Raw genomic sequence first — 56786 nt, forward strand, 5'->3', positions numbered from 1 at the left:
AACTCAGCAGTGAAACGATGCATCGCCGATGGTAGTGTGGGGTTTCCCCATGTGAGAGTAGGTCATCGTCAAGATTAAATTCCGAAACCCCAATTGCGAAAGCAGTTGGGGTTTTGTTTTGCCCGCAAAAAAGTCCGTTCCGGACGAGCACAAATTTGCACAGTTATTTTCGACTCAGGACACTAGAATAGGTCCAACTTTTTCGGAGTCAGTGCCTTTATGCCAGATCCGGTTGACGCCCCCGGGCTGTCAGAATTACCGCTGGACGACTTGGTGGCGTGCCATGAGTGCGACTTGCTGATGCGCAAGCCCAAGCTCGCCCATGGCGAGAAAGCCCTGTGTCCACGCTGCGGTTACGAACTCTATGCCCATCGGCACAATGTTGTGCAACGTAGTCTCGCCTTGGTCATCTCCGCGCTGTTGTTGTACATCCCGGCGAACTTTTTACCCATCATGCAGCTCAATCTACTCGGGCAGTCGTCGCAAGATACTGTCTGGAGTGGCGTTGTCGGCCTGTTCGATACCGGAATGCAAGGCGTCTCAGTGATTGTGTTCCTGTGCAGCATGGGGATCCCGTTGCTCAAACTGCTTTGCCAACTGGCTGTGCTGCTGAGCATTCGTTTTGATATCGGCCGTAGTTACGGTTTGTTGCTCTATCGGATTTATCACCATCTACGCGATTGGGGGATGCTCGAGGTCTACCTCATGGGTGTGCTGGTGGCGATCGTCAAACTGGCAGATATGGCAGCAATCACCGTCGGTCTCGGCCTGGCATGCTTTATTAGTTTGTTGTTGGTCCAGGTCTGGCTGGAGGTCGTGATGTCGCCCCATCAGATCTGGCAGGCTTTATCAGGAGAGGATGCCCATGCGGGCGATTGATGCAGGCATTCTGATTTGCGCTGAATGCCATGAATTGAACAAGCAGGAAGCTGACACCGACGAGCAGGTCTGCACCCGCTGCGGTGCGCTGGTTCACGCCCGCCGCCCCAACAGCCTCGTTCGTACCTGGGCATTGCTGATCACGGCGGCGATTCTCTACATTCCGGCCAACGTACTGCCGATCATGACGGTCAGTTCCCTCGGTCAGGGCGATCCCAGCACCATCATGTCCGGTGTGATCCAACTGGTTCAACACGGCATGCTTCCCATCGCTGCCGTGGTTTTTATCGCCAGTATCGTGGTGCCCACGTTCAAATTAGTGGGCATCGCCTTGCTGCTGTTTTCGGTGCAGCGCCACCAGCCGCTTTCGGCTCGTCAACGGATCTGGATGTACCGCTTTATCGAGTTCATCGGTCGCTGGTCAATGCTCGATATCTTTGTGATTGCCATCCTGGTGGCGGTCGTGAATTTTGGACGGCTTGCCAGTGTCGAAGCCAATTTTGGCGCCATCGCTTTCGCCAGTGTGGTGATTCTGACGATGCTTGCCGCAGTAACTTTCGATCCCCGACTGATTTGGGATAACACGGAGTCGGACGACGACCATGACTGATTTGCCCACAGCGAAAACCCGACCGGCCTCGAACTGGTCAGCCATTTGGGTGTTGCCCCTGATCGCCCTGATCATCGGCGGCTGGCTCGGCTGGCGTGCCTACAACGAGACCGGCATCGAGATTCAGGTACGTTTTGAAAGCGGTGAAGGCATTCAGGCCAACAAGACCGAAGTGGTCTACAAAGGCATGTCGGTCGGCAAGGTGAAAACCCTCACGCTCGATGATGAAGGCGCCTCCAAAGGGGTGATCGCCACCGTTGAAATGAACAAGGACGTGGAGCAATACCTTCGGACCAGCACACGCTTCTGGCTCGTTAAACCGAGCGTGACCCTGGCGGGTATCACGGGCCTGGAAACCCTGGTCTCCGGTAACTACGTCGCGATCAGTCCTGGGGAAGGCGAGCCCACACGCAGGTTCAAGGCCCTGGCTGAAGAACCGCCGCTGTCGGATGCCCAGCCCGGGTTGCACCTGACCATCAAGGCTGACCGCCTCGGTTCGCTGAACCGTGGCAGCCCGGTGTTCTACAAGCAGATCAAAGTAGGACAGATCAAAAGTTACTTGCTGTCCGAAGACCAAAGCACAGTTGAGCTCAAAGTGTTCATCGAGCCCACTTACGCCAAGCTCGTACGCAAACACACACGTTTCTGGAATGCCAGCGGCATCAGCATCGACGCCAACCTGTCCGGTGTGAAAGTGCGCAGTGAGTCCCTGGCCAGCATCGTCGCCGGCGGTATCGCGTTTGCCACGCCGGAAAACCGCAGGGACAGCCCGCCCACCGATCCGAGCCTGCCGTTCCGTCTCTATGAAGACTTCGATGCGGCGGCGGCCGGTATACGGGTCAAGGTCAAGCTAAGCGATTTCGAAGGCCTGCAGGCCGGTCGTACACCGGTAATGTACAAAGGCATTCAGGTCGGCAATCTGAAAGCGTTGAAGATCGATCCCGATCTGTCCGCTGCTACCGCTGAACTGACCCTTGATCCTCTGGCCGAAGATTACCTGGTAGAAGGCACTCAATTCTGGGTGGTCAAACCGTCGATCTCCCTGGCCGGTATCACCGGGCTTGAAGCGCTGGTCAAAGGTAACTACATCGCCGTGCGTCCTGGCGATAAAGGCGCAGCACCACAACGTGAGTTCGTGGCACGGGCCAAGGCGCCGCCGCTGGATTTGCGTTCGCCGGGCCTGCACCTGGTGTTGTTCACCGAAAATCTAGGTTCGCTGGAAGTCGGCAGTCCGATTCTCTACAAGCAGGTCAAGGTCGGTTCGGTACAGAGCTATCAGTTCTCGCGCACCAAAAAACAATTGGTGATTGGCGTACACATCGAGAAGGAATACGAAGGGCTGGTTAACGCCTCGACTCGCTTCTGGAATGCCAGTGGCATTACGCTCACGGGTGGATTGACTGGCGGAATCCAGGTCAAAAGTGAATCGTTGCAAAGCCTGATGGCCGGCGGTATCGCCTTCGAAACCCCGCTGGCCAAAGCCCCGCTGCAAAAGAAAATCCCGCGTTTCCGTTTGTTCGCCAGCCATGACGAAGCCAACCAGAAAGGCGCCGTGATCACGATCAAGGTCGATCGCGCCGATGGCTTGCGCAGCGGCACTCCGGTTAGATTCAAAGGCCTGGATGTTGGCAAGATTGAAGACGTCGACCTCACGGATGACCTGCAATCAGTGATGCTCACCGCGCGGATCACCGAAGTGCCGGAGCGTATCGCTCGGGCCGGCAGTCAGTTCTGGGTGGTCAAGCCCGAGCTGGGTCTGCTCAAAACGTCGAACCTGGAAACCCTGGTGACCGGCCAATATATCGAAGTGCAGCCGGCCGCGAAAAACCTCGGGCCACAGAGTAACTTCGTAGCGCTGGCCAATCCTCCGGAAACCGCCAAACAGGAAGCCGGGTTAAGTCTGGTTCTCAGCGCCGCTCGCCGCGGTTCGTTGAAAACCGGCGTGCCAGTGACGTATCGCGAAGTCACCGTGGGCAAGGTGACAGGGTATGAACTGGGCCAGACGGCTGACCGTGTGTTGATACATATCCTGATCGAGCCGAAGTACGCGCCGTTGGTGCGCAGCGGCACGCGATTCTGGAACACCAGCGGTTTCGGTTTCGATTACGGTTTGTTCAAAGGCGCGACGGTTCGTACCGAATCGCTGGAGACGCTGATTCAGGGCGGCATCGCGTTCGCCACGCCGGATGGGGATCGCATGGGTAACCCGGCGCGACCGGAGCAGACGTTCCCGCTATTCGACAAGTTTGAAGATGAATGGCTGACCTGGGCGCCGAAGATATCGCTCGGTAAATAATCTGTTGTCGCCTGTGAGGACGCCTTCGCGGGCAAGTCGGATCGCCGCCCGCTCGCTCCTACAGATCAGCACCGAACCTGTAGGAGCGAGGCTTGCCCGCGAAGAGGTCCGGATAGCCAACACATAACCACCAGACAAAAAAAGGCCGCGATTGGATCGCGGCCTTTTTATTGCTTCGGATTTAACTCAGATCAGACCGCATCCAGCTCCGGTTCATCCGCTTCAACATTAACCACAGCCTTTACCTCATCGTGACGACGGATGTACTTCCAGTCCGCCTCATCGATGTAGATCCCGTTCGGCCCGCTACCCCCTTCCAGGTCAATCGCCACACTGGCGCAGACCTGCGGCTTCACACTCGCCAGAATCGGCACGAAGCCCAGTTGCAAGCTGGTTTCCAGCAACGCGGCCTGGTTTTTCTCGTCGATGTCCGCCGCCTCGTCGAGGTAGTACGGCAGGCGCACGCGACCGGCTTGGTCGCGGTCCATCAAGTGCAGCAACAAGTACATGTTGGTCAGCGCCTTGATGGTCATCGTCGTGCCGTTGGACGCGGCGCCGTCGATGTCGGTGTGGATCACCGGCTGACCGTTGACCTTGGTGATCTCGAACGCCAGTTCGAACAAGTCCTTGAGGCCAAGCTGGTTGTGATTCGCCGCTACCAGGCGCGCCAGGTATTCCTTGGCTTCTTCGTTCTTGTTGTCCTGATCGGCGCTTTGGCTCAGGTCGAACACGGAGAGGGTTTCGCCTTCTTCGTACTGACCGGCGCTGTGGATGATCTGGTCGATGTGCTTGAGCGCTTCCTTGTTCGGCGCAAGCACGATGCGGAAGCTCTGCAGGTTGGAGACCTGACGCTTGTTGATCTCGCGGTTGAACAGCGCCAGTTGATGCTCAAGGCTGTCGTAGTCGCTGCGGATGTTACGCAGGGTCCGGGCGATGTCGGTAACCGCGGCGCGGCGTGCCTTGCCGAGGGTCAGTGCTTCGTCGGTGCGGTGCGCATACGCGTTGATCAGCAGTTGCAGGCGACGCTCCATATCGTCTTCGCTGTCGAACTTGGCCACGCCCTTGAGGCGCACCTGAGCGTACAACGCGTCGATCTGGCCATCGCTGCGCAGCAAGCCCTGCCAGCTGTCCTGATAGTCGTTGAGCAGCGGCAACAGGTTGTCCATGGAATCGTCGATCGGGTCCATGAACGGCGTGCCGAACGGCAGGTCTGCCGGCAACAACTGACGGCGGCGCAGGGCGTCGTCGAGGGTGCGTTGCTTGGCTTCCATGTCGCCGATCTGCCGGCCGACCAGTTGCAGCTTGGCCGACAGTTGCTGGACACGTTCGGTGAAGGCGTCGCTGGAGCGCTTCAGTTCTTCCTGCGCCGCTTCCATCTGCGCCAGTTGCTCAAGCTTGTCGTCTTCCTCGGCGCTCAGGGTTTGCGCGCGACGGAAATCTTCCAGGGCTTTCTGCGCGTCCAGCACTTGCTGGTACAGCGCTTCGGTCTGGGTCTTGCTCGCTGCGCGGTCGGCGACCACGGCAGCCTGGGTTTTCAGTTGCTTGAGTTCTTTTTCCAGGCGGTCTTTCTGATCGCGCAACGCGGCGCGGTCCGCCAGGGCTTGCAGCGCTGGAGGCTCAATGTGCGAGATATCGATGGACAGACCCGGTACTTCGAAGCGCTCGCCTTTGAAGCCGTCGAGGATCAGCTCCATGGATTTGACCCACTGACCGTCCTCGTCCAGCGTGATGCCATGCTCGCCCAACGGCAGGCTGAACAGCGCGCTGTTGAACAGGCGCATCAGACGCTCGACATCCTGTTGTGAAAACTCTTCACGCAGGCGGGCGTAGCTGTTGTTGTCGGCGTGATCGAGTTGCTGTTTCACCGACTTCAGGCGTTTTTCCAGATCGCGCAGACGCTCTTCCAGGTCTTCGGCAGAGAACTGCCGCGACTGCGCCAGCGCACCGGCCAGTTCATCGTGCGCGTCCTTGGCCGCGAGCAATTGCTGCTCCAGGACTTTGACGTCAGTCACCAACGCGAAGCGATGCTTGAGCACCGACAACTCGCCGAGCCAGCGCTGGATACCGGTGATTTCCCGCTCCAGACGCATCAGCTCCTGCGTGCCGCCACGCTGATCGTTTTGCAGCGCGTCCTGTTCGTTGCGGTAGTGCTCGGCCTGAATCGTCAGCTCTTCCTTGCGCGCACTGGCGTAGTCCGACCAGGTGCCGAGCAACGAATCGAGCAGCGGCGAGATCCGGTGCAGCTTGCCGCGCAGAATATTGCGCTGAGCAACGCCTGCGGCCAGCGCTTCAACCAGCGGACCCGCGGTGACCAGCGAGTTGTAGTCCTGCTCCATGCGTCGTACATCGCGGAAGGCTTCTTCGCACGCAGCGATGTAATCGACGCTACCGGAACGCAGGCTGTGTTCGAAAGCATCGAGGAACAATTGCTTGAGCTTGGCCGCGGTGATTTCGCGCATGTGCAACAGGTTGATGAACAGCGCGCGGAAGGTCTTCAGGCTCTGTTCACTGGTGGAGCGCAGCGGAATCAGGGTCAGGTCCAGCGGAATCGAGGTGTGGCCGCCGACCAGCAAACGACGCAGTTCATCAGGCTTGAGTTCGTAGGCTTTCAGGCCTTCGCGCTCAAGGTTGGTGAACAGTTCTTTCTGACGCAGGCAGGTGTCGTTTTTCTGGTAGTGGGCCAGGTCGAGTTTGCCGGCGTAGGCAAAGAACTGGTGACCGAAACCACCGCCCGGGCCGCGACCGACCACGCCGATCACGTGCGGACCGTGGGGCAGCGAGACTTCCACCAGGATGTAACTGGTGTCCGAAGCGAAGTAGAAACGCCGGGATTGTTCCAGGCTGTACTTGCCGAAACTCATGTCCGACATGCGCGCCAGAATCGGGAACTGCAACGCGTTGATCGAGGCGGATTTACCGAGGTTGTTCGCGCCGTAGACCGACAACGGTTCTTCCAGCGGAAACAGGCCGAGGCTGTAACCGGCGGTGTTCAAAAGGGCAAAGCGGCGAATGCCGTAGCGTTCCTTGCTCATGCGTCGGTCTCCTGTTCTTCGGCAATGGCGCGGGCCAGGGCGTCTTCTTCGCTTTCTTCAGCGAAGTCACTGAGGTCCAGTGGATCATCGGTTTGCAGCAGTTTTTCGTCGCTGTCGTCGTCGATCAGTACCGGAACCGGCAGCGGCAGCACGCTGTGCAGGCTGGCAGCCAGGTCGCGGTCCTGCTGAACCGACAGGCACACATCGAGGAAACGGTGCATCGGCGGCAGGAAGCGGTAGACGCCGTTTTCTTCGCCGGCGAAACCGAGCTGCGTCATGCGGCGCATGATTTTTTCTTCGAGTTCTTCGACGGTCTGCACTTCGGCCTGGATGAACAGGTCGCGGTATTTTTCCAGCAACGACGGCAATTCATCGCGACCGAGGCTGCCACCGTCGAGCACGGCAATCGGGTCACGGCCCTGATCGGCCAGATGCTCGACGAGGATAAAGGTGAACAGCGCCAGACGCTGCGCGGTCTTGTTCACCGCCGCAGCGGCGAGGTCCGGCACAAAGTAGTAGAAACCGCGGGTGTCGCAGACCAGTTCAAAACCCAGTGCCTTGAACAGCGTGCGGTACTGGTCCTGGAAGTTCGACAGTTGCGCGTACAGCTCCGGATCGCGGCGGCTGACGTGGTAGCCCTTGAACAGCTCGCGAAAGATCGGCGCCAGCTGGGACAGTTCGGATAGATCAAGATGCATGTGGAGTGCTCGCAGAATTCTCGATGGCATCTGGGCCGGCCGAGAGCAGGGCGAAGGAGCGCAGGCTGACCTGGTGCTCGTGAGTGTGGTAATCGCGGCGTTCAAGACGCTCGCGTTTGAAGCGTTTTTCCCGCGACAGGCGCGAGAACCAGTACAGCAATTCGTCGGTGGCGCCGTTCGGTTCCTGTTCCAGCAGCCAGGTCATCAGGTCTGGCATCGGCAGCGCGTCTTCGCAGCGTTCAAGCATTTCGCGAACGGTACGTGGTGCGCGTGGCGCTTCGCCTTTCTGGGTCTTGTGGGCCTTGGGGAAACGCGCCGGTTTCGGCTCGAAACGGGCCAGCGCGTAGACGTAGGCTTCGACCTGACTGGCGCTGCCGAGGAAGGTGCTTTGCGGCCGGGTGAACATCGGCATCGCCGCTTGTGGCACCGCATCGATGCCTTTGCGACGGATGGCCGACAAGGCCAGCGCTGCGCCACGGGTCACGGCGTTGTGCCGACGGGCTTCTTCACGCAGCGGCAGCAGCAGTTCGCGAGCATGACGCAGCGTCAATTGAGCGCTGGTCTGCATTTCAAGGATGCGCGCGTGGGTGCGCAGCAGCATGTCGTCGTCGACCAGATGGCCGAGGCGTTGCTGCTCGGTGAGCATCTTCAACAGGACATTTTCGACCTTGCGCACGCCTTGTTCGAAGGCGCCGTCGGCGTTCACCAACTGAATCATCGGCTCGACGTATTCGTCCCAGGTCGCCAGTACTTCGGCGTAACGCTGACGCAGCGGAATCTGCCGGTCGCTGGTCTTGGCGCGTTCGGCGACGGCCACCAGGGCCTGTTCGTCGTTGGCGAGCTTCTTCAGTACATCGCGCACACGCATGTCGAGCAGGCGCAATTGGCGCGCCAGGTCGTGGCCGTCGCGGATGTCGAAGGCGTCCTGAATGTAACCGGCCAGGCGTTCGAGGTGGCGCAAATAGGCTTCGATTTCCAGGCACAGGCCCAGACGGTGCTCACGACGCAGGTAAGCGAGGAAGTCGTGGATCTGCGCGTTGAGCTCGAAACGGTTCGGGCTTTTCGCCACGGGAACCAGAATGTCGAGGCGGATCCACACGTCCAACAGGCTGGTGATGTCCTGCGGCGTACTGTCGAGTTGCTGGGCGGCCAGTTGCGTGCGCAGTTCGTTGAGGCTCAGTGTGCCTTGGTCGAAGTGCTCGCACAGTGGCTCCAGAAGTGCCCAGTGTTCAGCGAGGGCGCGCAAGACGCGCTTGGGTTCGATCATCGGAATGGCCGGCTGGTTGGCGATTAAAAGCCGCGATTGTACTGCATCGGGACCGATGCGATTCACTCTCGGGACGGGCTGTAGCTGTTTCTAAGGGAAAGAGTATCGATCAAGCGCGGGCGATCTTGAGCGAAGGGCGGTAGAATCAGCGCACTTTAGTTATCCACAAGTGGCCGACCTTTGCTAATCGAGTCCCGTCGCCGCGCTTATTTGACCGCCATGCAGGTGGTCAACTGGCTGCCGCGTACCGAATTGCCCTTTGCCGCGCCTTCGCGGCCCGAGCTGCTGGAAATGCCGGAGCCGTTGGTCGTCGCCCCGGTGGCGCCGGCGCCAGTGGCCGATGCACCTGCGGAACCCGTGGTGAAACCGGCCGAACGGGTAAAAATCGAGGTGCCGCGGCCATCGTTGGCCAGCACGCGCACCAACGCCAAGGTCGAAGAAGAGGAGGCACCGGTCGCGGTCAAGGCGCCGGTCGTGCCTCCGCCGCGTTTCGCCCTGCAATTGCTGCGCGCCGGTCGTTGCCTGCTGTTGGTGGAGTTACCCACAGGCGAAACCTTCCAGACCCGTGATCCCGCGTATCTGCTGCTCAAGGACATGTTGCGCGCCGCCGGTCTGCCGGACAGCCCGCAAATTGTCGGCGAACCGGTGCGCTGGCCATTGTTGGTTCGCGGCACCATGGATCAAGGCCCGGAAGCGGCTCGTGACTTCGTACAAGGTTTTCTCTCGGCCCGGCTGGAAGACGCACCGTGCGTCTGCGTGTGGCTGATCGGCCTGCCGGCGGTGCGTTTTGCCGGCGAGGCCAACGCCGAATCCTTCAATCGTGAACTTCAGGTCGAAGGCCTGGGCGCGGTCTGGGCCCTGCCGGGTCTGGAATTATTAATGGAAGAGCCACAGCGTAAGGCTGATGTCTGGCAAGCCATGCGTCGGCTGATGGCGCGCTGGAAAGAATCGAATGAGTGACGCTGTATCGTTTCGCCCGATGACCGAGGCGGACCTGGACGCTGTCCTGAAAATTGAATTCGCGGCGTACAGCCATCCCTGGACCCGCGGGATTTTTCTCGATGGGCTGGGCAAGTACCAGATCTGGCTGATGTTCGAAGGTTCGCAGCAGGTCGGACACGGCGTGGTGCAGATCATTCTGGATGAAGCACACCTGCTGAACATCACCGTCAAACCGGAAAATCAGGGCCGTGGCCTGGGTTTGACGCTGCTGGAGCACCTGATGTCGATTGCCTACAAGGCTGAGGCGCGGGAATGTTTTCTGGAAGTGCGCGACAGCAATCGCTCGGCGTTCCGGTTGTATGAGCGGTACGGGTTCAACGAGATTGGTCGGCGTCGGGATTATTATCCGGCGGTGGGTGGGCGCGAAGATGCCGTGGTCATGGCCTGCACTTTGGTTGACTGAGCCTTAAAAGCTTCGCGGGCAAGTCGGATCGCCGCCCGCTCGCTCCTACAGGGAATTGCATTGCAAACGTAGGAGCGAGCGGGCGGCGATCCGACTTGCCCGCGAAGGCGTCCCCATTGACACCCACGATCACCGATTCCCATCCAGCGGATCCAGTCGCGCCAGTTCCTCTTCATCCAGCCCATTACCCCCGCCGATGTCATCTTCATCGACGATGCTCAAATCCCAATCGGCCCGGCGATCTTCACCCGCCTCATGCGCATCCCGCGCACCGTCTTCACGGATCAACGTTTCCGGGCTCATGTCATCATCGGTGGATTCATGATCAGCGGTCGAGGCGCCGGTCATGCCGGCTTCACGCACTCGCGCGCGCGGTATCAGTCGCTCGCGTTCCGTTTGCGTCAGTTCGTCGCCGATTTTCGCGCTGGGTTCTTCCTCCTCGAAATCCAGCTCATGCAGCGAACCCATGCGGTCTTCGTTGTCGTCGATGGACTCGGGTTGCGCCGCATCGTACGGACGTCGTGAATCATTCATGGTAATTCCTCATACTGTGAGCGTTACTACGGTAGACCCACTGGGCGGCCCGGAATTCCGCCGGCAGGGAACACCGGTAATATGCCTCATCGGCAATCTGCATCTTGCGCGTGACCCCGACGGACGGTTGTCTGTCAAAGCAGCGCATCATTCTCGAGGCTTCATTGCATGAACGACTTACAAGATCTGATTGATAACAACGAGCGCTGGGCTGACGCGATCACCAAAGAAGATCCTGATTTCTTCGCCAAACTGGCGCGTCAGCAAACGCCGGAATTCCTCTGGATCGGCTGCTCCGACGCCCGCGTACCGGCGAACGAGATTGTCGGCATGCTGCCCGGTGACCTGTTCGTCCACCGCAACGTGGCCAACGTGGTGCTGCACACTGACCTCAACTGCCTGTCGGTGATTCAGTACGCGGTGGACGTGCTCAAGGTCAAACACATCCTCGTTACCGGCCACTATGGCTGCGGCGGCGTGCGTGCTTCGATGCAGGACCGCCAGTTCGGCTTGATCGATGGCTGGCTGCGGTCGATTCGTGACCTTTACTACGAAAAGCGCGAAGAACTCTCCAAACTGCCAACCGAAGAAGAGCGGGTCGACCGCCTCTGCGAGCTCAACGTGATCCAGCAAGTGGCCAACGTCGGGCATACCAGCATTGTGCAAAACGCCTGGCACCGCGGGCAGAAACTGTCGATTCACGGCTGCATCTATGGCATCAAGGACGGTCGGTGGAAGAGCCTGAATGCCACTATCAGTGGTTTCGAGCAGTTGCCGCCGCAGTACCGCCTGCGTCCATTCGAGCCGCTGTAAAAGCCCCCGGCGTCATCGGCGCCAATTCTGGAAGAACAACTGGCCATCGGCATTCGGCGATTCGTCGTAGCCGGTGATCCAGCCACGGCAGCAAGGACAACCACAGCGGCAGGCAAACTGCCGCTGCAGCCTGTCTTCCGTCGTGGCGAAATCCATCGTCAGCCGATCCCCTTTTTTGATGTCTTTGAGTGCCCATAACCACAGCTCACTCATGTCAGGATAGACCTTGGGATCGCAGGAGTGTCTGAGCAGGCCCAGAAAGCGCGGGTCATAGACATGAATGCCCGGTGCCATTTGCCGAGTGTGTCGGCAGCGATAAGGCAGCAAATGCCCGGAAATTCGGCAGATTCGGCTGAGCCGCGGGAATTCGCGCAAAGCGGCGACAGCGATCGGCGCTCCCTGAATATTGTTGATGATTTGAAAGTCTTCCGTGGTAGGGAATCCAAGCCGAGGAGGCAATTCCATAAACGGATAGATGCCATTGAATGGCTGTGAGGTGATTCCTTGCTCAGAATGGGGTTTCATCGCAATCCTTGTCGGCGGGGCGCTGCGACCTCCGTCAGCTGACATCCTGTCAGCCCTGCAGCACATGGGGTACGCCTCAAGACTCTCGCAAAAAAAACCACCGGTCTACTGTCATAACTGCCAGAGGAAAAGCGCGCGTTCCCGCGTCAGCCAAGGCTTACGCAGGAGCGCCGTTCAGTTTTTTAGAGATGCGCAGCAGGCACTGCGGTCGCAGGCGTGGGGACCTTGAGCTGTTTGAGTTGAGCCTTGATTGGCGTCGTCGCGCATTTGGCCGTGGCTTGCCCAGGCGTCAGGTTGCGGATCGAGGTGTAGAACAGTTCGCAGGTTTTAACTGCCTGGGCCACTTGCCAGGTCTGGGTGCAACTTCTCAGTTCAATGTCTGGATTGCTGTCGAGGTCGCGGCCCATGGCGGCCTGCCAGCATGCGGCACTCAAGTCCTGGCCCATGACTTTCAGGCCCGCTGCGTCGGCCTGGGCCTGGGCATCTTTACCGGTGTAGCTTTCCGGGTCGGCGGCGTACCAGATGTAGCTCGGGTGGTTGGAACCCAGCACCGGCACTTTCACCCCGTCCTTCGGACTGATGGTTGCCAGGCCCAGCACGTTTACGGTCGGCCCGTATTGCTGCTTGATCCAGTTACGCACCGGCGCACCGAACGCGACCATCGGCAACGTGGCACCGCTGGCGTTCTGGCTGACTTCCTTGACCATGGTGGTCTGGTAGTCCTTGAAGTAGTCGTAGACGCCTTCCAGATCCTTGCCTGCGTTGGAGGGCGCGGCGATCGGCGCGATGTCGATGATGGTCTGGAAAGCCGGCGTCTGTTCGGCAGGGATGCCGTTGATCGTCAGCAGCGTGGCCCAACGATCGGTGGTCTTGGACTCCAGATAGTCCTGGGCCTGAGTCAGCGAGTAATCCGGCGGGAAGTGCAGCAACTCGACACTTCTGCGGTTCTCCAGGGCCATGCCCAGCGGCAGGAACAAGTACCAGCTGTAAGCCCACTTGCCGTCGGCATTCAGCTTGCTGGCGCCGGTATAAGCCAGATCGCCGGCATCGAGCAGCGCTGCCAACGGCTTTTCATAGCCCTTGGGCACACCGGTGATTGCGGCATAGAGCTGATTGTTATCGGTTTTGACCTGCACCTTCGCATCGCTGTAACCATCGCGCTGCACGCTTTGCGTCAGGTAATGCTCGACGGTTTGCTCCAGCGTCCAGTTGCGAAAGCAGATCACGTTGCAATTGTTGGGGTAAGCGAACAGCCGGGTGACGCGCTCGGTGCTGCCCAGTTTCAGATCGGCATCCGCCTGGGCGGCGGTGCTCAGGGTCAGGGCGGCAAGGGTGAGTGCTGCGAGTTTGAACATGCTCAGATCCTTTTCAGCGTGTGGGCCCTCGAGAACGGGCGAAGACATACTGAAACAGAAGAGGCCGAACGAGAAGTAGGGGCCGATAGAAATATCGGCCCCTTTTTGCATTACGGCATCACCGGCGCCGTATACGTCAGCGTCGTCCCCAATGCCCACAGCAGAAACAGCACCAGCGGCGTATGCACCAGCAGTTGCACGAACGAGAAGCCAATCAAGTCCCGCGCCTTCAAACCCAGCACGCCCAGCAGCGGCAGCATGTAGAACGGGTTGATCAGGTTCGGCAGGGCTTCGGCGGCGTTGTAGATCTGCACGGCCCAGCCCAGGTGGTAGTTCAGGTCGGTGGCCACTTGCATCACGTACGGCGCTTCGATGATCCACTTGCCGCCGCCCGACGGGATAAAGAAGCCGAGGATCGCCGAGTACACGCCCATCAGCAGCGCATAGGTGTCGTGGGACGCGATTTGTACGAAAAAGGTCGAGATGTGGTGCGCAAGAGTCTGCGCGTCAGTGCCTTTGACCGTGGTCATCAGCGCGGCGATCGAGCCGTACAACGGGAACTGGATCAGCACGCCGGTGGTGGTCGGCACCGCGCGGGACACCGCATCGAGGAAACTGCGCGGACGCCAGTGCAACAAGGCTCCGAGCATGATGAACAGGAAGTTGTAGGTGTTCAGCCCGGAAATCGCACTGATCGCCGGTTTGGTCGAGAACTCGTGGAACAGCCACCCGGCCGCCAGCAGCACCAGCAGAATCGTCAGCAGCGGGCTGTGTTCCAGCCACTCGCCGGGGCGAGTGCGCGGTTGCAGCGGTGGCAGGTTGAAGCTCGGGTCGATGCCGCAGGCTTTGGCATCGCGGGCCGAGTTCGGGCCCGGGGCGGTGGCGTAGGCAATGATCAGCGAGATCACGATCAGCGCCAGCAACATGACGCCGGACTGCCAGAGAAAGATGGTTTGCGTGAACGGTATCACCCCGGTGATCGACAGAATCGATGGCGGCAAACTGGCCGGGTTGGCCTGCAACTGCGCGGCGGACGACGAGAGGCCCAGGGCCCACACCGCGCCAAGGCCCAGGTAGGCGGCAGCACCGGCGGCGCGATAATCCATTTTCAGGTCGACGCGGCGGGCTAGGGCGCGCACCAACAAGCCGCCGAACACCAGCGACAAGCCCCAGTTCAGCAGCGACGCGACCATGGAAATCAGCGCCACCCACGCCACGGCGGAGCGGCCGTTCTTGGGGATGCGCGCCAGACGGTCGATCAGCTTGACGGCGGGCGGCGAGCTGGCGACTACATAACCACCGATTACCACGAACGCCATCTGCATGGTGAACGGGATCAGGCTCCAGAACCCGTCACCGAAGGCCATCGCGGCATCGGTGGGTTTGGCGCCCATGAACAGAGTGGCCACGGCGACGATAATCACCGCCAGCGCAGCAAACACCCAGGAATCAGGAAACCAGCGTTCGGCAAAACTTGAACAGCGCAGGGCAAAGCGGGCGGAGCGGGTATCTTCGATATCAGCGGCCACGGGAGTACCTCGAATTTTTATGATTGTTGTGGTCTTCAGGGCCGTAGAGGCCTAACGCCGTTTTTATTGTAGGAGCGAGCCTGCTCGCGATAGTCGTAAACGATGACGCGTGTTTACTGATTAAACGCGGCGTTCTCGAGTCCATCGCGAGCAGGCTCGTTCCTACAGTTTTTGATCGGCACTGGCTACAACGCCCGTCTGGACAGGCGTCAACAGTAAATCAATCGGTCACGATTTGTGACGAAGTTTCACCCATACGGGACTATGGTCTAACGGGTTGTCCGCTGGCGCGTTTGCGTAGACCATGGGCGCCTTGGTTTTTTGCCCATGCCAGAGTTCTTTTGATGACTGCCCTTAACGATTCGCGCCCGGCACCGTTCAGCCGCTCGGACTACAAGACCCTTGGCCTTGCGGCCCTCGGCGGCGCGCTGGAAATCTACGATTTCATCATTTTCGTGTTTTTCGCCCTGACCCTCAGTCAGCTGTTCTTCCCGCCGGAAATGCCCGAATGGCTGCGCCTTCTGCAAAGTTTCGGGATTTTTGTCACCGGTTACCTGGCGCGGCCGTTGGGCGGGATTCTGATGGCGCATTTCGCCGACCGGCTGGGGCGCAAGAAAGTCTTCAGCCTGAGCATTCTGATGATGGCGCTGCCGTGCCTGCTGATCGGCATCATGCCGACCTACGCCCAGATCGGTTATTTCGCACCCTTGCTGCTGTTGGTCCTGCGGGTACTGCAAGGCGCGGCGGTGGGCGGGGAAGTGCCAAGCGCCTGGGTGTTCGTCGCCGAGCACGCGCCGGCCGGGCATCGCGGTTATGCACTGGGTTTCCTTCAAGCCGGGCTGACCTTTGGCTACTTGATCGGCGCGCTGACAGCGACCTTTCTGGCGCAGGCGTTCACCCCGGCGGAGATCCTCGATTTCGCATGGCGTTACCCGTTCCTGCTGGGCGGCGTATTTGGCGTGATAGGCGTCTGGCTGCGCCGCTGGCTCAATGAAACTCCGGTGTTCATGGCGATGCAGGCGAAGCGTGATGCCGCCGTCGAACTGCCACTGCGCACGGTCCTGCGTGAGCATCGCCTGGCCATTTTGCCGGCGATGATCCTCACCTGCGTGCTGACTTCAGCCGTGGTGGTGTTTGTGGTCATCACCCCGACCATGATGCAGAAAACCTTCGGCATGACCGCCAGCCACACCTTTGGCCTGAGCGCATTGGGCATCGTGTTCCTGAACATCGGCTGCGTGCTCGCCGGTTTGCTCGTCGACCGTATCGGCGCCTGGCGCACCGTGATGCTGTACAGCCTGCTGCTGCCGCTGGGCATCGGCGTGCTTTATACCTGCCTGATCATCGGCGGCAACTGGATCGGTCTGGCGTATGCGATTGCCGGCCTGAGTTGTGGCGTGGTCGGCGCGGTGCCGTCGGTGATGGTCAGCCTGTTCCCGGCGCGGATTCGCGTCTCGGGGATTTCCTTCACGTACAACATTGCCTACGCCGCGTGGGCGAGTATCACGCCGCTGTTGCTGATTGGTCTGATGCCATGGAGCCCTTGGATCTGCGTGATTTTCTGCGCGGTGATGGGCGCAGTGGGCGTGAGCAGCGCGCTGTATTTCGGCGCGCGTACGCCGAACACAGGCACTTGCCCGGCGGCTGGCGCCATCTAATTGAAGGTGGCGCTGCGTCCATGACAACTATTTTTGTAGGACAACCCTGAAACACTCTTCAGAAAACATCCCCAAGGCCGATGGCTAGGCTGCATGCCGCTTTCTATCTCTGTCCATCGGTGCTTTCCCATGTTCAACAAACGCTTGAAGCAAGAGTTGTCGGCTCTTCGCGAAGAACTCTCCAGCCTTCAGCAAGTGAAGGAAAGTCTGGAAAGCGAGATGCTGGTCCTGACGCTGGATCCCGACGGGCGGATTCAATCGGTCAATCAGAATTTTCTCAGCGAGATGCTCTACAAGAGCCACGACCTGATCGATCGTCCTATCGAAGACATCGTTCCGGTTCACGTGAAGTCCGACGAATTCCATCACCGCTTCAAGGCTGCGCTGACCCGAGGCGAGCACTTTGCCGGTGCGGTGCGCTTGTTGCGTGGCGATGGCCAAGAGGCCTGGTTGCGTTCGATTGTGCAGCCGGTGCGCTCCGCGGACGGGCGGATCAAGCATTTCTCGATTTACTCCAGTGACCTGACCCGCACGATCGAGGCATCCCGTGAACACGAGAACCTGATCGGCGCGCTGGTGCGCTCGACGGCGGTGATCGAGTTCGACCTCGCTGGCAACGTGCTGACAGCCAATGACCGCTTCCTCAACGGTATGGGTTACAGCCTGGCGCAGATAAAGGGCAAACATCACCGTACCTTCTGTGATGCGCAGGAGTACAACAGCACCGAATATCAGGACTTCTGGCGTCGCCTGAATTCCGGCGAGTTCGTCGCCGGCCGCTTCAAGCGCATCGACAGCCACGGGCGTACGGTCTGGCTGGAGGCGTCCTACAACCCGGTGGTCGACGCCAATAACAAACTCTACAAAGTGGTGAAGTTCGCCACGGTGATTACCGATCAGGTCAATCAGGAGCAGGCCGTCGCTGAAGCGGCGAACATTGCCTACGGCACCTCGCAGCAAACCGATCAAAGCGCCCAGCGCGGCACGGCCGTAGTGACGCAAGCGGTGAACGTGATGCGCGACCTGGCCAAGCACATGCAAACGGCCGGCGAGGGCATCGAGGCCTTGAACGAGCAGTCGCTGGTGATCGGCACCATCGTCAAAACCATCAGCGGCATCGCCGAACAGACCAACCTGCTGGCACTTAACGCGGCGATCGAAGCCGCCCGTGCCGGTGAGCAGGGTCGTGGTTTTGCCGTGGTTGCGGACGAGGTCCGGCAATTGGCTTCGCGCACCAGTCAGGCCACCGATGAAATTGTCCTGGTGGTGCGTCAGAACCAGGACATGGCGCGTAACGCGGTGTCGTTGATGACTGATGGCAAAACTCAGGCGGAGCAGGGGCTGGCGCTGGCGGCAGAGGCGGGTACGGTGATTGTCGAGATTCAGGACGGCGCGCAGAAAGTGGTGAACGCGGTCGGGCAGTTTGCCAACCAGCTAACGACTTGATGCTGCGAACCGGGCGGATATCGCTACAATCGGCTCTTTTCCCAGGAGCAGATCCCATGAGCGCTTCCCATCGCCGTCCGGTTCCCTTGTCCAAGGCTTATCGCCTGCTCAACCACGGGCCGACCGTGCTGGTCAGCGCGGCTCATGACGGGCAGCGCAACATCATGGCGGCGGCCTGGGCCATGCCACTGGATTTCGAACCGCCGAAAATTGCCGTGGTGCTGGACAAGTCCACCTGGACCCGGCACCTGCTGGAAGCGTCGGGCACATTCGTGTTGAACGTACCCTGTGCTGCCCAGGCCGATATCGCGCAAACCGTCGGCTCGACCTCGGGCCTGGAGCTGACTCAAGGCCAGGGCCGGGACAAGTTCCAGACCTATGGCTTGCAGACCTTCAGCGGCGAGTTGATCGACGCGCCGATGCTCGAAGGTTGCGTGGCCTGGCTCGAATGCCGGTTGCTGCCGGAACCGAACAACCACCAACAATACGATCTGTTCCTGGCCGAAGTGATTGCGGCCCAGGCGGACGAGCGCGTGTTCAGCGACGGTCGCTGGCACTTCGAGGGGCACGATGCGTTGCGCACCTTGCACCACGTGGCGGGCGGGCATTTCCTGACCATCGGTGATCCGGTGGACGGCAAAGCCTTGCAGCCGTAAGACTTCAGACCCAGAGGTCATTCTCCGCCGTGCGTTCGCCACCCTTGTCGCCGGTGTTCAACACGCCCCGGGGTTCGATCAGCAGGAGTTTCACCTCTTGCTCGGCGAACGGCTTGTGCTCGACGCCCTTGGACACCACGTACATTTCGCCGGCGTTCACCAGCACGTGACCATCACGGAAATCGATGCGCAACTGGCCTTCGAGCACGATGAAGGCTTCGTCGGTATCGAGGTGGTCGTGCCAGATGAAATCCCCCAGCAGCTTCACCACCTTGAACTGATAGTCGTTCATTTCGGCAATGACGCGCGGTGTCCAGTGCGAGTCGATTCGTGAGATTTTTTCGGCGAAGTTCAGGCTTTCGTAAGCTTTCATGAAGCAGCACTCGTGGTTGATCGTAGAACCACGGTAACCAGCGCAACGGCGCGCTTCTTGTACGATTGTGCGTGGCTCAGCGCCGGTGCATTTTCATCCAGCGCGCCGGCGACAAACCGTAGGTTTTGCTGAACTGGCGGGTCATGTGGCTCTGATCGGTGAAGCCGGCGATCAGCGCGGCACTGACCAGCGACTGGCCCTGAATCAGCAGCGAACGGACCAGGTCCAGGCGACGCATGGTCAGGTATCGATAAGGGCTGGTGCCGAACAACAGGCGAAAGTCCCGTGACAGGCTCCAGCGATCCCGACCGCTGTGGTGCGCCAGTTCTTCCAGGGTCACGGTGCGATCCAGGGCGCTGTGCATGTACTCCCGCGCGCGTTCCGCTGCCACATAGTCGAAGCTTGGGCGCGTGGTGGTCACTCCGCCCACAGTGTTCAAGGCTTGCGCCAGATCGAACAGCGCGTCCTGTTCTTCCAGCGGTTCGAGCGGGCAATCGAGACTGCGCAGCAGCACTTCGGTGGCGGCGAACAGGCGTGGGTCGGTCGACAGTCCGTTCTTGATGAACGGCAGCGGTTGACCGCCGAGCATCTGCTGGATCAGCGCCGGTTCGATGTACATCATCCGGTAGTGGAACCCGCTCTCGGTCCCGGCCTCGCCATCGTGGACTTCGTCCGGGTGCAGCACCATCGTCCCGCCGGGCAGGCTGTGGCGCCAGGCGCCGCGATACTGATAACTCTGCACGCCGGCCAGGGTGTGACCGATGGCGTAGGTGTCGTGGCGGTGCAAGTCGTAGCCATGACCTGCAAAAAACGCTTCGAAACGCTGCAGGCCGGAAACGTCGGGCGCGCGGTGGAACCAGTCATTGCGAGGCGGTTGTCGAGCCATGGTGATCGTTATCTTGAGCTTGATGCAGAACACGTTAGCTCAGTGACCGGTCGTCTGTCTGCTGGCGGATAGAAGGTCTCGCGTGAGTAGAAAACCGAGTGCAAATGTTGCAATGTGTTGCGCATCCTCTGCAGCCAAGAAGGCGACCCACATTATGGAAATATCCCACCTGAGCTACGCCGCTCCGTTGTTGTCGCTGGCGCTGTTGTGGACGGTTGCGGTGGTGACGCCGGGGCCGAACTTCTTCAACATCGCGCAATTGGCTGCCAGTCAATCCAAGCGTCACGGCGTGGTGGCTGCGCTGGGCGTGGCCACCGGCACGGTGCTATGGGGGCTGGCGGGTGGGCTGGGCATCAAATCGCTGTTCAGCGCGGCGCCGACGCTTTACCTGAGCTTCAAGATTGCCGGTGGTTGTTACCTGATCTATCTCGGCTTGAAGCAGTTCAAGCGCAAACCGCCGATTACTGCGGGCGACAGCCGCTTGCTTGACGGCGCGAGGCGCACATTGTGGTCGGTGTATGGCCAGGGTTTTCTGGGCAACATGACCAACCCAAAATCCGCACTGTTCGTGGCGACGATCTTCGCGACCGCCATGCCCGCGACGGTGCCCCCGACATTGCTGGCGCTGGCCGTATTGACCATGGCGACGTTGTCGTTCAGTTGGTATTGCAGCGTGGCGCTGGTTTTCTCCAGCCGTCGGATGGCGCGGGTGTACGACCGTTCGCGCCAATGGCTGGATCGCTTTGCCGGCAGTTGCTACCTGTTGTTCGGTGCGCATCTGGTGGCCAGTCGCTGAGGAGTTCTGAATGAGCAAACTGCGGGTAGGCATTATTTTTGGCGGCCGTTCGGCGGAGCACGAAGTGTCGCTGCAATCGGCGAAAAACATCGTCGACGCGCTGGATCGTTCGCGCTTCGATCCGGTGTTGATCGGTATCGACAAACAGGGGCATTGGCACCTCAATGATCCGTCGAACTTCCTGTTGAACCAGGAAAACCCGGCGCTGATCGCCCTCAATCAATCCAACCGCGAACTCGCCGTGGTGCCGGGTAAAACCAGTCAGCAATTGGTGGAGACATCCAGCCAGGAGCTGTTGGGCCACGTTGATGTGATCTTCCCGATCGTCCACGGCACGCTGGGTGAAGACGGTTGCCTGCAAGGGTTGCTGCGCATGGCCGATCTGCCGTTTGTCGGCTCCGATGTGCTGGGCTCTGCGGTGTGCATGGACAAGGACATCAGCAAGCGCCTGCTGCGCGATGCCGGGTTGGCGGTGACACCATTTGTGACCCTGACCCGTGCAACCGCCAAGCGCACCGGGTTCGCCGAGGTCCGGGGCAAACTCGGGCTGCCGCTGTTCGTCAAACCGGCGAATCAGGGCTCTTCGGTGGGCGTGAGCAAGGTCAACGATGAAGCCGAGTACACGGCAGCGCTCGAATTGGCCTTGGATTTCGATGAGAAAGTACTGGTCGAATCTGCCGTCAGCGGTCGGGAGATCGAATGCGCGGTGCTCGGTAACGAAGATGCTATCGCCAGTGGTTGTGGCGAAATCGTCGTGCGCAGCGGGTTTTATTCCTACGACAGCAAGTACATCGACGCACAGGCCGCGCAAGTGGTGGTTCCGGCTGACATCAGCACCGAAGCCAGCGAACGCATTCGTGCCCTGGCCGTCGAGGCGTTTCAGGTGCTCGGCTGCTCCGGGCTGGCGCGGGTCGATGTATTCCTGACGGACAGCGGTGAAGTGCTGATCAACGAGATCAACTCGCTGCCCGGTTTCACCCGCATCAGCATGTACCCCAAGCTGTGGCAGGCCACGGGCATGACGTACAGCGAGCTGGTCAGTCGTCTGATCGAGCTGGCGCTGGAGAAGCACAAGGCGCGGCAGGTGTTGAAGATTTCTCGTTAGTTTGCGTGCGATTGTTCAGGCTCAGCCTCTCAAGCGACGTATTTCCCTGTAGGAGCTGGCTTGCCAGCGAAGATCGTCAACGATAACGCGTGCTATCTGAATGACCGCGTTCTCCAGACGTTTTTCGCGAGCAAGCTCGCTCCTGCAACGGATTCAGGAGCATCCGGCTTTCAGTACTGCGCAGGACTCAATCCCCCAACGCTTCCCCCTCCCGACGCGGATCCGCTCCACCCGCCAGCGAAACCTTCCCCTGCGCATCCCTGACCCGGAGAATCGCCTGCGTCCCGCTGGTCATGTCGATTTCGCTCACGTTGTGCCCCTTGTCCTTCAGCGCCTGAATCAGCCCGGCGCTGAACTGCCCGCGTTCCAGTTCGGTCGGGCCGTTGCGGCTGCCGAAGTTGGGCAGGTTGATGGCGGTTTGCGGGTCGAGATTCCAGTCGAGCAGGCCGAGGGTGGATTTGGCCACGTACTCGATGATTTGCGAGCCGCCGGGAGAGCCGATGGTGGCGAGGAATTCACCGCTCTGGCGGTCGAAGATCAGGGTCGGCGCCATGGACGAGCGCGGGCGTTTGCCGGGTTCGACGCGGTTGGCGACCTTTTGCCCGTTTTCTTCGGGGATGAACGAGAAGTCGGTCATCTGGTTGTTGAGCAGAAAGCCCTGGACCATCAGGTGTGAGCCGAACGCGGATTCGACCGTGGTGGTCATCGACACTGCACCGCCCTGGTCATCGACCGCCACCACCTGAGAGGTGGAAATGCGCAGTGGCGAGCGGTCCGGCGCGTAGGCGACCTGAATGCCCGGCGGCGTGCCGGGTTTGGCCGTGCCCATGCTGCGATCACCGATCAGGGCGGCGCGGCTGGCCAGATAGGTCGGGTCCACCAGGCCTTTGACCGGGACGGGCACGAAGTCGCTGTCGGCGACGTACTGTGCACGGTCGGCGTAGGCGAGGCGCTCGGCTTCGGAGATCAGGTGCACGGCTTCAGGGGCCGGTTCGATGCCGGCGGGTTGGGCACTTTTGACTGGCTTCAGTGGCGCCAGGGCATAACGCGGGTCGCGGGCTTCCAGCGCCTGCAATGTGCCGAGAATCTGCGCCACGGCGATTCCGCCCGACGACGGTGGCGGCATGCCGCAGACTTGCCAGCGTTTGTAATCGGTGCACAGCGGCGCGCGTTCTTTGGCGGTGTAGACGTTGAGGTCGTTCAGCGACAGCGTGCCAGGGTTGGTGTGGCCCTGAACCTTGGCGACGATTTCCTGCGCGATGGGGCCTTTGTACAGCGCATCGGGACCTTCCTTGGCGATGCGTTTGAACACGGCGGCCAGTGCCGGATTCTTCAGTGAGGTGCCAACAGCTTTCGGGCTGCCATCCGCGTTCAGGAAGTACGCCATCATGTCCGGCGAGCGTTGCATGGACGAATCCGAAGCAATCAACTGATGCAGGCGCGGCGAGATAGCGAAGCCTTGTTCCGCGAGTTTGATCGCCGGCTCGAACAGCTGTGCCCAGGGCAGGCGACCGTGTTTTTGATGGGCCAGTTCCAGCGCCCGCAACACGCCCGGCGTGCCGACCGAACGACCGCCAATCTGCGCCTGAGTGAACGGCATCGGTTTGCCATCGGCCTGCAGGAACAGCTTCTCGGTGGCGCCGGCCGGCGCGGTTTCGCGACCGTCGTACGTGCGCACGGTTTTGCCATCCCATAACACGATCAATGCGCCACCACCGATACCCGACGATTGCGGCTCGACCAGCGTCAGCACTGCTTGCATCGCAATCGCCGCATCGATCGCCGAACCGCCCTGACGCAGCATCGCCCGTCCGGCTTCGGCGGCGAGTGGGTTGGCTGCTGCTGCCATGTGTTTCGAGGCGTGGCGGGTTTGCAGGTCGGTGCGATAGCCCGAGGCGGTTTCCGGTGCGACCGGTAAGGTCGAGGAGGGCGGGGCACTGCACGCCGCGAGGATTAATGCACTGGCAATCAGCGAAAGGGCTGACAGGCGATAGCGGCTCAAATGAAGAGGTGAGAACACGCGGGGCACTCCGTCCGTGGGAAAAGTTCAGGGGACTTTATCGGCCGACAGGAAGCGACGCAAACCACAGGACGTTTTGTCCTTCATCCATTGATGGAATTTCTGTAGGGTCGAGGGCAACAGGCAGGCCAGAAAACAAACAAGAGGCAGACATGCAGACCGACTTTCCCACCCAGCCCGGCTATCGCACCCAGCGTGAACAATTTCTGGCCGCGGCGACCACGGCTGGCGCGACGCTGACTGAGTACCCGCACCCGCTCAAAGGGCCGTTCGGTGAGCCGTTGAGCACCGATGTGGCGGTGCTCGGAGATACGGGCGCCAAACGCTTGCTGATCGCGTTGAGCGGCACTCACGGGGTCGAAGGTTTCTATGGTTCGGGCTGTCAGATCAAATGGATGCAGGAATTGGGCAAGCGTTCACTGCCGGCCGATGTCGCCGTGGTGTTCGTTCATCTGATCAATCCCTGGGGCACGGCGTGGTTGCGCCGGGTCAACGAAGACAACATCGACCTGAACCGCAATCACCTGAACTTTGAACATCCTCTGCCGGATAACCGGGCCTACGCCGCGTTGCATGAAATCTATGCCTGCACTGAGTTGACAGGCCCCGAGCGTGATCGCGCCGATGCGCTGCTCAACCAGCAGATCCACGATCATGGCTGGCCGGCGGTGATGTCGATTGTCGAGGGCGGCCAGCACAGTCATCCCGATGGTCTGTTCTATGGCGGGCGGGCACCGGCCTGGTCGAACCGTACGCTGCACCAGATCCTGCAAAAGCATGTCGCCCACGCCGAGGTCGCGATGTGCTTTGACCTGCACACCGGCGCCGGGGAGTACGGCCATCCGATGTTGCTGACCATCACCGAGTCGGCTTACCCGGCGTTGCCAGAGGCGCAGGCCATTTACGGGCCATGGCTCTACACGCTACTGACCGGCGCCGATACGCTGAGCGAAACCGGCGTGGCCGCGACGGCAACCGGCTACACCTCGCAGGCGCTGATCGATGCGTTGCCACAGGTGCGACTGATGCCCTTCGTGATTGAGTGCGGGACGTATCCGGGGGCAGAGGTTCATCGTCATCTGCGCGATGATCATTGGCTGCATCTGCACGGCAATCCCGGCGATGCAGTGGGGCGCGAGATAAAACTGAATCTGCTGGAGCAGTTCTATCCTGCCGACAGCGACTGGCAGGCGATGGTCTGGTTGCGTACGTGGCAGATATGGGAGCGGGGGTTGTCGGCGCTGGCGGCGATGCGTTCCTGACAGGCGTTGTGGTCCGGCTGAGGTTTTGTGGTGCCTGTGAGGCCGCCATCGCCAGCAAGCCGGCTCCTACACGGACATGTGTCGTGCGCAAACTCTTCGGCCAACACAAAACCTGTAGGAGCTGGCTTGCCGGTGATGGCGTGCTCGCAGTCGATACAAGGCTCGAGGCCCTCATCGCCGGCAAGCCGGGCTCCTACAGGTTTTGTGTTGGCCAAAGAATCCGTGCACTTTTCTCCGGGCATAAAAAAACGGCCTACCTTTCGGTAAGCCGTTTTTAGTACTTGGTGGCTACACAGGGACTTGAACCCCGGACCCCAGCATTATGAATGCTATGCTCTAACCAACTGAGCTATGTAGCCAAGTGGCGCGCATTATTCACCGGTAATGCAGATGCGTCAAGCGTAAATCTAAAATATTTCTCTACACTTTCAACCGCTTATCCACCTGAGCCGAAAAACCGGACCGGGGGAGGGCGTCAACCGAGCTGGAATCTCCCGGTATTGGCACTCAGGGCCTTGCTGCCCTGGCTCAAGGTGTCCGCCGCCAGGTTCACCGCCCGCGCGCCTTCGAGCAAGCGGACAGCTGCCTGATCGACCTGCTGGATGTTGCCGCTGACTTCGTCGGCAGTGGTCGCTTGCTCGTCGACCGCCGTGGCAATTTGCGCCAACGTGTCGGTGACGCTCTGCACGGCACTGGCGATTTCCCCCAGTCGTTCGCCGAGGCCAGTGACTGCTTGCGCATCGGATTGCGCCTGGCCACAGGCGGCTTCCATCAGGCTCACGGCTTCGTTCACCGTGTTGCGCAGGCTGTCGACGGTGCCGGCGATCTGCGCGGTGGACGATTGGGTGCGCTGCGACAGGCTGCGCACTTCATCGGCCACCACCGCAAAGCCACGGCCCTGTTCACCGGCACGTGCGGCCTCGATAGCGGCGTTGAGCGCCAACAGGTTGGTCTGCTCGGCGACACCGCGAATGGTGTCGACCACCAACTGAATCTGCTGTCCTTGTTCGCTGACCCGTCCGAGTGCGGCCGCCGTGTCGTTCAAGCGCTGGTTGAGCTGCTGGATGCTCGCCGTTGTGCGCTGGCTGTCACGGCTGCTGTCGGCTGCGATGCGCTGGGTATGCTGAGCGCTGCCGGAGGCCTGTTCGCAACTCTGGGCAACCCCTTGGGAAGTGGCGGCCAATTGCGTTGCCGCTGCCGCGATCTGACTGATCTGCAATTGCTGCGCCTCGACCTCGCCCAAGGCACCACTGGAATGGTGATTGAGCGTGCGCACCGCGTTACTCAGCTGCAAGGTTTCGTGATCGACCCCCAACAGACTGTTGCGCAGTTGCACCACCGCGACGTTGAGCGCGGTGCTGATCGCCGCCAGTTCGTCGCGGCCTTCAACCGGCACTTGCAGGCTCAGATTGCCGTCGCGCAAAGCTTCGGCCAGCAGCGTGATGCCGCTGGCGCTGCGACGGATCGAGGCCTGCAAGCAGATGAACAGGTACAACGCGGCCAGCAGCAGGCAGCCAAAGATCACGGCCACCAGAATGAACTGGCGGATCGCCGAGCCATGGTAGTAATCCAGACGCTGATCCAGCGAAACCAACGACTGCTGGCGTAGCGAAGCGAGGTCGGTGAGCAGGCTGTCCAGGCTGCGTTCGAACTCCTCTGGTTTGAGTTTGATGCTGCCGCCAAACACGCCGTCATCGAGGACTTTCAGCTCGGCGTCGAGGTGTTTGAGGTTGTCATGGTACTGCCCGGCCCACGCCTGCAAGGCACTGGGCAGGCGCGCTTCCAGCAGGCCTGCGGTTTTGACAAGCTGCTCGCGGGCGTCGCCGATGCGGCTGCGCAGGTCGCGCAGTTGCAGGCGGCTTTGCAGGGTGAATTGCCCCGACACCACCGACGCCTGGCCGACGCTGGCCAGACGGCCGACGCGCTCGATCAGGTCCGGCGCGTGTTGCGTCGAGATCTGCGTCAGCAGGTAGGTTTCCAGCCACGGCGCGAGGGTCAGGCGATTGTCCATGGCGATCTGCTCGCGCAGGGCCTGGAGGGCACTCAAGGCGTTAGTGAAACGGTCGTAACCGTCCGGCCACCAGCCGACGCTGCTCAGGCTTTTCGAATCGAGGCCGTTGAGCGCGGTTTGCAGCGCTTGGTAGCGAGTGAGGGTTTCGCCCTCGGCGCCTTCGTTTTGCAACGCGTTGCCAAGGTCCGTGGTGGCTTGCGCGACCGCCGGCTGAACGGCATCGAACGCCGCCATCGCGGCGAGGGTGGCCGGTGTCGGTTGGCGATTGGTCTCGGTGGCACGCCAGCGCGCGGCGCGATCACGCTGGGCGGCGAGCAGGTTATCCAGCGCATCCAGCGCGAGCAGTTGCCGAACCCCGGCACGTTCGCCGGAAATCAGGTTCAGTTTGGCGCGATAGTCCTGGCCGATCATCAGCAGGCTACCCGCCAGTGGCAGGATAAACAGCAGAAACAACAACTGAAATTTACGGGCGAAGCCGAAACGCCCCAGCAACCCGATCCCCGGAGATAAAAAAGCCTGCATGCCCCATGACTCCTCTGGACACCACGCACCAATGGCGTGCGTCGAGGTCGTTGCGACCGCGACTCGTGTCCTTTTTAAAGGCCTCGAAAGTTCACCCTCGCCAGCTCTGTAGGCCGACTCTGTAGCGAAACTTCCCATTCTCGGTGCCCTTTGTAAGGGCGCCGCGTTGAAGCGGATAACAAGGCAAGATTCAGACCATGGCGTTGCGCTATTACTTGTGGAAATTAGTTCGTTAGCTGGCTAAGGGGATGGCGCTGCTGCACTGAAAAATGGCACATTGACGCACCTGCCCGTGTGCATCCATCTGTTGTACGGAAACTCCCATGGCTATCAGCAATGCCCAGACCGGCGCGACGCCGGCATCCGCGACGTCACAAAGCAGCCCTCTGGTCATGCGCATCATCGGCGCCGTGGCGCTGGCGCATTTGATCAACGACCTGATTCAGTCGGTGCTGCCGTCGATCTACCCGATGCTCAAGGCCAACTACGGCCTGACCTTCACCCAGGTCGGCCTAATTACCCTGACCTTTCAACTGACGGCCTCGCTGTTGCAACCGTGGGTCGGTTACCACACCGATCGTCATCCCAAGCCCTGGCTGCTTCCGGCCGGTACGGTGTGTACGTTGATTGGTATTTTGATGATGTCGGTGGTCGGCAGCTTTCCGATGATCCTGCTGGCGGCCGGGCTGATCGGCATTGGTTCCTCGACCTTTCACCCGGAAGCTTCCCGCGTGGCGCGACTGGCTTCGGGCGGGCGCTTCGGTCTGGCGCAATCGACGTTCCAGGTGGGCGGTAACGCGGGTTCGGCCTTTGGCCCATTGCTGGCGGCGGCGATCATCATCCCGTTCGGCCAGGGCCATGTGGCGTGGTTCGGCTTGTTCGCAGTGTTTGCGCTGTTCGTGCTCTACCGGATCAGTCGTTGGTACGCCAATCACTTGAACCTGTTCAAGCTCAAGCAAGGTCAGGCCGCCACTCATGGCTTGTCGAAGGGCAGGGTCACCAGTGCGCTGGTGGTGCTGGGGCTGCTGGTGTTCTCCAAGTATTTCTACATGGCCAGTCTGACCAGTTACTTCACCTTTTACCTGATCGAGAAATTCGACCTCTCGGTGGCCAGTTCGCAGCTGCATCTGTTCCTGTTTCTGGGGGCGGTGGCGGCGGGGACTTTCTTCGGCGGGCCGATTGGCGACAAGATCGGGCGTAAGGCGGTGATCTGGTTTTCGATCCTTGGGGTTGCGCCGTTCACCCTGATCCTGCCGCATGTTGATTTGTTCTGGACCAGCATTCTGAGCGTGGTGATTGGCTTCATCCTGGCCTCGGCATTCTCGGCCATTGTGGTTTATGCACAGGAATTGGTGCCGGGTAATGTCGGGATGATTGCCGGGGTGTTCTTCGGGCTGATGTTCGGTTTCGGCGGGATTGGCGCGGCGTTGCTGGGGCATCTGGCGGACGTGCACGGCATCGAATACGTGTACTTCCTGTGCTCGTTCCTGCCGTTGTTGGGCGTGTTGGCGATCTTCCTGCCAAGAACCAAAAAGGCCTGACCCCACACCAATCCAATGTAGGAGCCGGCTTGCTGCGGGCGGCGTTCCGACGATGAACGATCACGCGGACTGGCTGGTTAACCGCGGTGTCTGGATCGTCGGAACGCCGCCCGCAGCAAGCCGGCTCCTACAGGATTGCGGTGAACGGGATTTCAGGCACAAAAAAGCCGCGTATCAAACGCGGCTTTTTCTTGGGCGGGTGTTTTTACACGTTGAAGCGGAAGTGCATCACGTCGCCGTCTTTCACGATGTAGTCCTTGCCTTCCAGACGCCATTTACCGGCTTCTTTGGTGCCGGCTTCGCCCTTGTACTGGATGAAGTCGTCGTAGGCGATGACTTCGGCGCGGATGAAGCCTTTTTCGAAGTCGGTGTGGATCACGCCAGCGGCTTGCGGTGCGGTGGCACCAACGCGGACGGTCCAGGCGCGGACTTCTTCGACACCGGCGGTGAAGTAGGTCTGCAGGTGCAGCATTTCGTAGCCGGCGCGGATCACGCGGTTCAGGCCAGGCTCTTCGAGGCCCAGGGCTTCGAGGAACATGTCTTTCTCTTCGCCGTCATCCAGCTCGGCGATTTCCGCTTCGATCTTGTTGCACACCGGAACAACCATGGCGCCTTCTTCTTCGGCGATGGCACGGACCACGTCCAGGTGCGGGTTGTTTTCGAAACCGTCTTCAGCGACGTTAGCGATGTACATGACCGGTTTGGTGGTCAGCAGGTGGAAGCCCTTGATCACCGCTTTCTCGTCGGTGCCCATGTTCTTCATCAGGCTGCGCGCTGGCTTGCCTTCGGTGAAGTGAGCGATCAGTTGCTCCAGCAAGCCTTTCTGGACCACTGCGTCCTTGTCACCGCCCTTGGCGTTGCGCGCGACTTTCTGCAGTTGCTTCTCGCAGCTGTCGAGGTCAGCGAAGATCAGTTCCAGGTCGATGATTTCGATGTCGCGTTTCGGGTCGACGCTGTTGGAAACGTGAATCACGTTCTCGTCTTCGAAGCAGCGGACCACGTGGGCGATGGCATCGGTCTCACGGATGTTGGCGAGGAATTTGTTGCCCAGGCCTTCACCTTTCGAGGCGCCGGCAACGAGGCCCGCGATGTCGACGAATTCCATGGTGGTCGGCAGGATGCGCTTTGGTTTGACGATGGCCGCCAAGGCGTCCAGGCGCGGATCCGGCATCGGCACGATACCGCTGTTCGGCTCGATGGTGCAGAAGGGGAAGTTCTCGGCCGCGATCCCGGATTTGGTCAGGGCGTTGAACAGGGTGGACTTACCGACGTTAGGCAGGCCGACGATGCCGCAATTGAATCCCATGGTGTTTTCCCCGAGGAGTAGAGTCAGGCCTTCTGGCTGTGCAGGTTTTTCATCGCGCGGTTCCATTCTCCGGCGAGGATATCCGGCAGCACGCCGAGGGCAAAGTCGATGCTGGCATCGAGTTTTTCCTGTTCGGCGCGAGGCGCACGACCCAGGACGAAATTTGAAACCATACTGGCTACGCCCGGATGGCCAATGCCAAGCCGCAAGCGGTAGAAGGTATTCTGATTGCCCAGTTGCGCGATGATGTCGCGCAACCCGTTGTGACCGCCATGGCCGCCGCCCTGTTTGAGTTTGGCAACGCCCGGTGGCAGGTCGAGTTCGTCATGCGCCACGAGGATTTCTTCAGGCTTGATGCGGAAGAATCCGGCGAGTGCCGCCACGGCCTGGCCGCTGCGGTTCATGTACGTGGTGGGAATCAGCAGACGAACATCCTGACCCTGATGCGAATAGCGCCCGGTCAGGCCGAAATATTTGCGGTCCGCCACAAGGTTGACGCCTTGTGCGTTCGCGATGCGCTCAACAAAAAGGGCCCCTGCGTTATGCCGGGTCTGTTCGTATTCAGCGCCTGGATTTCCCAGGCCAACGATCAGTTTGATGGCAGTCACGATAGGGGCCCTTCTTTGGAGTGGTGGATAACATCGCCGCAATCCGGGTGTGCGGCGAAAGTGGACGACAAGTGCTCATTTACCATTATGTAAACTCCGCGTTCTCGCCCGCTTTCTCGCTACGTTCCAGTCCGCGATGTTACCGGGTCACTCCGGCATCACAGAGTGAATTACTCTGCAGCGCCTTCAGCAGCTTCTGGAGCAACACGTGGAGCGTGGACGTTGGCAACAGCCTTGTCATCGCCGTGTGCCAGAGCAACAAACTCAACGCCTTTAGGGGCTTTGAGGTCGGACAGGTGAATGATCGAACCGATTTCGGCGTTAGCCAGGTCGACTTCGATGAATTCAGGCAGGTCTTTTGGCAGGCAGGTCACTTCGATTTCAGCAACAACGTGCGAAATCTCGCCGCCTTTCTTCGCTGGTGCTTCTTCGTTGATGAAGTGCACTGGAACGATAGCGGTCAGCTTTTGGCCGGCAACTACGCGTACGAAGTCAGCGTGCATCACGTGGCCTTTGGCCGGGTGACGCTGCAGAGCTTTGATGATTACGTTTTGCTTGGTGCCACCAACGTTCAGCTCGATGATGTGGCTGTAAGCCGCTTCGTTTTCGAGCAGTTTGGCAACTTCTTTAGCCAGCATGCTGATGGATTCAGGGGCTTTTTCGCCACCGTAAACTACAGCTGGTACCAGGCTTGCGAGACGACGCAGGCGGCGGCTCGCACCTTTCCCCAGGTCGGAACGCACTTCAGCATTCAGAGTAAAATCGTTCATGTTGTATCTCCAAAATAACCACATTCGCCCCAGCGTTTGCGACCAGCGCTAAAGGCGATATGGGCAAAAAAGCCCCGCCCCGACAGGAATGCCGGGGCGGGGCGCTTTTCGTCAACGAGCTGTTCGAGAAGGGCAGGGCCCTTAACGGAACATCGCGCTGATCGATTCTTCATTGCTGATGCGGCGGACCGCTTCAGCAACAACCGGCGCGATATCCAGTTGACGGATACGCGAGCAGGCTTGAGCAGCAGCGGACAACGGGATGGTGTTAGTCACCACCAGTTCGTCCAGCATGGAATTTTCAATGTTTTCGATCGCCCGACCGGACAGCACAGGGTGTGTGCAGTAGGCGAAAACCTTGGCAGCGCCATGCTCTTTCAAAGCCTTTGCCGCGTGGCACAGAGTGCCGGCGGTATCGACCATGTCATCGACCAGAATACAGGTACGCCCTTCGACATCACCGATGATGTGCATCACTTCAGAGTGATTGGCTTTCTCACGGCGTTTGTCGATGATCCCGAGATCCACGCCCAGGGATTTGGCAACAGCACGTGCACGCACGACGCCGCCAATGTCCGGGGACACGATCATCAGGTTTTCGAAGCGCTGATCTTCAATGTCATCCACCAGAACGGGGGAGCCGTAGATGTTATCTACCGGAATATCGAAGAAACCCTGGATTTGGTCAGCATGCAGATCAACCGTGAGAACACGGTCGATGCCGACTACGGTAAGCATGTCAGCAACGACTTTCGCGCTGATAGCCACACGTGCGGAACGCGGACGGCGATCCTGACGGGCATAACCAAAGTAAGGAATAACAGCAGTAATACGAGTAGCCGAGGAGCGGCGGAAGGCATCAGCCATCACTACCAGTTCCATCAGGTTATCGTTGGTCGGAGCGCAAGTCGGCTGAATAATGAAGACATCTTTACCGCGGACGTTTTCATTGATCTCGGCTGTAATCTCGCCGTCGGAAAACTTACCGACAGAGATGTCACCGAGAGGGATATGCAGCTGACGTACGACACGCCGAGCCAGATCGGGGTTAGCATTCCCCGTAAAGACCATCATCTTGGACACGCGCAGTACCTAGAGGCTGAGGGTAACCTGGATGAGTATAGAAAATGGCAGGGGCGGCTGGATTCGAACCAACGCATGGCAGGATCAAAACCTGCTGCCTTACCGCTTGGCGACGCCCCTGTATCTGTTGCAACGATTACCCAGTAATCGGTTCCTTTAGAGCAGACTTTGCAGCTTGCGATGCAACATCGAAACGTTGCTTCCTTTTGCTACAAACCCTGTAAGGGTCTCTGTAAGAAGGGCCGAGACTTTATCAGCTTCAGCTTTGCTTGGGAAGCCCCCAAACACACAACTTCCAGTTCCGGTGAGTTTTGCTTCGGTAAAATTACCTAACAAATTCAATGCGTTACGTACATCTGGATAACGCCTTGCTACCACCGGTAAGCAGTCATTTCGACTGTTTCCCTTGGGAACGGGGCGCACTTTAATGGGAGAAGAGTTACGTGTCAACAACGGATCTGAAAAAATTTCTGCTGTACTTACAGATACTTGCGGCACAAGCACGAGATACCACGGTTCTTCGGGGTCTACAGGGGTGAGTTTCTCTCCCACACCCTCGGCGAAAGCCGCGTGGCCACGCACGAAAACCGGGACATCGGCGCCAAGCGTCAGGCCCAGTGCGGCCAGCCGATCCTCATCCCAACCCAGTTGCCAGAGGTGATTGAGCCCGAGCAAAGTCGTCGCGGCATTTGAACTGCCGCCACCGATGCCGCCGCCCATTGGCAGAATTTTTTCGATCCAGATGTCGATGCCGAGCGAACAACCGGATTGCTCCTGAAGTTTTTTTGCCGCTCGAACAATCAGATTGCTGTCGTGCGGTACGCCGTCGAATTCGGTGTGCAGTTGAATCACACCGTCGTCGCGCACGGCGAAAGTGATTTCATCGCCGTAGTCGAGAAACTGAAAAATCGTCTGCAACTCGTGGTAACCGTCTTCACGGCGACCGAGGATGTGCAGCATCAGATTGAGTTTGGCCGGGGAGGGCAGCGTCAAGCGTGGGGTCGTCATGTTCATTGCCCCAGTTTGCGCGGTTGCCATTCCTTGATCACCAGCGTGACATCAAGGTCGGTGCCATGCAGTTTGATCCGCTCGGGCAGCCAAAAGCCGTTTTGCTCGGCGTAACTCAGGTATTCGACTTGCCAGCCATCCTGTTCCAGATTGGCCAGTCGGCTATCGGTGTCCAGGGTCAGGCGGCTCTTGCTGTCCGGCGCCGGGAGTCCGCGGACCCACCACGCCAGATGGGACACCGGCAACTTCCAGCCGAGCTGTTCTTCGAGCAGCACTTCCGGCGTAGGCGCTTCATAGCGCCCCTGATTGGCGACTTCCAGCGAAACCTTTCCGGGGTGTCCGGTCAGGCGTGCGGCGCCGCGACCCAGAGGGCCCGAAAGGCGAATGTCGTAATAGGACTGGCGCTGCAACCAGAACAGCGTGCCGCTGCCCGAGTCTTTTGGTGCGCGAATGCCGATCTTGCCGTTGATCTGCCAGCCGTCGAGGCCGGTCAGTTGTTCTTTGTGAACGCGCCACAGGCCGGCGTCGCCCTGGCCCTGTACCGATTCGCGGGCACCGAAGCCCGCGCAACCGGCGAGCAGGGCGATGAAACTGAAAACGATGAAGTGGCGCAAAAACATAAGCTTAAAGAGTCTCTGATCCGGTCAGGCGCTTGATGGTGCCGCGCAGGATTGGGCTGTCGGGTTGTTCCTTGAGAAATTTGCCCCAGATTTGTTTGGCTTCGCGTTGTTTGCCATTGGCCCACAGGACTTCGCCGAGGTGAGCGGCCACTTCCTGATCGGGAAAGCGATCGAGCGCCTTGCGCAGCAGTTTTTCCGCTTCGTCGAGATTGCCCATGCGGAAATTCACCCAGCCGAGGCTGTCGAGTACCGCCGGGTCTTCCGGATTGATCTGGTGTGCCTGTTCGATCAGGGCCTTGGCTTCGGCATAACGCGTCGTGCGGTCGGACAAGGTGTAGCCGAGGGCGTTCAGTGCCATGGCGTTGTCCGGGTCACGCTTGATGATCAGCCGCAGGTCTTTTTCCATCTGCGCCAGGTCATTGCGTTTTTCCGCCTGCATGGCGCGGGTGTACAGCAGATTCAGATCGTCCGGGTATTGCTGCAAGGCTTTATGCAGAACATTCCAGGCCTTGTCCCCCTGTTTATTGGCGGACAGGGTTTCGGCTTCGATCAGATACAGCTGAATCGCGTAATCGGGTTGTTCGTCACGCTCGGCCGCCAGGCGGCTTTGCGCTTCGGCGGTCTTGCCGTTGTTCATCAGGATATCGGCCTGACGCAACTGTGCCGGCAGGTAGTCGTTGCCCGGGCCGACCTTGGCGTATTCGATCAGTGCGCCCTGGGGATCGTTGCGCTCTTCAGCGATACGGCCGAGGTTCAGGTGTGCCGAGTCGACATGGCTTTCTCGGGCGATCAGGTCTTCCAGGTAGCCCTTGGCCTCGTCCCAGGCCTTGGCTTCCAGACACACCAGCGCCAGGGAGTAACGCAATTCGTCGTCTTCGGGGTACTGCTGAACCAGGCTCGAAAACTCGACTTTGGCGTCGTCCATCCGGTCCTGTTCGACCAGCATGCGGGCATACGTCAGGCGCAGGCGTTTGTCGTCCGGGTATTTCTTGATGCTTTTTTGCAGCAGCGGCAACGCTTCATCACCACGATTGAGCGTTTGCAGCAGGCGTGCGCGCAGCAGAATCGGGGCTATTTCGCCGTCATCCGGCGGGTTGTCTTCCAGCAGTGTCAGTGCGCCTTTGCTGTCGCCGTCCTGTTGCATCAACAAGGCTTTGCCGAAAATCAGCTGGCTGTTGTTGGGGTGACGCTGCAACAAACGGTCAAAACTTTTCATCAGGCCGTTGCGGGTTTCCTGATCGGTATCGGCCGCAGACAGGGCCAGGAAATCGAAATGCGTGTCGCCCTTGCCTTGCAGGACTTTCTCCATATAGGCCATGGAGTCGTCATAACGCCCGGCGCGCGCCAGTTGCACGGCTGCGGCCCGTTGCGCTTCGAGGTCGTCCGGGGCGTTTTTCGCCCAGATCAGCGCGGTGTCCAGGGCGGCCTGATCGGCGCCCAGGTACTCGGCGATGCGAAACGCCCGTTCGGAGATGCCCGGATCCTGGGTGTTGATGGCCTGGGTCACGTAGTTGTCCAGCGCAATGTCGAAACGATTGCGTTGGCCAGCCAGTTCGGCGCTCAACAGGCTGAAGATGGTTTCTTCGCTGAATGAGCTGTAGACCTTGGGCTTTTCAGGGGCCGGAGTGCTGTCTTCGACCGGCGGCGTACCGTCCGACGAAACGGGTGCCAAGGCCTGGCAGCCGCTGAGGAAGACAAAAGCGAGGAGCAACGCGGAAGATCTATTCATATAGGAAGAGGACGACTAACCTGCGGTCGGATCATCATGACACAAGCCTTCGGCCAAACATAACCGGCCGGCCATTTTCCCTGAAGCACGCGACAAACCCCTATAGGAGCCGGCTTGCTGCGGGCGGCGTTCCGACGATGGACTTGCAGGCGCCGCATTCTTTCCAGGAATAAATGCGCCATCGTTCACGACCATCGTCGGAACGCCGCCCGCAGCAAGCCGGCTCCTACAAAGGTTGCGTGGAAGTCGGGTAAACGAGAACCGCTCGCAAATCTGGGCGTCGGCTACCAGGTCAATAGAGATCGAGTAGTTGTTCTGAGTCTGTCGAAGTAGGACAATTGCCGGCTTCACGTCACCATCAGCGACCTTGAATGGCCTTCCTTGCACTCGGTATTAACCACAAGACTGCTTCAGTAGACGTCCGCGAGCGCGTGGCCTTTACCCCTGAGCAGCTGGTGGAGGCCTTGCAGCAGCTCTGCCGACTCACCGACAGCCGCGAAGCTGCGATCCTCTCCACCTGCAATCGCAGTGAACTCTATATAGAACAGGATCACCTTTCGGCGGACATCGTGCTGCGCTGGCTGGCCGATTATCACCATCTGAGCCTCGACGAGCTGCGCGCGAGCGCTTATGTGCACGAAGATGATGCGGCAGTTCGTCACATGATGCGGGTCGCCTCCGGGCTCGATTCGCTGGTGCTGGGCGAGCCGCAGATCCTCGGCCAGATGAAATCCTGCTACGCCGTGGCCCGCGAGGCCGGCACCATCGGTCCGCTGCTCGGGCGTTTGTTCCAGGCCACGTTCAATGCGGCCAAACAAGTGCGCACCGACACCGCCATCGGCGAGAACCCGGTGTCCGTGGCGTTTGCCGCGGTCAGCCTGGCGAAACAGATTTTCAGCGACCTGCAACGCAGCCAGGCCTTGCTGATCGGCGCCGGCGAGACCATCACTCTGGTCGCCCGCCATCTGCACGAACTGGGGGTAAAACGCATCGTCGTCGCCAACCGCACCCTGGAGCGCGCAAGCATTCTGGCCGAGCAGTTTGGCGCCCATGCCGTGTTGCTCTCGGACATTCCGGCCGAACTGGTGCGCAGCGACATCGTCATCAGTTCCACCGCCAGCCAGTTGCCGATCCTCGGTAAAGGTGCGGTGGAAAGTGCCTTGAAACTGCGCAAGCACAAACCGATCTTCATGGTGGACATCGCCGTACCGCGCGATATCGAGCCTGAAGTCGGCGAGTTGGACGACGTTTACCTTTATAGCGTCGACGATCTCCACGAAGTGGTCGCCGAAAACCTCAAGAGCCGTCAAGGCGCTGCGCAAGCGGCGGAAGAGATGGTTTCGGTCGGCGCCGAAGATTTCATGATCCGTCTGCGTGAACTGGCAGCGGTGGATGTACTCAAGGCCTATCGCCAACAAAGCGAACGCCTGCGTGACGAAGAATTGCAAAAGGCCCAACGCATGCTGGCCAACGGCAGCAGCGCCGAAGACGTGTTGGTGCAACTGGCGCGTGGCTTGACCAACAAACTCTTGCACGCCCCGAGCGTGCAGTTGAAAAAGCTCTCAGCCGAAGGTCGCCTCGACGCACTGGCCATGGCCCAGGAACTCTTTGCCCTCGGTGAGGGCTCATCGGATAGCTTTTCGGATAAAAAACCGCAATGAAAGCGTCACTGCTCAATAAGCTGGACATCCTCCAGGACCGTTTCGAGGAATTGACCGCCTTGCTTGGCGACGGCGAGGTCATTTCCGACCAGACCAAATTCCGCGCCTATTCCAAGGAATACGCGGAAGTCGAGCCGATTGTCGACGCCTATAAACAGTTGCTCAAAGTACAGAGCGACCTCGAAGGCGCCCAGGCACTGCTCAAGGACAACGACCCGGACATGCGTGAAATGGCCGTGGAAGAAGTCCGCGAAGCCAAAGAGCAATTGATCGAGATCGAAGCCAGCCTGCAACGCATGCTGCTGCCCAAGGACCCGAACGACGGGCGCAACGTGTTCCTTGAAATCCGCGCCGGCACTGGTGGTGACGAGGCGGCGATCTTCTCCGGCGACCTGTTCCGCATGTATTCGCGTTACGCCGAGCGTCGCGGCTGGCGTGTGGAAATTCTCTCGGAAAACGAGGGCGAACATGGCGGCTATAAAGAAGTCATCGCCCGCGTCGAAGGCGACAACGTCTACGGCAAGCTGAAATTCGAATCCGGCGCGCACCGCGTGCAACGGGTTCCGGCCACTGAATCCCAGGGGCGTATCCACACTTCGGCGTGCACCGTGGCCGTATTGCCCGAGCCGGACGAGCAGGAAGCGATCGAGATCAATCCGGCGGACCTGCGGATTGATACCTACCGTTCTTCCGGTGCCGGTGGCCAGCACGTCAACAAGACGGACTCGGCGATCCGCATCACGCACTTGCCGTCCGGTATCGTCGTCGAGTGCCAGGAAGAACGTTCCCAGCACAAGAACCGCGCCCGGGCGATGTCCTGGCTGTCGGCCAAGCTCAATGATCAGCAGACCAGCGCCGCAGCGAATGCCATCGCCAGCGAGCGTAAGTTGCTGGTCGGTTCGGGTGATCGCTCCGAGCGCATCCGCACCTACAACTTTGCCCAGGGCCGGGTCACCGACCACCGGGTCAACCTGACGCTGTATTCCCTCGACGAAATTCTCGCGGGCGGTGTCGATGCGGTGATCGAACCGTTGCTGGCCGAATACCAGGCCGACCAATTGGCAGCGATAGGTGACTAAATGACGATCATTGCCAGTTTGTTGCGCGCCGCTGATTTACCCGACTCGCCGACGGCGCGCCTGGATGCCGAATTGCTGCTGGCGGCGGCGTTGGGCAAGTCCCGCAGTTTTCTGCACACCTGGCCGGAGCGCATCGTTCCAAGCGAAGCCGCGCTGAAGTTTGCCGAGTACCTGCAACGCCGTCGTGGCGGAGAGCCGGTGGCTTACATTCTGGGCCAGCAAGGTTTCTGGAAGCTGGATCTGGAAGTTGCACCGCACACCTTGATCCCGCGCCCGGACACCGAATTGCTGGTGGAAGCCGCGCTGGAATTGTTGCCCGCCACGCCCGCCAAGGTCCTCGATCTCGGCACCGGCAGCGGCGCCATTGCGTTGGCCCTGGCCAGCGAGCGTCCGGCGTGGAGCGTCACCGCTGTGGATCGTGTACTCGAAGCCGTGGCTTTGGCCGAGCGCAATCGTCAGCGTTTGCACCTGAACAACGCCACCGTGCTGAGCAGTCATTGGTTCAGCGCCCTGGAAGGTCAGCGTTTTCAACTGATCATCAGCAACCCGCCGTACATTGCATCCGCCGATCCGCATCTGGTGGAAGGTGATGTGCGATTCGAACCGGCCAGTGCCTTGGTGGCTGGAGCCGACGGGCTCGACGATCTGCGTTTGATCGTCGCCCAGGCCCCGGATTATCTGGAAGCGGGCGGCTGGCTGATGCTCGAACACGGTTATGATCAAGCCGAAGCCGTGCGCGATTTGTTGCAGACACGCGGCTTTGAAGAAGTCCACAGCCGCACCGATCTGGGCGGTCATCAACGGATCAGCCTGGGGCGCCTGCCGTGCTGAATGATCAGGAATTGTTGCGTTACAGTCGGCAGATTCTGTTGCAACACGTCGACATCGACGGCCAGTTGCGATTGAAAGAAAGCCGCGTGTTGATCGTCGGTCTCGGCGGGCTCGGTTCGCCGGTTGCGTTGTACCTCGCCGCCGCGGGCGTCGGTGAGCTGCATCTGGCGGACTTCGACACCGTCGACCTGACCAACCTGCAACGCCAGATCATTCACGACACCGACAGCGTCGGCCAGACCAAGGTCGATTCGGCGATCCGCCGCCTGAGCGCGATCAACCCCGAGATCAAGCTGGTCGCCCATCGTGCCGCGCTGGACGAAGATTCCCTGGCCGCTGTGGTGGCCACAGTGGATCTGGTCCTCGACTGTTCCGACAATTTTTCCACCCGCGAAGCGGTCAACGCTGCGTGCGTGGCGGCCGGCAAGCCGTTGGTCAGCGGCGCAGCGATTCGACTTGAAGGGCAATTGTCGGTGTTCGACCCGCGCCGTCCGGACAGTCCGTGCTACCACTGTTTATACGGGCACGGCAGCGAAGCTGAATTGACGTGCAGTGAAGCGGGCGTCGTCGGTCCTTTGGTGGGACTGGTCGGAAGCCTTCAGGCGCTGGAAGCGATGAAACTGTTGGCCGGTTTCGGCGAACCGCTGGTAGGGCGCCTGTTGTTGATCGATGCCTTGGGTTCGCGCTTCCGTGAATTGCGCGTCAAGCGTGATCCGGGCTGCAGCGTCTGTGGGCCGAAACATGCGTGAAGCGCCCATTGGCGTGTTCGACTCCGGGGTCGGTGGGCTGTCGGTGCTGGCCGAGGTCCAGCGTTTGCTGCCCAACGAGTCTCTGCTGTACGTCGCCGATTGCGGCAATATTCCTTACGGCGAGAAAACCCCGGAATTCATTCGCCATCGTTGCAGCGTGATGGCCGAATTTTTTCAGCAGCAAGGCGCCAAGGCCCTGGTGCTGGCCTGCAACACGGCGACGGTGGCCGGTGTTGCGGATTTGCGGCGCGACTTCCCCGAGTGGCCCATCGTCGGCATGGAGCCTGCGGTCAAACCGGCCGCCGCCGCGACCCGTAGCGGCGTGGTCGGTGTCCTCGCCACCACCGGCACCTTGCAGAGCGCCAAGTTCGCTGCGTTGCTCGACCGTTTCGCCACCGATGTGCAGGTGATCACCCAGCCGTGCCCGGGGCTTGTGGAGCTGATTGAAAACGGTGATCTGCACAGTCACGCCCTGCGTGAGTTGCTGGCCCGCTATGTCGGGCCGCTGCTCGCCGCAGGCTGCGACACGATTATTCTCGGCTGCACGCATTACCCCTTCCTAAAGCCGTTGCTTAAGCAGATGATCCCCGAGGACATCAGCCTGATCGATACCGGCGCCGCCGTCGCGCGACAACTTCAGCGGCTGTTGGCCGAGCGTGAATTGCTGGCTGAAGGTCCAGTTCGTGCAGCGCAATTCTGGACGAGTGCCGATCCGGAACATTTCAGAAATATCTTGCCGATACTGTGGAATACCGCTGGCGTTGTGCAAAGCTTCAATAGGTAGTTCGGGGAAACGGGTAATTGGGGTGAACTTCTGATTAAGCGTCGACTTCTATTGCGGTAAGCAACAAAAAAACCATACGAAATCGTACGGAAAAGGATGTTTCTATGAAGCGACTATTCTGCTTGGCCGCGATTGCGGCCGCATTGATGGGGCAAAGTTTTACCGCACAGGCGGCAGGCGTGGAGTTCGGGGTCGGCCAGACCAGCGATTCGACCATGACCTATCGATTGGGCATGCAATTCGATTGGGACAAGAGCTGGTTGCAAAGTGACGTCGGTCGTTTGACCGGTTACTGGAGTGGTGCCTACACCTATTGGGAAGGCGACAAGACTTCCAGCAACCACAGCCTGTCTTTCTCGCCGGTGTTTGTCTATGAGTTTGCCGGTCAGAACGTCAAACCCTATCTAGAGCTCGGGGTTGGCGTGGCAGCGTTCTCGAATACCGAACTTGAAGGCAACGAACTGGGCAGTGCCTTTCAGTTCGAAGACCGTTTCGGCTTCGGTCTGCGTTTTGCGGGCGGGCATGAAGTCGGGATTCGTGCAACGCACTATTCCAATGCGGGGCTCAGCAGCCCGAACGATGGTGTAGAAAGTTACGCGCTGCACTACACGATGCCGTTGTAAGACAAAACGCGGTCCTCTGTAGGAGCTGGCTTGCTAGCGATGGTGTGTCAGTCGACATCACCGTAGCTGACCCACCATCGCTAGCAAGCCAGCTCCTACAGGGGACAAGGTGTTTTCAAGATCACCGATACGCCATGCTGATCCCCCGGCGCTCTTCGATGCACTCCGGTGCGCCCATCTCGAACTCCCGGCAGATCAGCGGGCGTTTTTCGTAGATGGTGCACATCATCGTGTTGCGATCCAGCGCGGCGCACCAGCCGTCGTCCAGTCGCAGCATGACTTCCCCGCCCCAATCATCGGTATCGATAAAACGTTCGGGCACGCCCGTGTCGGTGATCAGCATCACTTCGAGCTGGCAGCAGCAGGCCGCGCAGGTCGAGCACGTGACCGCAGGCTCGGTGATTTGCGTGTGGGGAATGGTTTTCATGGCACGCAGTGTAAGTCAGTCGGTCGGTGCTGTGTGAAAGGCCGGACGGACGCTCAGTCGTGGGTGTCGGACGACGCCAGGCGCCGGGCCATGAAATGCAGCGTGGGAAACAGCAGTGCCCAGAGTAATCCGATGCCGATCAGCGTCGGTAATTGGCCGTAAGGGAATTGCACCCCGGCCAGTTGTCCTCCCGCGTAATACGACAACGGCCCACCCACGGCGCCCAGCAAGCAGCCCAGCCACCAGGGCGTTGCGCTCCATTGCAGGCAATGGCGCAACGTCGTGGCCAGCAACGCCCACAACAGCATCAGCCATAGTGGAATCAGCGGCGCGACATCGTTGAACTCGAACACCCCCAGCCAGCGCAATGAACTGTCGACGGTCGTGCCCAGCAGCACCACGCTGAGAATCAGTCGGCCTTCGTCCGCCCAACGACTTATCCACAGCAGATGAATCACCAAAGCGCCCAGCGCCACCAATAACCACAGGCTGTTGCCGCCGATCACGCAGGCAAGCCAGCCGAGCTGGAACAGCAGAGCGTTGGCCAGGCGTTCAAGCATCGAAACGGCCGAGCAGCGGCGCGGTGATCGCCGAAGGTTTGGCCAGCAGCAACTGCGCGGTGCCGATGGTGCGCTCCAGGAAACCACCTTCGCAGTAACACAGGTAAAACTCCCACAGCCGCAGGAAATAATCGTCGTAGCCCAATTCGCTCAGGCGGCCTTGGGCGCGGCGAAAATTCTCATGCCACAGGCGCAAGGTTCGCGCGTAGTGCAGGCCAAAATCCTCCATGTGCAGCAAGTTCATGTCAGTGTCGCGGCTGACGATCTCGAGCATTTTCTGCACGCAGGGCAGGGCGCCGCCGGGGAAGATGTAGCGCTGAATGAAGTCGACACTGCCCTTGGCCTGCTCGTAGCGCTGCTCGCGGATGGTGATCGCCTGCAACAGCATCAAGCCATTGCTCTTGAGCAAGTGCGCGCACTGCTTGAAGTAGGTCGGCAGAAAGCGATGGCCCACGGCTTCGATCATCTCGATCGACACCAGTTTGTCGTACTGCCCGGTGAGGTCGCGGTAATCCTTGAGCAACAACGTAACCTGATCTTGCAACCCGAGGGTTTCGATCCGTTGCGCGGTAAACGCGTACTGCTCCCTGGACAACGTGGTGGTGGTGACTTTGCAGCCATAATTCTGCGCCGCGTACAGCGCCATGCTGCCCCAGCCGGTGCCGATTTCCAGCAGGTGATCGCTGGGTTTGAGGTCGAGTTTCTGGCAGATCCGCTCCAGTTTGTTCAGCTGCGCCTGTTCCAGGCTGTCCTCGGGACTTAGGAATTGTGCGGCCGAATACATCATGGTCGGGTCTAGAAACTGTTCGAACAGGTCGTTGCCCAGGTCGTAGTGAGCGGCGATGTTTTTCTGCGAGCCCTTGCGCGTATTGCGATTGAGCCAGTGCAGGCCTTGAACGAAGGGCCGGCCGAGTTTCGCCAGGCCGCCTTCCAGCGAATCAAGCACGTCAAGGTTACTGACGAACACGCGAACCACCGCCGTCAGGTCCGGCGAGCTCCAGTAACCGTGGATAAATGCCTCGCCCGCGCCGATCGAACCGTTACTCGCCACCAGCCCCCACGCTGCTGCGTCGAGGATGTGGATTTCCCCCTGCAAATGACTGCCAGCGCTGCCGAAGACCTGCCGCTCGCCATCCTCGATCACCAGCAGTTGCCCGTGCTTGAGGTGCGCCAGTTGCCGCAGCACACCGCGACGCAGCAACGTCCCGGTCAAGCCGTTAGTGCTGAGTAGAGTGGCTTTGGCCGAGACGCTAGAGGATTTCATGGCGGCGATCCTTGGGCGGAACGGTGGCGGTTTGAAAGCTGCCGTCGGCAGCTTGATGAGCAAATATCGGCACGCGTTTGACCAGCAGGCGCAGGGCTTGCCAATAAATCGCCAGGCAGGTTTTTGCGGTCATCCACGGAAAGCGCCGCAGGTACCGGTGCAGGCTGGCGCGACTCAGGGCTTCGCGTTTCAGGTTGAGCGTGGCGTCAAACAGCTTCAGTTCGCCCTGCCAGTCGGCCATGTGCACGCCGAGTTTTTTCGCGACGGGGCTGAAGCTCATGCGGTGTTCAAGATCGCGTGGCAGAAACGGCGACACATGAAAGGCCTTGGCCACGGCGAAATGCTGATGGAAATCGCGCAGGTCATCCGGCGTCCTGGCCGGCAACACGTAGTGATAACGCTCGCGCCACGGGGTATTGGTGACTTCGGCAACGATTGCCGCCAGTTGGCCGTCGGCTTCGTAACAATAAAAAAAACTCACCGGGTTGAACGCCAGGCCCCAACTGCGAGGCTGGGTCAGCAGGCAGACCGAACCTTGTGGTGCATGACCAATGGCCAGGCGGACCTGTTCGCGCACCGCATCGATCAGGCGCATGCCGTTGCCGGTGAAGGCTTTGAGGTAGTCGCTTTCGCGAAACGAAAACGGCGAGAAACGGCGGTTGCCCGACAGCGGCGATAACCCGAGTACGGCGTCCTGTTCATCGAGATCGAGGTACAGCAGGCCGATCCGGTAACGGAATTCATGGCGCCTTGGGGCAAACCGCCGATGGGCGATCCAGCCGCTGTAGAGCGCGCTGTTCACAGCACTTCCCCGAACGAGCGGGCCACGCGCAACGCGCTGACCACGCCATCTTCATGGAAACCGTTGGCCCAGTAGGCGCCGCAATAAAAGCTGTGTTGCGCGCCGTTCAATTCTTCCCAGCGCTCCTGCGCCGCCACCGCCGCCAGGCTGTATTGCGGATGGGCGTAGGTGAACCGGCCGAGCACCATGGCCGGGCTGATGCCGGCACTCTGGTTGAGGCTGACGCAAAACGTGGTGTCGCTCTGGATGCCTTGCAGGATGTTCATGTCGTAGGTGACCGCCGCCAGCGTATGGCCGGCGCCACCGAGGCGGTAATTCCAGCTGGCCCGGGCGAGTGTGCGCGACGGCAGCAGGCGCGTGTCGGTGTGCAGCACCACTTCGTTGTCGGCGTAGGGCAGGGCACCGAGGATCGACTGTTCGGCATCGCTCGGTTTGGCCAGCAGTTTCAGCGCCTGATCGCTGTGGCAGGCGAACACCACTTTGTCGAAGCGTTCGCTGCCGGCGCGGCTGTGGATCACGACGCCATCGGCATCGCGCTCGACCTGCATCACGGGGCAGTTGAGGCGGATTTTCTGGTTAAAGGTTGCGGTCAACGGTGCGATGTAAGCACTCGAGCCGCCCTCGATCACACGCCATTGCGGGCGATTGTTGACCGACAGCAAACCGTGGTTTTTGAAAAACCGCACAAAGAATTGCAGCGGAAAATTCAGCATGTCGGCCATCGGCATCGACCAGATCGCCGCGCCCATCGGCACGATGTAATGCAGGATGAACCGCTCGCCGTAACCGCCGGCCTTGAGGTATTCATCGAGCGTGGTGTGCGCCGCGATCCGGCCCTCGGACAGGTCGAGCCGGGCGCGCTTGTTGAAGCGCACAATGTCGCGCAGCATGCCCCAGAACCCCGGTGACAGCAGGTTGCGGCGTTGGGCGAACAGGCTGTTGAGGTTGTTGCCGTTGTACTCCAGGCCGCTGTCCGGATCGGTGACCGAGAAACTCATCTCGGTCGCTTTGAAACCGACGCCGATCTGACCCAGCAAGCGAATGAAGTTCGGGTAGGTCCAGTCGTTGAACACGATGAAGCCGGTGTCCACGGCATGACACTCGCCATCGACCTTCACGTCCACGGTATGGGTATGGCCGCCGACCCGGTCGCCAGCCTCGAACAGGGTGATCTCGTGACGGCGATTCAGCAGGTAAGCACTGGTCAGCCCCGAGATGCCGCTGCCGATGATGGCGATGTTCACGGCAGGTCCTTGATCGGCGGACTGCTGCGGACCATGCGTTTGCCGATGGCGAGCTTCACCCGGTTGGGCATTTTCGACAGCGGCCAGAGCGCCGCCATGAACAGCGCGGGGAACGCGATCTCCAGTGGCCGATGCTTCAGTTTGGCGAAGATGTGCCGCGCCGCTTTGCCCACCGGCCAACTGAGGGGCATCGGGAAATCGTTCTTCGCCGTCAGCGGAGTCTCGACAAACCCCGGGCTGACTACGGTGACTTCGATGCCTTCGGGCGCCAGGTCAATACGCAACGATTCGAACAGATAACGCAGCCCGGCCTTCGACGCGCCATACGCCTCCGCCCGTGGCAGCGGCAGGTAAGTCACCGAACTGGCGACGCCCACCAGATGCGGTGCGGTGCCTTTGCGCAACAGCGGCAGCGCGGCTTCGATGCAGTAACTGCTGGCCAGCAGATTGGTGCGCACCACGTGCTCGACGAGCGACGAATCGAACTGCTGAACGTCGACGTATTCGCAGGTGCCAGCATTGAGAATCACCGTATCCAGCGAGCCCCAGTCATGCGCGATCTGCTCGCCGATTTCGCGTACGGTCTGGCTGTTGGTCAGGTCACCCGCCACCACCAGCACTTGCCCGGGATAGCGTTGCGACAAGACTTTCAAAGGCGCCAGCGAGCGTGAACTGACCGCCAGGTGGGCGCCGGTTTTCAGAATTTCCTCGGCCAGCGCGGCGCCAATGCCACTGCTGGCCCCGGTCAGCCAATATCGTCGTGGAGGTGTAAGACTCATCCCATTCTCCTTTTCAACCATGCGATAGCCCGGCCCAATACGGGTACATGTTCGTAAAGCAGCGCCCCGGCATCGAAGTAATCGCGGTGGCGATAAACCTTGTCGCTCCAGAGCAGGTGCGAGCAGCCTTCCACCCGAATCAAACGCCCGCCGGCCAGATGTGGATGGCGGTAGCTCATGACCCAGCGCAGATAACCTTCGCCTTCGCCGATCTGGTCGAAGCCGTGAAAATCGAAACGCAGTTCGCTGACATTGGCGTAGAGCTCGCTGAAATAACTGCGCAAATGCGCGAGGCCCTGTACTTCGTGCAGCGGATCGGTGAAGTGCACGTCGTCGGTGTACAGCTCATTCAGGCGCTGCAGGTTGTCTTTGTTCAGCTCGGCAAACTGCCAGGCGAAGCGGCGCAGGAAATCACTCATAACCGCCTCCCGCGTTCTGTCGCGACGGCAGGTTTTTGAAAGCTGCCAGCGCGCGTGTACGGGATGTACTTAGATTGACGATCGGCGACGGATAACCTGCCACGCCAAACAACCCGCCGAGGTTCGCCGGGTTGTGCACGTCTTTCTTGTTCAGCCCGGCCAGCTCCGGCAACCAGTGCTTGATGAACAGGCCTTCGCTGTCGAATTTTTCCGATTGGCTGAGCGGGTTGAAAATCCGGAAGTAGGGCGCCGAATCGGTGCCGGTGGATGAGCTCCATTGCCAGCCGCCGTTGTTCGCCGCGAGATCGCCATCGATCAGGTGCCGCATGAAAAAACGTTCGCCTTCACGCCAGTCGATCAGCAGGTTTTTGGTGAGGAACATCGCCACCACCATGCGCAAACGGTTGTGCATCCAGCCGGTTTCAAGCAGTTGGCGCATCGCCGCGTCGATGATCGGCAGTCCGGTGCGCGCTTCTTGCCAGGCTGCCAGTTCGTCGGGGGCATCGCGCCAGGCCAGGGCTTCGGTTTCCGGGCGGAAGGCGCGGTGACGGGAGACGCGCGGGTAGCCCACCAGAATGTGTTTGTAGAACTCGCGCCACAGCAATTCATTGATCCAGGTGACGGCGCCGACTTTGCCGCTTTCGAACTCGCCTTGATTGCTTTGCAGGGCGGCATGCAAGCACTGGCGCGGGGAAATGACGCCGGCCGCCAGGTAGGCCGAGAGCTGACTGGTGCCGGGCTTGGCCGGGAAGTCTCGCTCACTTTTGTAGTAGTCGATCTGCGCATCGGCGAAGGTGTCCAGACGGCGTCGGGCTTCGGCTTCACCGGCGGGCCAGAGCGCGCGCAAGGTGTCGCTGGGCGTGTCGAAGCCTGCAACGCTTGAAGGGATTTCATCGCTGTCGATGTTCAGCTTCGATTGCACCGCTGGCGCCCTGACGAGACTCGGCAATGAACGGTGCAGACGGTCGTAGCAGACTTTGCGGAACTGGCTGAAGACCTGGAAATACGTGCTGGTCTTGGTCAGTACGGTGCCGGGGCTGAACAGCAGCTGATCGAGATAGCTATAGAAGTCGATGCCTTTGGTTTTCAGTGCGTCGGCCACCGCCGCGTCACGACGGCTTTCGTGAATGCCGTACTCCTCGTTGACGTGCACCGCGTCGATCTTCAACTGCTGGCACAGGTCGAGCAGAACCTTCGGCGCTTCATCCCAGCGAGAGGCCGTGCGAATCAGCAACGGGATGTTCAACTCGCCAAGTGCACGGCTCAGTTCACGGAGGTTGCGCAGCCAGAAATCCACTTTGCACGGCGCGTCGTCGTGCTCGCGCCATTGTTCCGGGCTCAACAGGTACACCGCCACGCTCGGACCCCGGGAAGCGGCGGCCGAGAGGGCGGTGTTGTCATGTAGACGCAAGTCGCTGCGCAGCCAGATCAATTGCATGGTGGTGTCCGTACGATTCATTTAAATAAGCCCGCGCTGTACCAGGTCCCGATGCGCCGACAACGGATCTTCGGCCAGGAACAATTCAGCAATTTCTGTGGTTTTTACGGACAACTCGGCGTGGTGGATGCATACCGTTGGGCCGGCAATCATTTTTGGGCAACTGACACCGTTGAAAAGTTTCGGCAGCTGCGCAAGGTTCATGGCTTTGCTGGAATACAGCAGTACGCCGCGGGCTTGCAGGTGATCGACCGCCAGTGCGAGCTCGCCCGCCGGCAACGGCCAGTCGAACACTTCCACCGGGCAATCGGCGCTGCTGATCAACCACGCGGTGAGCCACAGATGCGGTTCCAGCGGCAGGTCGGAGTGATTGATCAACAGCAGCGGTGCGGTACGCAGTTGACGGTTGTTATGGTAGATGCGCGCGCCGAATTTGCTGCGTAACCAGGAGTGAAAAAACACGCGCTCCATCTGCGCGCCAAACTGGCCTTGCCAGCGTTGTTCAAGTTCGGCCAGCAACGGCATCAGCAGTTGTTCACACAAAGTCCGCGGCGGGTACAACGCAATCGCCTGGTTGACGGTGTCATCGAGGGTGCGTTCGTTGAGCCGAGTGACTGCTTGCAGCAGCGTGTTGCACAGCACCTGCCAATCGTTTTCGACCGATTCGCCAAAGGCTTGCGGGGTGTCGAGCAGTTGCTTGACCTGGCTGACGGCCACGCCGCGATTGAGCCAGGTGAGGATTGTCAGGATGCGTTGCACGTGTTCGGCGCTGAACAGCCGATGCCCTTTGGGCGTGCGTTGCGGCACGATCAAACCGTAACGCCGTTCCCAGGCGCGCAAGGTGACGGCGTTGACGCCGGTCTGCCGGGCCACTTCACGAATCGGCAGCCAGCCTTCATCGAGGGCTTTCTTGAAGTCGGCTCCGAGGTCTTCGCGGGCACTGGTGTCGAGTGGGATTTTCATCAGATCGCGTTTCGCAGGCTGAGGTTTTCCGGGTGCGGTTGCAGGTAAACCTGTTGCGCAATGTACGGATCCGGGTGTTGGCGAAAGTGATGCTTGAGCAGCGTCAGCGGCACCACCAACGGCACGATGCCGTGGCGGTACTGGCCGATGACGTGTTGCACTTCCTGTTTGTCATCAGCGCTGATGACCTGCTTGAGGTAACCACTGATGTGTTGCAGGACGTTGGTGTGGGTGCGGCGCGTGGCGCACTTTTTCAAGGCCGCCATCAGTTCGCTGAAATAGCGTGGGCCGAGTTCTTTCGGGTCGATCCGGCCCATGTTGCCCAGCAGATTGCCCAGGGTTTTGTACTGCACCGGGTTGTGGGCCATCAGCAGGTATTTGTAGCGCGAGTGAAATTCCGTCAATCCGCGACGAGTCAGGCCTGCTTGCAGCAACTGTTGCCAGGCGCTGTAGGCGAACACGCGGGTGAGAAAGTTTTCCCGCAGCACCGGGTCGTTGAGCCTGCCGTCTTCTTCCACCGGCAGGTCCGGGTGCAGCGCACAGAAAGCCTGGGCATAGATGCCACTGCCACCGCCGTCTACCGGTGCTCCGTTGGCGTGGTAGACCTTGACCCGATCCAGTCCGCACGACGGCGATTTCTGCATGAAGATGTAGCCGCAGACGTCGTCCAGCTCGGCGGCCATCTTTCGGGCGTAATCGGCCAGCGGCCGGGTGACATTCAGTTCGGGGTGAACAGTGCCGATCGCTTCGGGGCGTTCAGCGTCGCCGACCAGTCGAATGGGCTGGCGAGGAATGCCCAGGCCGATGGCGACTTCCGGGCACACCGGGACGAAATCGAAATACTCGGTGAGGGTGCGGCTGCACAGCCGCGATTCCTTGTGCCCGCCATTGAAACGCACCTCGGCGCCCATCAGGCAGGCGCTGATGGCGATTTTCGGTTTCGCGCTGGCGTGGAGCATCGGAGCACCTCGAATCCAAACCTGTACAGGATTTAATTTCTGTACAACATGTGTTTCATCATAGATTCAAAGGTGTACAAGTCAAACTGTTTGTATAAGTATTTGGCGTGCTGTAGGAGCTGGCTTGCCGACGATGAACGATGATGGGGGTTACCTGCTAAACCGTGGCGCCTGCATCGCCAGCAAGCCGGCTCCTACAGGATCTAGTTCCAGCCTAGTAACCAGGCGTTGCTGTTTTTCAGGGTTTGCCAGCTCAGGCGTTGATTGCGCTTGGTCAGCACTGCCTGCAATTCGACGTCCAGCACCGTGCCTTCCTCGTCGCGGAACAACTCGATGACCAGAAAATGTTTTTCGCGGTTTTGCGGGTGGGCTGCTGTCAATTTCGACAGCAGCAATTTGCTCGGGTTGATGCGGTTCACTGCAAGTGTGCATGCAGGCGGCGGGCAGCTTCCTGTCCACTGAGCCAGGCACCTTCGACCCGGCCCGACAGGCACCAGTCGCCGCATACATACAGGCCCAGGTCGGCGTCTGCCAGTGCTCCCCATTCATGACTGCTGGCAGGGCGCGCGTAGAGCCAGCGATGGGCGAGGCTGAAGGTCGGAGCCGGCATTGAGTCGTGTAACAGTTCAGCAAATGCGCCGTGCAATTGTTCGATCACGGCTTCCTTGGACAGGTCGATATGTTGTCGGCTCCAGGCGCTGGTCGCGTGCAGCACCCAAGTGTCCAGCGTGTTGTCGCGTCCCGGTTTGCTGCGGTTGCGCGCCAGCCAGTCGAGCGGGCTGTCCTGCACGAAGCAGCCTTCCATGGGCGTGTCCAGTGGCGTTTCGAAGGCCAGGGCGACGGCCCAGGTCGGGTCCATTTTTACTCCTGCGGCGGCTCCGGCGAGTTTCGGTGCGGAGGCCAGCAAAGCGGTCGCTTGAGGTGCAGGCGTGGCGATCACCACGTGGCCAAACGGGCCATGAGTGAAACCTTCGGCATCCTGCAGATGCCAGTGTTCTTCACCGCGATAGACCTCGGTAATGCGGCAGGCAAAATGCACTTCCAGATCGCCAATCAGGCCACGGGTGATGGCGCTCATGCGTGGCGTGCCGACCCAGCGCGTCTGCTCGTCCGGCGACAGGTTGAGCTGGCCGCCGTGGTAGGTATAAAGCTGCGGCGCCCATTCGGCGACCCAGCCTTTGGCTTGCCAGCGCTGGACTTCAGTGACAAAGCGGCGATCACGCGCAGTGAAATATTGCGCGCCCATGTCCAGCGCACCCGCATCGCTGCGCTTGCTCGACATGCGTCCGCCACTGCCGCGGCTTTTATCGAAAAGTTGAACGACATGCCCTGCGTCCGTAAGGGCCTGGGCGGCTGAGAGTCCGGCAATGCCGGTGCCGATGATTGCGATAGGTACAGTCATAGGGGCCTCGTTTACCTTTCTGTACAGACTACGCCGTGGTTGAAACCTGTACAATATTGTTTTTTGGTATAACTTTTAGCGTTCTCGTTCTGACAGCTTGGCCTATTGTTAAACACAGACCCTGCCCGATATCAAAGATCCCTGCTTATAAAAATAGACTAGTGATCAGGGTAAAACGCCACGCGAGGAAGTAGTCATGCACATATTGCTGACCGGCGGTACTGGTTTGATAGGACGTCAGCTCTGCCGCCACTGGTTGAGTCAGGGACATCGTCTGACCGTCTGGAGCCGGACGCCGGCCAAAGTCGCGAAAGTCTGTGGCGCCCAAGTGCGCGCGGTGGCCCGACTCGAGGACCTCGGTCAGGAACCGGTGGATGCGATTATCAACCTCGCGGGTGCGCCGATTGCCGACCGGCTCTGGACTCACCGACGTAAAGCCTTGCTGTGGAGCAGCCGCATCACTCTGACGGAAACCTTGCTGGCGTGGCTCGAAAGCCGCGAGCAGAAACCGCAGGTGTTGATTTCGGGCTCTGCCATTGGCTGGTATGGCGACGGGGGCGAGCGGGAGTTGACTGAACATTCCCCTCCGGTGATCGATGATTTTGCCAGTCAGTTGTGCATTGCCTGGGAAGAAACCGCCCAGCGTGCCGAAGCCTTGGGCATCCGCGTGATCTTCGTTCGCACCGGCTTGGTGCTGTCGGCCGAGGGCGGCTTTTTGTCGCGGCTGTTGCTGCCGTTCAAACTGGGGCTGGGCGGGCCTTTGGGCACTGGTCGGCAGTGGATGCCGTGGATCCATATCAAGGATCAAATCGCCCTGATTGATTTTCTTCTGCATCAGAAAAACGCCAGCGGTCCTTATAATGCCTGCGCGCCCAAACCGGTGCGCAATCGCGAATTTGCCAAGACGCTGGGCAGCGTGCTGCATCGCCCGGCGTTCATGCCCATGCCGGCCCTGGCATTGAAGGTGGGCCTGGGCGAGTTGTCATTGCTGTTGCTGGGCGGCCAGAAGGCTGTTCCGGCGCGCTTGCTGGAAGCGGGCTTCACCTTCCAGTTCACTGACCTGCGTGCGGCTCTGGACGACTTGTCCAGCCGCCTCTGAAATAGGACGTTGCATGACCGATCACGCGTTGCTTCTGGTCAACCTGGGTTCACCTGCCTCCACCTCGGTGGCGGATGTGCGCAGCTACCTCAATCAATTTCTGATGGACCCGTATGTGATCGACCTGCCATGGCCAGTGCGCCGTTTGCTGGTCTCGCTGATTCTGATCAGGCGTCCGGAGCAGTCGGCCCACGCCTACGCCTCGATCTGGTGGGAGGAGGGCTCGCCACTGGTTGTGCTCAGCCGCCGCTTGCAACAGGCCATGAGCGCACAGTGGAGCCACGGGCCAGTGGAACTGGCGATGCGTTATGGCGAGCCGTCGATTGAGTCGAAACTGCTGCAACTCGCCGCCCAGGGCCACAAGCGAATTACCCTCGCGCCGCTTTATCCCCAGTTTGCCGACAGCACCGTGACCACGGTGATCGAGGAAGCCAAGCGGGTGGTGAGCGAGCACAAACTCAATGTGCAGTTCTCGATACTCGAGCCGTTCTACGATCAGCCGGAATACATCGATGCCCTGGTGGCCAGCGCCAAGCCGCATCTGGAGCAGGATTTCGATCATCTGTTGCTGAGCTTCCATGGATTGCCGGAGCGGCATCTGAAGAAGCTCAACCCGGGGCACAGTTTTGAAGGTGGCGGCGATTGCTGCGCCGGTGCGCCACCGGAAGTCGTCGCGACCTGTTATCGCGGCCAGTGCCTGCGCACCGCAAAGGAATTTGCCAAGCGCATGGGCCTGCCGGACGGCAAATGGTCGGTGTCGTTTCAGTCGCGGCTGGGGCGGGCGAAATGGATCGAACCCTACACCGAAGCGCGCCTTGATGAGTTGGCGGGAATGGGCGTGAGAAAGGTGCTGGTGATGTGCCCGGCGTTCGTTGCCGATTGCATCGAGACGCTGGAAGAAATCGGTGATCGCGGGAAAGAACAGTTCCGCGAAGCAGGAGGGGAGGAGTTGGTGCTGGTGCCGTGCCTCAACGATGATCCGCAGTGGGCGAAGGCGTTGAACGCCTTGTGCGAAAGAGCGCCGTTGGCGCTTTAAAAGCATCGCCAGCAAGCCGGCTCCTACAGGATTTAGTCGTTCCACGTTGATGTGATCGACACAAAACCTGTAGGAGCCGGCTTGCTGGCGATAGCGCCATAAGCCGCGACAAAGATCTACGGTTTACAACAAAGGCTCATCCGCCTTCTTGTGCTTCCAGCTGTCATTCCCCGGCAGCAACAGGTTCAGCGCAATCGCCACCACCGCGCACAGCGCGATGCCTTTGAGGCCGAAGTCGTCCGGGCCGGTGCCGGTGCCGACCAGCACGCCGCCAATCCCGAACACCAGCGTGACCGAAACGATCACCAGGTTGCGCGCCTCGCCCAGGTCGATCTTGTGGCGAATCAGCGTGTTCATCCCCACCGCCGCAATCGAACCGAACAACAGGCACAGAATCCCGCCCATCACCGGCACCGGAATGCTTTGCAGCAACGCGCCGAACTTGCCGATGAACGCCAGGCTGATGGCGAAAATCGCCGCCCAGGTCATGATTTTCGGGTTGTAGTTCTTGGTCAGCATCACCGCGCCCGTCACTTCGGCGTACGTGGTGTTCGGCGGACCGCCAAACAAACCGGCGGCGGTGGTGGCGATGCCATCACCGAGCAGCGTGCGGTGCAGGCCCGGTTTCTTCAGGTAGTCGCGACCGGTCACGCTACCCACGGCGATCACGCCGCCGATGTGCTCGATGGCCGGGGCCAATGCCACCGGAACGATGAACAGAATCGCCTGCCAGTTGAATTCCGGCGCAGTGAAATTCGGGATCGCGAACCACGGTGCAGCGGCAATCTTCGCGGTATCAACCACGCCGAAATAGAACGCCATCGCAAAACCGACCAGCACGCCGGAGATGATCGGTACCAGGCGGAAAATGCCTTTGCCGAACACCGCAACGATCAGCGTGGTCAGCAGCGCCGGCATCGAGATCAGCATGGCTGTCTGGTAATGAATCAGCTCGCTACCGTCGCCAGCCTTGCCCATCGCCATGTTGGCGGCGATTGGCGCCATGGCCAGGCCGATGGAAATGATCACCGGGCCAATCACCACCGGTGGCAGCAAACGGTCGATGAAACCGGTGCCTTTGATCTTCACGGCGAGGCCGAGGAAGGTGTAGACAAAACCCGCCGCCATCACGCCGCCCATGGTCGCCGCGAGACCGAACTGGCCTTTGGCGAGAATGATCGGGGTGATGAAGGCGAAGCTCGATGCCAGGAACACCGGCACCTGACGCCCGGTGACGATCTGGAACAGAATCGTCCCCAAACCGGCGGTGAACAGCGCCACGTTCGGGTCGAGGCCGGTAATCAGCGGCATCAATACCAGCGCGCCAAAGGCCACGAACAGCATCTGCGCACCCGACAGCACCGTGCGCCAGAGCGGATCGTTGAACTCTTGCTGCATGCTCAAGCGTCCTTCTGCTTGGTGCCGAAGATCTTGTCGCCGGCATCGCCCAGGCCCGGGATGATGTAACCGTGTTCGTTGAGTTTCTCGTCAATGGAAGCGGTGTAGATGGTCACGTCCGGGTGAGCCTTCTCCACAGCGGCGATGCCTTCCGGCGCGGCGACCAGCACCATGGCGCGGATGTCGCGGCAACCGGCTTTTTTCAGCAGGTCGATGGTGGCAACCATGGAACTGCCGGTGGCGAGCATCGGGTCGATGATCATTGCCAGGCGTTCGTTGATTTCCGGAACCAGTTTTTCCAGATACGTGTGGGCTTGCAGCGTCTGTTCATTGCGGGCCACGCCCACAGCGCTGACTTTGGCGCCCGGGATCAGGCTCAGCACGCCTTCGAGCATGCCGATGCCGGCGCGCAGGATCGGCACCACGGTGATTTTCTTGCCGGCGATTTTCTCGACCGACACGGTGCCGCACCAGCCTTCGATGTCGTAGGATTCCAGCGGCAGGTCTTTGGTGGCTTCATAGGTCAAAAGGGCACCGACTTCCTGAGCGAGCTCGCGGAAATTCTTGGTGCTGATGTCTGCGCGGCGCATCAGGCCGAGTTTGTGACGGATCAGCGGATGGCGGATCTCGAGGATGGGCATGGGAAAGGCTCCGGCGGCGGGCAAAAAAACCGGCCTAGATTAATCTATCCGAGGGTGTTGTCCTATAGACAATAGAGTACGTTAGTCCACAAACGCTTGATCTGGCCGTGCGGGATGCGTACCTTTGCCCGCTTTTCCTGAATGCCATCCCTTGGAGAGCGCCATGTCCGCTGATCTCGAGCATATCCGTCAAATCATGCGAGAGGCTGACTGCCTGTACACCGAAGCTGAAGTCGAGGCGGCCATCGCCCGCGTTGGTGCACATATCAACGAACAAATGGCTGA

53 protein-coding genes, 2 tRNA genes and 2 pseudogenes (1 of these 57 running past the window's edge) are annotated in these 56786 nt (G+C 60.0%); 23 read left to right on the plus strand and 34 right to left on the minus strand.

Annotated elements, in window-relative coordinates:
• Window positions 1-219: 219 nt before the first annotated feature.
• The 3 genes from IB254_RS20560 to IB254_RS20570 are packed head-to-tail and all read left to right on the plus strand — an operon-like array spanning window position 220 to window position 3785.
• The gene (locus IB254_RS20560) at window positions 220-879 is read left to right on the plus strand and encodes a paraquat-inducible protein A (protein ID WP_192419125.1); all 660 of its coding nucleotides are present in this window, start codon (window positions 220-222) and stop codon (window positions 877-879) included.
• Window positions 866-1489: a paraquat-inducible protein A gene (locus tag IB254_RS20565; protein ID WP_192419126.1), complete on the plus strand. Its 624-nt coding sequence runs from the start codon at window positions 866-868 to the stop codon at window positions 1487-1489. Before IB254_RS20560 ends, IB254_RS20565 begins: the two co-directional genes overlap by 14 nt.
• A complete protein-coding gene (locus IB254_RS20570; protein WP_192419128.1) occupies window positions 1482-3785 on the plus strand; it encodes an intermembrane transport protein PqiB in 2304 nt (767 codons plus the stop codon). The genes IB254_RS20565 and IB254_RS20570 overlap by 8 nt, the downstream gene beginning before the upstream one ends.
• Window positions 3786-3976: 191 nt before the next feature.
• Here the strand turns inward: IB254_RS20570 and mksF are convergent, their stop codons facing one another.
• Genes mksF through mksB form a run of 3 tightly spaced genes read right to left on the minus strand, consistent with a single transcriptional unit; the run spans window position 3977 to window position 8782 of the window.
• Window positions 3977-6817: an Mks condensin complex protein MksF gene (gene mksF / locus IB254_RS20575; RefSeq protein ID WP_008037179.1), complete on the minus strand. Its 2841-nt coding sequence runs from the start codon at window positions 6815-6817 to the stop codon at window positions 3977-3979.
• A complete protein-coding gene (gene mksE / locus IB254_RS20580; protein ID WP_008025812.1) occupies window positions 6814-7515 on the minus strand; it encodes an Mks condensin complex protein MksE in 702 nt (233 codons plus the stop codon). Before mksE ends, mksF begins: the two co-directional genes overlap by 4 nt.
• Window positions 7505-8782: an Mks condensin complex protein MksB gene (gene mksB, locus IB254_RS20585; protein WP_192419130.1), complete on the minus strand. Its 1278-nt coding sequence runs from the start codon at window positions 8780-8782 to the stop codon at window positions 7505-7507. Before mksB ends, mksE begins: the two co-directional genes overlap by 11 nt.
• Window positions 8783-9001: 219 nt before the next feature.
• Here mksB and IB254_RS20590 point away from each other — a divergent pair, with 219 nt between their 5' ends.
• Window positions 9002-9742, plus strand: coding sequence for an energy transducer TonB (locus tag IB254_RS20590; protein WP_192419295.1), 741 nt, complete (start codon window positions 9002-9004; stop codon window positions 9740-9742).
• Window positions 9735-10187, plus strand: coding sequence for a ribosomal protein S18-alanine N-acetyltransferase (gene rimI, locus IB254_RS20595; protein WP_008025817.1), 453 nt, complete (start codon window positions 9735-9737; stop codon window positions 10185-10187). Before IB254_RS20590 ends, rimI begins: the two co-directional genes overlap by 8 nt.
• A gap of 129 nt (window positions 10188-10316) precedes the next feature.
• Here rimI and IB254_RS20600 read toward each other — a convergent pair whose 3' ends face one another.
• Window positions 10317-10721 (minus strand): serine kinase/phosphatase, encoded by a 405-nt coding sequence (locus IB254_RS20600; RefSeq protein ID WP_192419132.1) that lies wholly within the window; start codon window positions 10719-10721, stop codon window positions 10317-10319.
• Window positions 10722-10889: 168 nt separating this feature from the next.
• Between IB254_RS20600 and can the strand changes: the two genes are divergently transcribed.
• Complete coding sequence (gene can, locus IB254_RS20605) at window positions 10890-11534, plus strand: carbonate dehydratase (protein ID WP_008025819.1); 645 nt, start codon at window positions 10890-10892, stop codon at window positions 11532-11534.
• A gap of 12 nt (window positions 11535-11546) precedes the next feature.
• On the opposite strand, the gene IB254_RS20610 is transcribed toward can, so the two are convergent.
• The 3 genes from IB254_RS20610 to IB254_RS20620 form a co-directional block, all read right to left on the minus strand.
• Window positions 11547-12059, minus strand: a complete 513-nt coding sequence (locus tag IB254_RS20610) for a lysine methyltransferase (RefSeq protein ID WP_192419134.1) — start codon at window positions 12057-12059, stop codon at window positions 11547-11549.
• A gap of 182 nt (window positions 12060-12241) precedes the next feature.
• Window positions 12242-13414 carry a hypothetical protein gene (locus IB254_RS20615; protein ID WP_192419136.1) on the minus strand — a complete coding sequence of 391 codons (1173 nt, stop codon included), beginning with the start codon at window positions 13412-13414 and terminating at the stop codon, window positions 12242-12244.
• Between the two features lie 110 nt (window positions 13415-13524).
• On the minus strand, window positions 13525-14943 hold the full coding sequence (locus tag IB254_RS20620) for a short-chain fatty acid transporter (protein WP_008037184.1): 1419 nt from the start codon (window positions 14941-14943) through the stop codon (window positions 13525-13527).
• 344 nt (window positions 14944-15287) lie between these two features.
• Here IB254_RS20620 and IB254_RS20625 point away from each other — a divergent pair, with 344 nt between their 5' ends.
• The 4 genes and pseudogenes from IB254_RS20625 to IB254_RS20635 all read left to right on the plus strand — a co-directional run bounded on the left by IB254_RS20625 (window position 15288) and on the right by IB254_RS20635 (window position 18703).
• The gene (locus IB254_RS20625; RefSeq protein ID WP_192419138.1) at window positions 15288-16601 is read left to right on the plus strand and encodes an MFS transporter; all 1314 of its coding nucleotides are present in this window, start codon (window positions 15288-15290) and stop codon (window positions 16599-16601) included.
• Window positions 16602-16820: 219 nt separating this feature from the next.
• A pseudogene (locus IB254_RS29950) lies at window positions 16821-17459 on the plus strand (PAS domain-containing protein); the annotation flags it as partial.
• A gap of 153 nt (window positions 17460-17612) precedes the next feature.
• A pseudogene (locus tag IB254_RS29955) lies at window positions 17613-18047 on the plus strand (methyl-accepting chemotaxis protein); the annotation flags it as partial.
• Window positions 18048-18103: 56 nt separating this feature from the next.
• The gene (locus tag IB254_RS20635) at window positions 18104-18703 is read left to right on the plus strand and encodes a flavin reductase family protein (RefSeq protein ID WP_008025833.1); all 600 of its coding nucleotides are present in this window, start codon (window positions 18104-18106) and stop codon (window positions 18701-18703) included.
• A gap of 4 nt (window positions 18704-18707) precedes the next feature.
• On the opposite strand, the gene IB254_RS20640 is transcribed toward IB254_RS20635, so the two are convergent.
• Window positions 18708-19076 (minus strand): cupin domain-containing protein, encoded by a 369-nt coding sequence (locus IB254_RS20640; protein WP_008037195.1) that lies wholly within the window; start codon window positions 19074-19076, stop codon window positions 18708-18710.
• Between the two features lie 76 nt (window positions 19077-19152).
• Window positions 19153-19962 (minus strand): AraC family transcriptional regulator, encoded by an 810-nt coding sequence (locus tag IB254_RS20645; protein WP_192419142.1) that lies wholly within the window; start codon window positions 19960-19962, stop codon window positions 19153-19155.
• A gap of 154 nt (window positions 19963-20116) precedes the next feature.
• Between IB254_RS20645 and IB254_RS20650 the strand changes: the two genes are divergently transcribed.
• Entirely contained in the window at window positions 20117-20758 is a 642-nt protein-coding gene (locus IB254_RS20650; protein WP_192419144.1) for a LysE family translocator, read from the plus strand.
• Between the two features lie 10 nt (window positions 20759-20768).
• The gene (ddlA, locus tag IB254_RS20655) at window positions 20769-21863 is read left to right on the plus strand and encodes a D-alanine--D-alanine ligase (protein WP_192419146.1); all 1095 of its coding nucleotides are present in this window, start codon (window positions 20769-20771) and stop codon (window positions 21861-21863) included.
• A gap of 187 nt (window positions 21864-22050) precedes the next feature.
• On the opposite strand, the gene ggt is transcribed toward ddlA, so the two are convergent.
• The gene (gene ggt / locus IB254_RS20660; protein ID WP_192419148.1) at window positions 22051-23883 is read right to left on the minus strand and encodes a gamma-glutamyltransferase; all 1833 of its coding nucleotides are present in this window, start codon (window positions 23881-23883) and stop codon (window positions 22051-22053) included.
• Between the two features lie 152 nt (window positions 23884-24035).
• Between ggt and IB254_RS20665 the strand changes: the two genes are divergently transcribed.
• Window positions 24036-25145, plus strand: a complete 1110-nt coding sequence (locus tag IB254_RS20665) for a DUF2817 domain-containing protein (protein WP_192419150.1) — start codon at window positions 24036-24038, stop codon at window positions 25143-25145.
• Between the two features lie 282 nt (window positions 25146-25427).
• On the opposite strand, the gene IB254_RS20670 is transcribed toward IB254_RS20665, so the two are convergent.
• Together IB254_RS20670 and IB254_RS20675 are read right to left on the minus strand one after the other, a co-directional pair.
• Window positions 25428-25504: transfer RNA gene (locus IB254_RS20670), tRNA-Met, on the minus strand.
• 116 nt (window positions 25505-25620) lie between these two features.
• Complete coding sequence (locus IB254_RS20675) at window positions 25621-27816, minus strand: methyl-accepting chemotaxis protein (RefSeq protein WP_412548229.1); 2196 nt, start codon at window positions 27814-27816, stop codon at window positions 25621-25623.
• Between the two features lie 185 nt (window positions 27817-28001).
• Here IB254_RS20675 and IB254_RS20680 point away from each other — a divergent pair, with 185 nt between their 5' ends.
• On the plus strand, window positions 28002-29219 hold the full coding sequence (locus tag IB254_RS20680) for an MFS transporter (RefSeq protein WP_008025846.1): 1218 nt from the start codon (window positions 28002-28004) through the stop codon (window positions 29217-29219).
• 205 nt (window positions 29220-29424) lie between these two features.
• On the opposite strand, the gene ychF is transcribed toward IB254_RS20680, so the two are convergent.
• From ychF to IB254_RS20720, 8 genes are all read right to left on the minus strand, one after another.
• Complete coding sequence (gene ychF, locus IB254_RS20685) at window positions 29425-30525, minus strand: redox-regulated ATPase YchF (RefSeq protein WP_192419152.1); 1101 nt, start codon at window positions 30523-30525, stop codon at window positions 29425-29427.
• Between the two features lie 23 nt (window positions 30526-30548).
• Complete coding sequence (gene pth, locus IB254_RS20690; RefSeq protein ID WP_008037207.1) at window positions 30549-31133, minus strand: aminoacyl-tRNA hydrolase; 585 nt, start codon at window positions 31131-31133, stop codon at window positions 30549-30551.
• Window positions 31134-31303: 170 nt separating this feature from the next.
• The gene (locus tag IB254_RS20695) at window positions 31304-31903 is read right to left on the minus strand and encodes a 50S ribosomal protein L25/general stress protein Ctc (RefSeq protein ID WP_008025849.1); all 600 of its coding nucleotides are present in this window, start codon (window positions 31901-31903) and stop codon (window positions 31304-31306) included.
• A gap of 141 nt (window positions 31904-32044) precedes the next feature.
• Window positions 32045-32986, minus strand: a complete 942-nt coding sequence (locus IB254_RS20700) for a ribose-phosphate pyrophosphokinase (RefSeq protein WP_003208392.1) — start codon at window positions 32984-32986, stop codon at window positions 32045-32047.
• A gap of 45 nt (window positions 32987-33031) precedes the next feature.
• A tRNA-Gln gene (locus tag IB254_RS20705) sits at window positions 33032-33106 on the minus strand.
• A gap of 36 nt (window positions 33107-33142) precedes the next feature.
• Entirely contained in the window at window positions 33143-33994 is an 852-nt protein-coding gene (gene ispE / locus IB254_RS20710; RefSeq protein WP_032828609.1) for a 4-(cytidine 5'-diphospho)-2-C-methyl-D-erythritol kinase, read from the minus strand.
• Between the two features lie 2 nt (window positions 33995-33996).
• Window positions 33997-34614: a lipoprotein insertase outer membrane protein LolB gene (gene lolB / locus IB254_RS20715; RefSeq protein ID WP_008025852.1), complete on the minus strand. Its 618-nt coding sequence runs from the start codon at window positions 34612-34614 to the stop codon at window positions 33997-33999.
• A gap of 4 nt (window positions 34615-34618) precedes the next feature.
• Window positions 34619-36343 carry a tetratricopeptide repeat protein gene (locus IB254_RS20720; RefSeq protein WP_192419153.1) on the minus strand — a complete coding sequence of 575 codons (1725 nt, stop codon included), beginning with the start codon at window positions 36341-36343 and terminating at the stop codon, window positions 34619-34621.
• 371 nt (window positions 36344-36714) lie between these two features.
• On the opposite strand from IB254_RS20720, the gene hemA reads away from it, so the two are divergent.
• The 6 genes from hemA (at window position 36715) to IB254_RS20750 (ending at window position 42070) form a co-directional block, all read left to right on the plus strand.
• A complete protein-coding gene (gene hemA / locus IB254_RS20725; RefSeq protein ID WP_008025854.1) occupies window positions 36715-38004 on the plus strand; it encodes a glutamyl-tRNA reductase in 1290 nt (429 codons plus the stop codon).
• Complete coding sequence (prfA, locus tag IB254_RS20730) at window positions 38001-39083, plus strand: peptide chain release factor 1 (protein WP_008025856.1); 1083 nt, start codon at window positions 38001-38003, stop codon at window positions 39081-39083. The genes hemA and prfA overlap by 4 nt, the downstream gene beginning before the upstream one ends.
• Window positions 39084-39914 (plus strand): peptide chain release factor N(5)-glutamine methyltransferase, encoded by an 831-nt coding sequence (gene prmC / locus IB254_RS20735; protein ID WP_192419154.1) that lies wholly within the window; start codon window positions 39084-39086, stop codon window positions 39912-39914.
• The gene (locus IB254_RS20740; RefSeq protein ID WP_192419155.1) at window positions 39908-40663 is read left to right on the plus strand and encodes a molybdopterin-synthase adenylyltransferase MoeB; all 756 of its coding nucleotides are present in this window, start codon (window positions 39908-39910) and stop codon (window positions 40661-40663) included. Before prmC ends, IB254_RS20740 begins: the two co-directional genes overlap by 7 nt.
• Entirely contained in the window at window positions 40656-41447 is a 792-nt protein-coding gene (gene murI, locus IB254_RS20745; RefSeq protein WP_192419156.1) for a glutamate racemase, read from the plus strand. Before IB254_RS20740 ends, murI begins: the two co-directional genes overlap by 8 nt.
• A gap of 104 nt (window positions 41448-41551) precedes the next feature.
• Complete coding sequence (locus IB254_RS20750) at window positions 41552-42070, plus strand: acyloxyacyl hydrolase (protein WP_192419158.1); 519 nt, start codon at window positions 41552-41554, stop codon at window positions 42068-42070.
• Window positions 42071-42191: 121 nt separating this feature from the next.
• On the opposite strand, the gene IB254_RS20755 is transcribed toward IB254_RS20750, so the two are convergent.
• The 12 genes from IB254_RS20755 to IB254_RS20810 all read right to left on the minus strand — a co-directional run bounded on the left by IB254_RS20755 (window position 42192) and on the right by IB254_RS20810 (window position 52327).
• Window positions 42192-42497, minus strand: a complete 306-nt coding sequence (locus IB254_RS20755) for a YkgJ family cysteine cluster protein (RefSeq protein WP_192419160.1) — start codon at window positions 42495-42497, stop codon at window positions 42192-42194.
• A 53-nt stretch (window positions 42498-42550) separates the two neighbouring features.
• Window positions 42551-43057, minus strand: a complete 507-nt coding sequence (locus IB254_RS20760) for a DUF2878 domain-containing protein (RefSeq protein WP_192419162.1) — start codon at window positions 43055-43057, stop codon at window positions 42551-42553.
• Window positions 43050-44321, minus strand: coding sequence for an SAM-dependent methyltransferase (locus IB254_RS20765; protein WP_192419164.1), 1272 nt, complete (start codon window positions 44319-44321; stop codon window positions 43050-43052). Before IB254_RS20765 ends, IB254_RS20760 begins: the two co-directional genes overlap by 8 nt.
• On the minus strand, window positions 44308-45123 hold the full coding sequence (locus IB254_RS20770) for a DUF1365 domain-containing protein (protein WP_192419167.1): 816 nt from the start codon (window positions 45121-45123) through the stop codon (window positions 44308-44310). The genes IB254_RS20765 and IB254_RS20770 overlap by 14 nt, the downstream gene beginning before the upstream one ends.
• Complete coding sequence (locus tag IB254_RS20775) at window positions 45120-46367, minus strand: NAD(P)/FAD-dependent oxidoreductase (RefSeq protein WP_192419169.1); 1248 nt, start codon at window positions 46365-46367, stop codon at window positions 45120-45122. The genes IB254_RS20770 and IB254_RS20775 overlap by 4 nt, the downstream gene beginning before the upstream one ends.
• A complete protein-coding gene (locus tag IB254_RS20780; protein ID WP_192419171.1) occupies window positions 46364-47146 on the minus strand; it encodes an SDR family NAD(P)-dependent oxidoreductase in 783 nt (260 codons plus the stop codon). Before IB254_RS20780 ends, IB254_RS20775 begins: the two co-directional genes overlap by 4 nt.
• Window positions 47143-47565: a nuclear transport factor 2 family protein gene (locus IB254_RS20785; RefSeq protein ID WP_192419173.1), complete on the minus strand. Its 423-nt coding sequence runs from the start codon at window positions 47563-47565 to the stop codon at window positions 47143-47145. The genes IB254_RS20780 and IB254_RS20785 overlap by 4 nt, the downstream gene beginning before the upstream one ends.
• Window positions 47558-49003 (minus strand): deoxyribodipyrimidine photo-lyase, encoded by a 1446-nt coding sequence (gene phrB / locus IB254_RS20790; protein WP_192419175.1) that lies wholly within the window; start codon window positions 49001-49003, stop codon window positions 47558-47560. The genes IB254_RS20785 and phrB overlap by 8 nt, the downstream gene beginning before the upstream one ends.
• A gap of 21 nt (window positions 49004-49024) precedes the next feature.
• Window positions 49025-49966, minus strand: coding sequence for a MerR family transcriptional regulator (locus IB254_RS20795; RefSeq protein WP_192419177.1), 942 nt, complete (start codon window positions 49964-49966; stop codon window positions 49025-49027).
• The gene (locus IB254_RS20800) at window positions 49966-50925 is read right to left on the minus strand and encodes a YbgA family protein (RefSeq protein ID WP_192419179.1); all 960 of its coding nucleotides are present in this window, start codon (window positions 50923-50925) and stop codon (window positions 49966-49968) included. The genes IB254_RS20795 and IB254_RS20800 overlap by 1 nt, the downstream gene beginning before the upstream one ends.
• A 203-nt stretch (window positions 50926-51128) precedes the next feature.
• Complete coding sequence (locus tag IB254_RS20805) at window positions 51129-51344, minus strand: TIGR02450 family Trp-rich protein (protein WP_192419181.1); 216 nt, start codon at window positions 51342-51344, stop codon at window positions 51129-51131.
• Complete coding sequence (locus IB254_RS20810; RefSeq protein WP_192419183.1) at window positions 51341-52327, minus strand: NAD(P)/FAD-dependent oxidoreductase; 987 nt, start codon at window positions 52325-52327, stop codon at window positions 51341-51343. The genes IB254_RS20805 and IB254_RS20810 overlap by 4 nt, the downstream gene beginning before the upstream one ends.
• Window positions 52328-52523: 196 nt before the next feature.
• Here IB254_RS20810 and IB254_RS20815 point away from each other — a divergent pair, with 196 nt between their 5' ends.
• Window positions 52524-53426: a TIGR01777 family oxidoreductase gene (locus IB254_RS20815; RefSeq protein WP_192419185.1), complete on the plus strand. Its 903-nt coding sequence runs from the start codon at window positions 52524-52526 to the stop codon at window positions 53424-53426.
• Between the two features lie 13 nt (window positions 53427-53439).
• Window positions 53440-54462 (plus strand): ferrochelatase, encoded by a 1023-nt coding sequence (gene hemH, locus IB254_RS20820; RefSeq protein WP_192419187.1) that lies wholly within the window; start codon window positions 53440-53442, stop codon window positions 54460-54462.
• A 123-nt stretch (window positions 54463-54585) separates the two neighbouring features.
• Here hemH and IB254_RS20825 read toward each other — a convergent pair whose 3' ends face one another.
• Together IB254_RS20825 and upp are read right to left on the minus strand one after the other, a co-directional pair.
• On the minus strand, window positions 54586-55860 hold the full coding sequence (locus tag IB254_RS20825) for a uracil-xanthine permease family protein (protein ID WP_008025891.1): 1275 nt from the start codon (window positions 55858-55860) through the stop codon (window positions 54586-54588).
• 2 nt (window positions 55861-55862) lie between these two features.
• Complete coding sequence (upp, locus tag IB254_RS20830; RefSeq protein WP_008025893.1) at window positions 55863-56501, minus strand: uracil phosphoribosyltransferase; 639 nt, start codon at window positions 56499-56501, stop codon at window positions 55863-55865.
• Between the two features lie 163 nt (window positions 56502-56664).
• Here upp and IB254_RS20835 point away from each other — a divergent pair, with 163 nt between their 5' ends.
• Window positions 56665-56786 carry the 5' end (the start) of a hypoxanthine-guanine phosphoribosyltransferase gene (locus tag IB254_RS20835; protein ID WP_008025895.1) on the plus strand. The gene runs 436 nt beyond the window's last position, so the window shows 122 of its 558 coding nt (coding positions 1-122); its start codon is at window positions 56665-56667; its stop codon lies beyond the right edge, outside the window.

It is taken from the genome of Pseudomonas sp. PDM03, assembly GCF_014852385.1.
GTDB classification, from domain to species: Bacteria; Pseudomonadota; Gammaproteobacteria; order Pseudomonadales; family Pseudomonadaceae; genus Aquipseudomonas; species Aquipseudomonas migulae.

Coding starts and splice junctions, on each gene's coding strand:
- IB254_RS20560 (WP_192419125.1), top strand. CDS start 220: ATGCCAGATCCGGTTGACGCCCCCGGGCTGTCAGAATTACCGCTGGAC.
- IB254_RS20565 (WP_192419126.1), top strand. CDS start 866: ATGCGGGCGATTGATGCAGGCATTCTGATTTGCGCTGAATGCCATGAA.
- IB254_RS20570 (WP_192419128.1), top strand. CDS start 1,482: ATGACTGATTTGCCCACAGCGAAAACCCGACCGGCCTCGAACTGGTCA.
- mksF (WP_008037179.1), bottom strand. CDS start 6,817: ATGAGCAAGGAACGCTACGGCATTCGCCGCTTTGCCCTTTTGAACACC.
- mksE (WP_008025812.1), bottom strand. CDS start 7,515: ATGCATCTTGATCTATCCGAACTGTCCCAGCTGGCGCCGATCTTTCGC.
- mksB (WP_192419130.1), bottom strand. CDS start 8,782: ATGATCGAACCCAAGCGCGTCTTGCGCGCCCTCGCTGAACACTGGGCA.
- IB254_RS20590 (WP_192419295.1), top strand. CDS start 9,002: ATGCAGGTGGTCAACTGGCTGCCGCGTACCGAATTGCCCTTTGCCGCG.
- rimI (WP_008025817.1), top strand. CDS start 9,735: ATGAGTGACGCTGTATCGTTTCGCCCGATGACCGAGGCGGACCTGGAC.
- IB254_RS20600 (WP_192419132.1), bottom strand. CDS start 10,721: ATGAATGATTCACGACGTCCGTACGATGCGGCGCAACCCGAGTCCATC.
- can (WP_008025819.1), top strand. CDS start 10,890: ATGAACGACTTACAAGATCTGATTGATAACAACGAGCGCTGGGCTGAC.
- IB254_RS20610 (WP_192419134.1), bottom strand. CDS start 12,059: ATGAAACCCCATTCTGAGCAAGGAATCACCTCACAGCCATTCAATGGC.
- IB254_RS20615 (WP_192419136.1), bottom strand. CDS start 13,414: ATGTTCAAACTCGCAGCACTCACCCTTGCCGCCCTGACCCTGAGCACC.
- IB254_RS20625 (WP_192419138.1), top strand. CDS start 15,288: ATGACTGCCCTTAACGATTCGCGCCCGGCACCGTTCAGCCGCTCGGAC.
- IB254_RS20635 (WP_008025833.1), top strand. CDS start 18,104: ATGAGCGCTTCCCATCGCCGTCCGGTTCCCTTGTCCAAGGCTTATCGC.
- IB254_RS20640 (WP_008037195.1), bottom strand. CDS start 19,076: ATGAAAGCTTACGAAAGCCTGAACTTCGCCGAAAAAATCTCACGAATC.
- IB254_RS20645 (WP_192419142.1), bottom strand. CDS start 19,962: ATGGCTCGACAACCGCCTCGCAATGACTGGTTCCACCGCGCGCCCGAC.
- IB254_RS20650 (WP_192419144.1), top strand. CDS start 20,117: ATGGAAATATCCCACCTGAGCTACGCCGCTCCGTTGTTGTCGCTGGCG.
- ddlA (WP_192419146.1), top strand. CDS start 20,769: ATGAGCAAACTGCGGGTAGGCATTATTTTTGGCGGCCGTTCGGCGGAG.
- IB254_RS20665 (WP_192419150.1), top strand. CDS start 24,036: ATGCAGACCGACTTTCCCACCCAGCCCGGCTATCGCACCCAGCGTGAA.
- IB254_RS20675 (WP_412548229.1), bottom strand. CDS start 27,816: ATGGGAAGTTTCGCTACAGAGTCGGCCTACAGAGCTGGCGAGGGTGAA.
- IB254_RS20680 (WP_008025846.1), top strand. CDS start 28,002: ATGGCTATCAGCAATGCCCAGACCGGCGCGACGCCGGCATCCGCGACG.
- ychF (WP_192419152.1), bottom strand. CDS start 30,525: ATGGGATTCAATTGCGGCATCGTCGGCCTGCCTAACGTCGGTAAGTCC.
- IB254_RS20695 (WP_008025849.1), bottom strand. CDS start 31,903: ATGAACGATTTTACTCTGAATGCTGAAGTGCGTTCCGACCTGGGGAAA.
- ispE (WP_032828609.1), bottom strand. CDS start 33,994: ATGACGACCCCACGCTTGACGCTGCCCTCCCCGGCCAAACTCAATCTG.
- lolB (WP_008025852.1), bottom strand. CDS start 34,614: ATGTTTTTGCGCCACTTCATCGTTTTCAGTTTCATCGCCCTGCTCGCC.
- IB254_RS20720 (WP_192419153.1), bottom strand. CDS start 36,343: ATGAATAGATCTTCCGCGTTGCTCCTCGCTTTTGTCTTCCTCAGCGGC.
- hemA (WP_008025854.1), top strand. CDS start 36,715: ATGGCCTTCCTTGCACTCGGTATTAACCACAAGACTGCTTCAGTAGAC.
- prfA (WP_008025856.1), top strand. CDS start 38,001: ATGAAAGCGTCACTGCTCAATAAGCTGGACATCCTCCAGGACCGTTTC.
- prmC (WP_192419154.1), top strand. CDS start 39,084: ATGACGATCATTGCCAGTTTGTTGCGCGCCGCTGATTTACCCGACTCG.
- murI (WP_192419156.1), top strand. CDS start 40,656: ATGCGTGAAGCGCCCATTGGCGTGTTCGACTCCGGGGTCGGTGGGCTG.
- IB254_RS20750 (WP_192419158.1), top strand. CDS start 41,552: ATGAAGCGACTATTCTGCTTGGCCGCGATTGCGGCCGCATTGATGGGG.
- IB254_RS20755 (WP_192419160.1), bottom strand. CDS start 42,497: ATGAAAACCATTCCCCACACGCAAATCACCGAGCCTGCGGTCACGTGC.
- IB254_RS20760 (WP_192419162.1), bottom strand. CDS start 43,057: ATGCTTGAACGCCTGGCCAACGCTCTGCTGTTCCAGCTCGGCTGGCTT.
- IB254_RS20765 (WP_192419164.1), bottom strand. CDS start 44,321: ATGAAATCCTCTAGCGTCTCGGCCAAAGCCACTCTACTCAGCACTAAC.
- IB254_RS20780 (WP_192419171.1), bottom strand. CDS start 47,146: ATGAGTCTTACACCTCCACGACGATATTGGCTGACCGGGGCCAGCAGT.
- IB254_RS20785 (WP_192419173.1), bottom strand. CDS start 47,565: ATGAGTGATTTCCTGCGCCGCTTCGCCTGGCAGTTTGCCGAGCTGAAC.
- phrB (WP_192419175.1), bottom strand. CDS start 49,003: ATGCAATTGATCTGGCTGCGCAGCGACTTGCGTCTACATGACAACACC.
- IB254_RS20795 (WP_192419177.1), bottom strand. CDS start 49,966: ATGAAAATCCCACTCGACACCAGTGCCCGCGAAGACCTCGGAGCCGAC.
- IB254_RS20800 (WP_192419179.1), bottom strand. CDS start 50,925: ATGCTCCACGCCAGCGCGAAACCGAAAATCGCCATCAGCGCCTGCCTG.
- IB254_RS20810 (WP_192419183.1), bottom strand. CDS start 52,327: ATGACTGTACCTATCGCAATCATCGGCACCGGCATTGCCGGACTCTCA.
- IB254_RS20815 (WP_192419185.1), top strand. CDS start 52,524: ATGCACATATTGCTGACCGGCGGTACTGGTTTGATAGGACGTCAGCTC.
- hemH (WP_192419187.1), top strand. CDS start 53,440: ATGACCGATCACGCGTTGCTTCTGGTCAACCTGGGTTCACCTGCCTCC.
- IB254_RS20825 (WP_008025891.1), bottom strand. CDS start 55,860: ATGCAGCAAGAGTTCAACGATCCGCTCTGGCGCACGGTGCTGTCGGGT.
- upp (WP_008025893.1), bottom strand. CDS start 56,501: ATGCCCATCCTCGAGATCCGCCATCCGCTGATCCGTCACAAACTCGGC.